Origin of the sequence: Christiangramia crocea (assembly GCF_022410465.1) — a bacterium.
In the GTDB taxonomy this organism is placed as follows: domain Bacteria; phylum Bacteroidota; class Bacteroidia; order Flavobacteriales; family Flavobacteriaceae; genus Christiangramia; species Christiangramia crocea.
On record NZ_JAJSON010000009.1, the window covers coordinates 1 to 57,671 of the forward strand.

Below are 57,671 nucleotides of genomic sequence, written 5' to 3' on the forward strand. Positions count from 1 at the left end.
TATATCCATTTTCAACTATTTCAATTCGTTAACAGACACCTTATCCATATCTCCATAATCCAGATTTTCACCAGCCATTCCCCAGATGAACGTATAATTAGAAGTTCCTGATCCCGCATGGATAGACCAGGGGGGTGAAATAATTGCTTCATGATTCTGCATCCAGATGTGTCTTGTTTCCTGGGGTTGTCCCATAAAATGGCAAACGGATTGCTCTTGAGGTACATCAAGGTAGAAATATACCTCCATGCGCCTATCATGTACATGAGCCGGCATAGTATTCCAAACACTACCTTTCTTAAGCTCTGTCATCCCCATTTGCAATTGGCAAGTAGTTACAATTTCTCCTATAATCATTTGATTCACGGTTCGGTCATTAGCTGTTTCTAGCGACCCCAATTCTAATTTATTTGCTTGGTCTAGGCTAACTTTCTTTGTAGGATAGCTAGTATGCGCAGGAGCGGAATTCAGATAAAATTTAGCAGGTGAATCAGTAGCGTTACTTTTAAAGACCACTTTTTTTGTTCCCTGGCCTATATATAAAGCATCTTTATGTTGCAGATCATATGTGGTTCCATCTACAATTACAGTTCCACTATCACCTACATTTATAATTCCAAGCTCTCTTCTTTCTAAAAAATATTCCGCTTTTAACGGATTAATGGTTTCCAACTCAAGAGGTTCTTCTGGAACGGCTGAGCCCACTATAAATCGATCATAGTGAGTGTAAATAAGACTTATCTTTCCTGTCTCCATAAGATTGTCAATTAAAAACTCCTCCCTTAGTTGGGAGGTATCATATTTTTTTACCGTTTCTGGAGAAGAAGCATACCTTGTTTCAAAAAATGTTGACATATTATTTTTTTTAGTTCTACTTTGTTATTTAGAATTTGGATTTTCTGATCCCTAATTCTAGTCCTCTTAATTCAGCCAAACCCCTCAAACGACCTATAGCGGAATAACCCGGATTAGTCTTCTTTTTTAGGTCATCCAGCATTTTATGGCCATGATCAGGCCTGAAAGGCATTCTGGTATCTTTTCTTCCGGAGCGTTGTCTTTTTTCCTGTTCTGCAATTAGAGCCTCCATTACAGCATACATATCTACATCTCCTTCCAGGTGGTTGGCTTCATGAAAATCACCTTCCTCATCTCTTTTAGTACTTCTTAGATGAATAAAATGAATTCGGCTGCCAAGTCTTTCAATCATTCCAGGGAGATCGTTATCCTTTCGTACTCCAAAAGATCCAGTACAAAATGTTAATCCATTATTTGGACTATCTACAGCCTGATATAGTTCTTTAATATCTTTTTCGGTACTTACTACTCGGGGTAATCCTAAAATAGGATAAGGAGGATCATCAGGATGAATGCACATTAATATACCTGCCTTTTCAGCAGTGGGAATGATTTGTTTTAAGAAGCTAAAGAGATTATTTTTAAGTTTATTAGAATCGATATCATCATAAGTGGTGAGGATTTTATTAAAGTCTTCAAGAGAATAACCTTCTTCTGCACCAGGTAAACCGGCAATTATGTTATTAACTAATTGTTCTTTTTCATTTTGGGTCATTTTTTCTGCTAAAGCTTTTGCCCGTGATACTTCTGCTGCAGAATAATTATGTTCAGCTCCAGGCCGGTTAAGCAGAAATAATTCAAACAAGGCAAATGCCGTCACATCAAAACGTAAACCTGTAGATCCATCCTCTAATTCATACTCTAGATCGGTTCGTGTCCAGTCCAAAACCGGCATAAAATTGTAGCATACAGTGTCAATACCACATTTTCCCAGATTTATAAGAGTTTGATTATAATTATTAATGTACTGTTCAAAGTTCCCTGATCGGGTTTTAATATTTTCATGAACAGGAACGCTTTCAACAACAGACCAGTTAAGTCCTGCAACTTCAATTTGTCGCTTGCGTTCTTTGATTTCTGCTTCTGTCCATACATCTCCGTTTGGAATGTGATGAAGGGCGGTAACAACTCCCGTGGCTCCAGCCTGTTTTACGTCAGAAAGTGAAACAGGGTCATTAGGCCCATACCATCTCCAAGTATTTTCTAAATTCATTTTATATATTTTTATTTATACACCACTATAGGCACTAAATCCTCCATCTATAGGCACAACCACTCCGGTTACGAAAGAAGACCTTTTATCACACAACCATAGTGTAGTACTGATTAGGTCTTCCGGTTTTCCAAATCTTCCCATTGGCGTTTGTTCTATTATTAGATTTCCTCTGGGGGTAAGGTCTCCATCTTCCTTTGTAAGTAAAGTACGGTTCTGTTCAGTTAGAAAAAATCCTGGAGCTAATGCATTTACGCGAATCCCTACCTTGGCAAAATGAACAGCCAGCCACTGAGTAAAATTTGAAACAGCAGCTTTTGCTCCACTATAAGCAGGTATTTTTGTTAGGGGTGTAAAAGCATTCATAGAAGAAATATTTAAAATAGAGCAGTCTTGTCTTTCTACCATATCTTTAGAAAAAATCTGAGTAGGAAGAAGAGTTCCTATAAAGTTGAGATCAAAAACGAATTTTATCCCATCTATATCCAGATCAAAAAAAGTTTTAAAATCCGACTCCTCCCTTTTCAGATCTTCTAAATTTAAAGAGCTCTGGGAGGTAGTGCCCTTCGGATGGTTTCCGCCGGCACCATTAATCAGAATATCACATTCCCCAAATTGCTGAGTTATCTTTTCTCTGGCTTTGATAAGTGAAGTCTTATCCAACACATTAGCTTCCACAGCTAAAGCCAATCCTCCAGACGATTCAATTTCAGTAACAACTTTATTAGCGGCTTCTTTGCAAAGGTCTAGCAGGGCAATTTTATGCCCCTCTTTTGCTAATGCTTTTGCCAAAGCGCTGCATAATACTCCCCCTGCTCCTGTTATCACAATTATTTTGGACATATATCTTTTGTATTAATTATTGTATTGATTCAAATATCCTTTTTTTAAGTAATACATTGATTGACATAAAAAGGAAAATAGTACAAGTTTTGGGGATGTAAAATACAATCGACGGATTTACAGTATTTTACATTTATTGAGATAGTTGACATACCTATTGTTACCTAATATGGACAGGTATTCATGGTTGGCCATAGGTTTTAATTAGAACCGGGATTAGATGTACAATAACACTCCATTTTCGAATAATTCTTCCCTAAAATTCTGTTAAATTGACCTTTATTAGATTATGTTTTATTCATAAAATGAATTATGACATTTTTGAATTTATTTTCTTTTAAAAATCATCTTGAAATAAGCTTATGAGACTACCAATCGATTTTTTTGTCTTTTTATTTATTGGAATGAGTTTAATTTTTTTGAGTCCCCTAAGAGCTCAGACCTTACCAAAAATTATTGAAAAGGAAGAAATCATAAAAGAAAATTATTTACCAGATTTTAGTTACGCTGGATATCATTATGGAGAAGATGATATCCCAGATGTAAATGAAATAATAATTTCAGCTGCTGATTATGGTGTAAAAGCAGATGATGGATTAGATGATTCTAAAGCCCTTTTAAAAGCTATATCTGAGACAAAGGAAATGTCCGGTTCCATAGTGTTACAATTACCCCCTGGAAGATTGATTTTAAGTGAAGTGCTTTTTATTGAAAGAAGCAATTTTGTACTAAGAGGTGCCGGTGTTGGTAAAGGAGGAACTGAAATTTACTGTCCTAGACCAATGATGTATATGGAAGACCCCCAATCCTTAAAGGAGTTACGTGAGTATCTGGTCAAGCATAAAAAGCGACAAATAGAAAAGGAGAACAATATAGATTTACCTTTTTCTCAATATGCATGGTCAGGAGGGATTATATGGACGCAAGTTCCAGGGGAAAGAGTGAAGTCTTATATGATGGAATACGAAAAACCATCAACAACGCTTGCTAAAGTAGAAGGGGGACAAAGAGGGGAACATATTTTAAAGGTATCAGATGTAGGTGCAATAAAAAAGGGAGATGTTCTCCAACTAGAGTTGTTTAATAAAGAAGGAAAGGATGGTGTTATAATTGAAGATTTGTATAAAGGAGCCGATGTTAAGGTTGGATCTCATCATTGGAATTTTCCTGATCTTCCTATAGTACGACAGCAAGTAGAAGTTATATCTGTTTCTCCTGACGAAATTAAAATTAAAACACCTTTGACAATATCTGTCAAAAAAGCTCATCAGGCCAGATTGATCAAGTGGAAACATTTAGAAGAAGTAGGAATAGAAAACTTTAAGATTTCTTTTCCTCAATATCCATGGGTAGCTCACCATGTAGAGCCTGGATTTAATGGAATATATTTAACCAGGTTATTTAATAGCTGGGTTAAAAATGTTGTAATTGTAAACGCAGATAGTGGAATACTTACAGAAGAAATAGCAAATGTCACCATTGAAAATATCCTCACTAAAGGCAGTAATACTGCCCATTATACTGTTGCAATGGGTGGCGTGCATAATGTATTGGTAAAAAATCTAAATGTATATAATGAAGCAGTACATCCGTTGAGTTTCAATACCTTTTCCACCAAAAGTGTTTATAAGGACTGTGAGGTTTTCGTAAAACCTGTATTGGATCAACATTCAGGGGCAAATCATCAAAATTTATTTGATAATATTAGAGTTCATGTAAACCCTGGTAATGATGGTATTTACCCTTTGTTTAGAGGGGGAGGGGCCGGTTATTGGAAACCATCCCACGGAGCTTATTCTACTTTTTGGAATATAGAAGTTCATTTTTTGGGCGGCTTAAATATTAAAAGTCCATTTTTACTTAATGGAATGAATGATGGTCCTCATGCAAGGTTAATCGGTGTACATGGTAATCATGACATAGAATTGAATTATGGACCTGGTGCATTTGTAGAAAAGACAAATTCTAATTTAGAAAATATTCCTTCTTTATATGAATATCAATTAAATGCTCGATTGAAAAAATAATAAATCCTATGAGGATTTTATTTAATTACGTATAATATTTTACATTTTACTTCTTTATGCTGAGAATATTTTTTATAACAATAATATTTCTGATTTTTTATCCAACCATTCCTTATGCTCAGGAGAAGAATTATATATTTAAAAAATTAACTTCAGCAGATGGTCTATCTCAAAGTTCCGTAATTAGTATCCATCAGGATAAGTTAGGGCAGATGTGGCTTGGCACCCGTGATGGTTTAAATAAATTTGATGGAAGCAAATTTACGGTCTATAAAAATGTTCCCGATGATTCTTCGTCTATTAGTAATGATGATATATTATCTATTGAAGAAGATGAAGATGCCTTCATCTGGATTGGCACATATAATGGTTTAAATCAATATAATCCTGAAACTAATAATTTCAAAACTTATTTTCACTCTAATAATAAGAATTCCTTAAGCAATAATACCATATGGAGTATTGAAGTGATAAATAATGGAGAAATATGGCTTGGAACTACAAATGGACTTTCTATTTATCATAAGAATACTAAAGAATTTCAGAATTTGTTCCACTTTTCAAAGGATCCTACCAGCCTTCCCGATAACCATGTGCTTAGCATATTGCAAACCAAGAGAGGTGATATTTATGTTGGTACGGCAAATGGACTTGCCAGAGCAATAAAAAGAGATGGGTCTTATTCTTTCAGAAGCTTAAAAAGGAATTTATATGTTCAGGATCTTATTGAAGATAGAGAGGGAAATGTTTGGGTGGCAACAAAAAATAAAGGTTTGTTTAAACTTTCCAAAGGAGCAGACAACCTTAATACCTTCAAAACTTCACAGGGAAATATAATTGATAATGATATAAGGTCTCTAACAATTGATAATGCTGGAAGAATGTGGTTGGGAACTTATGAAGGCCTCAGAATTATCAATAGTGGAGGTAAAGTGGATAAAGTACTAAATAATCCATATAAAAATACAAGTCTAAGCAGGAATACAATCAAGTCTCTATATACAGATAGAAAGGGCTCAGTATGGATAGGGACATATTACGGGGGCATAAACATTTGGGATAATGCCAATTCTAATTTTATTACTTATACTCAAGATGGGAGTAAAAATCAGCTTAGCTACGATGTAATAAGTTCAATTGAAAAAGATATATCTGGAAATCTTTATTTTGGAACTGAGGGAGGAGGTATCACCGTATTAAATAATAATAATGCAGAATATATTACTTCTTTTAAATTTAATAAATTACCCAGTGATAATATCAAAAGTCTGCTGGTTACAGGTCAAAAAATGTGGATTGGTACCTTTAACCAGGGTTTAGCAATATTTGACTTAAAAACTAAAAAATTCTTAAACGGTATAATTTCAGAATCATTAAATGAATATTTAGCTGAAACGGGGGTATATACTATTAAAAGAGAGAATAAGGCTATTTTTTGGATCGGAACTTTTGGTAAGGGGGTTATTAAGTTCGATTCTATAGATAAAAGCTTTAGAACTTTTACAAGTGATTCAGATAACACCTATACTCTTACTAGTAACCAAGTAAGAAATATTTTAATAGACTCCAATAATTCGATCTGGATTGCAACAGAAAAAGGTCTCAATAAAATTGTATTTAATGATAATGAGGATAAATATATTATAGAGCATTTTTTTTATGATAGTAAAGCTAATTCAGGAGAAGATATTCTTACTATTTTCGAAGATACCAAAGGTAGAATATGGATTGGCACAAAATCTAAAGGGCTCTTTTTACATAATAAAAATTCGTTTCACTCTACTGGGATAAGAATCGATTCCGGGCCATTGGCTTCTCCTATACATTCCATACTTGAAGACGAAAGTAACACTCTTTGGATTAGTACAAATCACGGAATCGTAAATTATGATCCGGAAACCAAATCTGCAAATCTTTACAATCAGAATGAAGGACTTATAAGTAATGAGTTCAATAATAATGCGAGCTTAAAATTAAATTCCAGGCGATTTTATTTTGGAGGTCCTTCAGGGGTTTCTTCTTTTAATCCCCAGAATATAGTTACTAATAATTATTCGCCTCAGGTGCTTTTGACAGATTTCAGGATTAAAAGTGAATCTGTAGATGCTGATCAAAGAATATTGGATAGGAGTATTACCTATACCAAAGCAATAGAGCTGGCTTATGATGAAGCTAATTTTACTATAACATTCGCGATTCCTAATTATATAAATTCTACTAGCAATCAGTATGCATACAGGCTTGCGGGATTAGAAGAAGAATGGAATAAAACCTTTAATAATGAGGCTAGCTATACTATACAGAATGCGGGGACTTATACCTTTGAAGTAAAGGGTGCAAATAATGATAATGTCTGGAATTCTCAGCCGACTAAATTACAAATTGATGTTCGACCAGCACCTTGGAAGAGTTGGTGGGCATTTGTAATTTACGCAGCTCTTATTGCTTTAGCCTTATATGGATTAATTTGGATTATGAAATCCAAAACAAGATTGAAACATGAGCTAGAACTTGAACAGTTGGAACGGGAACGTAATAAAATGGCTAATAAAGCCAAATTACAATTTTTCACCAATATTTCTCATGAGTTCCGAACTCCACTCACTTTGATTTTAGGTCCATTACAACAACTCCTTTTAAATTATAAAGGCAGTAATAAAATGTATAAAAAGCTATTGGTCATAGAAAGTAATGCGCATCATCTACTACAGCTTATAAATCGATTAATGGATTTTAGAAAATTAGAAAATGACCAGTTTAAGATAGAGGCAGCAGAAGGTAATATTGTTAAGTTCATAAAAGAAATTTATCTCTCGTTCAAGGAATTTGCCAACATTGGCAATTATAATTATACTTTTCATACTTCAGATGATGAGATACTTGTTTTTTATGACAGGAGAAAACTGGAAAGAGTATTTTATAATCTTATTTCCAATGCTTTCAGGTACACTCCAAAAGGAGGGGATATTACCATAAGGATTATAAAAAATCTTGAGAATATTGAGATTGCGATTGAAGACTCCGGAATTGGAATTACAAAAGAGAATCAGGCAAAAGTCTTTGATCGATTTTATGAAATTGGAAAGAACACACAGACTAAAGAACCGTATAATCAAGGCACTGGTATTGGATTGTCTATCGTAAAAAACATTGTAAAGCTGCATAAGGGTTGTATTAAGCTATATAGTGAAGGTGAAAATAAAGGATCCATTTTTAAGGTTGAATTACCTCTCGGAGAAGATCATTTATCAGATAGTGAAATAATAAGAGACTTCAGGTTTAGTGATGATGTTTCATTATATAAGAATCAATTAAAGAATAGGGAGCTAACCTTTGATAAGGGAATGAATGAACTGTTGCAGGATAAAAACAGACCTAGTGTTCTGATAGTGGAGGATAATGAACCTCTGCGTTCGTTTATAGTTAATTTACTTAAGGAGGATTATAATATTCTAGAAGCTGAAAATGGAAAAATTGCAATGGAAAAGGCATTAAAGCATATTCCGGATCTAATAATAAGTGATGTTATTATGCCTGAAATGGTCGGAACTGAACTTTGTGCTAAGATTAAGAAGAATCTCAAAACCAGTCATATTCCTGTAGTCCTGCTTACATCTAGAAGTTCCCTTATCTATAAATTTGAAGGGCTGGAAAGTGGTGCAGATGATTATATAAGCAAACCATTTAATGTCAGGGAGTTCACACTAAGGGTGAAGAATTTATTAGAGTCAACCCACAGGCTAAAGAACAAATTTAGCAATGAAAATAAACTTAGTCCTTCAGATCTTACGGTTTCTTCTATGGATGAGAAATTACTGGAAAGAGCATTGCAAATTGTGGAAAACAATATTGATAATGAACAGTTTAATATACCTACTTTTAGTTCAGAACTTGGGGTGAGCCGTACTATGTTATTTACGAAAATTAAAGCATGGACAAATTACACACCTAATGAATTCATTACTGAAATAAGAATGAAAAGAGCAGCCCAGTTATTGGAACAGGGTAAAATAAATGTTTCACAAGTAAGCTATAAGGTCGGATTTAAAAACCCTAAATATTTCACGAAATGTTTTCAGAAAAAATTTGGATTAACTCCCTCTCAATATTCCAATAAATTCTACGATGATGTCCCATCTTTTTAAATCCATCAACACTTTAAATTACTGGTAATAAGGGTAGTGTATTTTTTTATACCCTTTTTTGAATAATTACTTCTCACATCTTTGTTAGGTTTGGGTTTATGAAATTTAATAGGAAAAGAATAAAAACCCTTGAAGTATTACTGGTGGCTATTGTCATCACACTGGGACTTTTAATTATTTATTTCATTTAGCAAGAACTAACTAAAATCTCATTTATGTTTACACAAAGAACATTAAAATTCTTAAGCTATATTTTTATATGCTTAATTTTTATTACTGGGTATTCGGCCCAGGCTCAGCAACGCACGGTTACTGGAAAAGTAACTTCTAAAAGTGATGGTGTACCAATTCCTGGGGTGAATATATCAGTTGCAGGAACTTCAACAGGGATAGTTACAGACTTTGACGGCATGTATAGCATAGAAGTATCGGGTAGCGATGCTGTTTTGGTATTCAGTTACCTGGGATTTCTTTCACAAAGAGAAACCGTAGGAGATCGCAATGAAATCAATGTTGCTCTTGAAGAAGATATAAGCGCTCTGAATGAAGTTGTAGTCGTAGGTTATGGAACGCAAAAGAAGAGCGATATTACTGGAGCAGTGTCTTCAGTTGCATCAGAAGAATTAACGGCTTTTCCAGTTTTAAGTGGGGAGCAGGCCTTGCAAGGTAGAGCGGCAGGTGTGGCCGTTCAATCAAATAATGGAGGAGAACCCGGGGCTCCAATAAAAATAAGAATTCGTGGAGGTACTTCGATTAATGCTAGCAGTGATGCTCTGGTAGTGGTAGATGGTTTCGTAGGTGCTTCTATGCCTCCTCCAGAAGATATTGCCTCTATGGAGGTTTTAAAAGATGCATCGGCAACAGCGATCTATGGTTCCAGAGCTTCAAATGGAGTTATTCTGGTAACTACAAAAAGGGGGCAGATAGGCAAGGTCTCTATTGAACTGAATTCCTCTTATTCTATTCAGGAGGTAAATAATACACTGGACCTTTTGGATGCAGATGAGTTTGCTGATTATAGATCATCTTATAGCGATGATTTTACGCCTGGGAATGCAAATACAGATTGGCAAGATGTTATATATAGGCAAGGAAGTATTGCAAGTCATCAGGTTTCCTTTTCTGGAGGAGGAGAGTCAGCCAGGTATTATGTATCCGGTACTTTCTTCGACCAAAAAGGAGCTATTATTAATTCAGATTTAGAGCGATTCTCTTTCCTGGCCAATATTGATCTGGATGTAACCGATAATTTTAAGGTAGGTTTAAACACATTTGGTAGAAGAAATTCAACTAATGGTGTCTCAACACAGGCAGCTAGTGGTGGTGCTGGAAGTGCTGGAGTGGTTTCTTCAGCTTATAGATTCGCTCCTGATTTAGGTATCTATGACGCAAATGATGAATTTACTATTAATTCACTTGGGGATGATATTGACAACCCTTTTGCTACTGCTACGGAGAAGGTGAATGAAAGAGTAGCTGATCTATATCGGGCTAATTTCTTTGCCGAATATTTTCTGTTAGAAAACTTATCCTTTAAAACTACCTTAGGGTTTAGCACTTACAATGCATTGAGAGGTACTTTTATACCTACTACCTTAATAAGTGGAGCTGGGGTTGGAGGCGAAGCTACGGTAGAAAATAGTAGAGATACCGATATAATTACAGAAAACTACTTGACATATAATGAAGAAATAGGTAAAGCTGAATTTAAATTTTTAGCCGGATATTCTTATCAAAAAAGTAAGGGCGAGGATTCTTTTGCCGGTGCGAGGGAGTTTGTAACCAATTCCGTTTCTTATAGAAATTTGGGAGGTGGTTCTACCTATTTAAAGCCTGAATCATCCTTGACCGAAAGAGAACTAATTTCCCTTTTTGGTAGAATTAACTTTGATTGGGACGATAGATATTTGCTAACCTTTACTGCTCGGAGAGACGGTTCTTCTTCCTTCAGCAAGAATAATAAGTATGCATTCTTTCCTTCGGGAGCTATAGGGTGGAATATGGGGAATGAAGCTTTTTTAGAAGATAGTGAACTCATATCGGCCTGGAAATGGCGTGCCAGTTACGGTGTAACTGGAAACCCCTCAATACCTGCATATGGTACCTTAGCAAGATTTTCAGAAATATATTCTGTAATTAATGATGAAATAACCAATGCTGTTGCGGTAACTGTTTTAGCCAATGATAATTTAAAATGGGAATCTTCTTACCAAACGGACTTTGGAGTGGATATAGCACTTTTTAAAAATAGGCTGAATCTTACAGCAGATTATTATAAAATTCAAACAAAGGATCTTCTTTTTGCCAGACCCTTGCCAGAGTATGTAGGGCTGGCCAATCCTTATCAAATTCAGAATATTGGTGAACTTGAGAATAAAGGTTTTGAGTTTACTTTGTTCAGCAGAAACTTTGTAGGTGATAATTTTAAATGGAATACTCGCTTCAATTTTGCTACAAATAAAAATAAGGTTGTAAAGCTTCCCAATGGAGATGATATAATTATAGATTCCACCCCGGGACATTTTTTACAGGATGAATCCCAAATTCTTCGGGAAGGTGAGCCAGTTGGATCATTTTATGGGTACGTTTACGAAGGGGTTATCCAGGAAGGGGATGATATCCCTGAAGGTTTTGAGAACGAGCCTGGAGGAGAGCTTTTTGCCGATTTAAACGGTGATGGGCAGATCAATTCTGATGACAAAACAATAATCGGAGATCCCAATCCGGATTATACAGCAGGACTCAATAATGAATTTCTCTATAAGAATTTTGACATGAATTTGTTCTTCCAGGCTTCTGTAGGGGGTGATATTCTGAATTATACACTTCTCGAACTTGCGTCTGGGGACTCAAATGCCACAACTGATGTTTTAAATGCATATACACCCAGCAATACCAATACTAATATCCCAGCTGCGGCCGTCAGAGAAAAGAGGGTTACTTCGAGGTATGTGTATGATGGAAGTTATATAAGACTGAAGAATCTTTCGGTAGGGTATTCATTGCCTAATGATATTATAGAGAGATTCGGCTTCCAAAAAGTACGGTTTTCCCTCAGCGGGCAGAATTTGCTGACTTTTACGGATTACCCGGGAGTAGATCCTGAAGTGAATTACCGTAATAATAATAACGAAAGAAGTAATACCAATTTAGGGCTGGATTATGGAAGTTATCCAAATGTAAAATCCTACACCCTTGGTGTTAATCTGAAATTTTAATTAAAAAGTTACTGATATGAAAAATATAAAACTATTACTTATTGCTGCATTACTGGTGGTAAGTTGTTCAGATTTAGAAGAGGAACCTGTTGGAATACTAGCTCCTGAATCTTTTTTTAAGACCATAGATGATTTACAGGCAGCAGCGAATGGGAGTTTTGCTTATATGGCTTCCGAGAAATACTGGGGTAGAAAGCTCACATTGAGTTTGTTGCTTCGTGGCGATATGGCAGACATAGGGGATTTAGGTACTTCTGGTCGGCGACGAGATGTAAACAACTTTGAAATGACAGATGATAATGGAATGATAACGGCTTTTTGGCCTCAGTCATATGCTATCATAGGAGCTGCTAATCAAGCTATTGCCGGAGCAGAGCGTTTAGATGGAAATCAAGAGAAGATAAACGAAGTGGCCGCACAGGCTTATTTCAGTAGAGCTTTTACATATTACCATCTGGTACGTATTTTCGGAGATATCCCTTATATTGATATGGCCGTTGCCGACGTCTCAACAGTAGATAATATATCTAAAACACCCGAAGCAGAAGTTTATGAGAATATAATAGCCGATCTGGAATTTGCCAAGGAAATGTTGCCTGATACTCAACCTACTCGCTCCCTGCCTTCTAAAGCTACTGCTGCTGCTTATCTTGCATCAGTTTACCTGACGTTAGAAGAATATCAAAAGGCTTATGATGAATCCAAATATGTAATTGATAATAAGGGAACTTTCAATCTTGAACTTGAGTCAGACTTTCAGAATTTGTTTATTCCAGACAACGCCGGAGCCTTAAAAGAGCCCTTATTTACTATAGATTTTATTGGGCAGTCGAGAGATGGAGATCTTGGTCAGGATTATCTTGCTCCATTAACAGGAATTAGAGAAGATGAGACAGGTCGCTCAGAAGGTGGAGGCTGGACGGTAGCCGTACCTACCTTAAATGTATATGATGATTGGAATGGAAGGGATTATAGGAAAAGAGTAAGTTTAGATACTACAGCTATTTTCAATGGAGAAGTTCATCCATTTACTGAGTTTGCAGATTTTTCAGACCGGGGTGTAAACAGGCCACATATAGCGAAATATTATAGGTATCCTGGTGTAAGTGGTAGTAATGGTAGGGAGTCCAGTCATAATTTTATTACTATGCGATACGCGGAGGTTTTGCTTATTGCAGCGGAATCGCTAAATGAAATTAATGGTGGCTCTTCTGAAGCTATTGGATATATTAATCAGCTTAGAGAAAGGGCCAGAAATAGGGACGGGGAGATCGCTAATTTTCCAGAAGATGTATCAGCAGGAGTTTCCCAGAGCGAATTAAGAGATATCATAATCAGGGAAAGGAGACTGGAACTGGCTTTTGAATTTAAAAGATGGTATGATATTAAAAGATTGAAAATAGGAGAACAGGCCTTTGGGCCCAATGGTTTGGAACCTCACCCTAATTTTGATCCTAACCGTGATTATTTATTTCCCTTACCTGGAGATGAATTATCCAGAAACCCAAATTTGCAGCCCAATAATCCGGGTTACTAATGAAATTTTTGAACAAACCTACCAGATATAAATCGTTGTGGAATTAGGTTTTACCATGAATACTATTTAATGATCTAACGCATATTCAAATGAATCATATATGAGGATTGGAATTAGCCTTCTTATTATTATCTCTGGGTTTACAAGTCTTTTTTTAGGTTGTAAACCCAGGGATAAATCTCAAGAAACAAGAGAGAATAACGAGATTTCTTCACTGCTAGAGAAACGGTACCAGAATCTGAAGGATTATTCTGTAGATTCCCTTGCATTTCCCCGGAGTTTTGACTTAGTCTCCGGAGAGATAAAAAAGGTGCCTTCCAAAGATTGGACCAGTGGATTTTTCCCGGGTAATCTTTGGCAGTTGTATCTACTAACAGGAGATAAAGATTTTAAGGAAAAAGCACGTCAATGGAATGCCTTTATAGAGAAGGAAAAATTCAATGATGGAACTCATGATATGGGCTTTAAAGTTTATGGAAGCTTAGGGAAGGCCCTTCAGGTTGAAGAAAATAACCATTATAAAGATGTGATTCTAGAGAGTGCAAAAACTTTGAGTACTCGTTTTAACAAAACAGTGGGGTGCATACGTTCTTGGGATTTCAATAGAGATGTATGGGAATTTCCTGTGATTATTGATAATATGATGAATCTGGAACTTTTATTTGAAGCTACTCAGATGTCCGGTGATAGTACTTATTTCAATATAGCCGTCTCTCATGCTAATACAAGCCTTGAAAACCACTTTCGAGATGATCATAGCTCTTATCATGTGGTGGTATATGATACTGTTACAGGGGCAGTAAAAAATAAGCTTACCCATCAGGGGTTCAATGATGAATCTTCATGGGCACGGGGCCAGGCTTGGGCTGTATATGGTTACACAATGTCTTATAGATATACTAAAAGAAAGGAATATTTGAATCAGGCAGAATCAAGCGCGAATTACTTTCTGGATAACAACCACTTACCTCAGGATGGTATTCCTTATTGGGATTTTGATGACCCCCAGATTCCGAAATCACCAAGGGATGTCTCTGCTGCAACCATTATGTCTTCAGCATTGATTGAACTATTTGAAATAACAGGAAAGGAAAAATATTTGAAATATTCAGATAAAGTTATTAAATCCTTGATGAGTGAAGAATACATAATTTCAGAAGATATAGAAGCACCTTTTATTCTTGATCATAGTACCGGAAATTGGCCCAAAAATGATGAAATAGATGGACCTATTGTATATGCAGATTACTATTTTTTAGAAACCTTATTAAGGAGAAGAGCCCTAAAATCAAAACCTAATAAATGAAGCTAGATAAGTATTTAATTACATCCATTTCCTTATTCCTACTTTTAGGAGTAAAAGGATATGGATTTGGAAGTGACGATGAATTAAGAAACAAAACAAATATTAATAAAAATTGGTATTACTTAGAAAGAAATCTTGAAAATCCGGAGGAGGCCAATAATGCAGAGACTTGGGTGCTTTTAGATTTACCCCATACCTGGAATGCTGAGGATGTAGTAGATGCTTATCCAGGGTATCGCCGTAGTGGGAGCTGGTATAAAAAAGAATTAAATTTTGATCAAATCTCAGAAAATAAACTGTACAAATTATACTTTGAGGGGTCTAATATTACTACCGAAGTGTATGTTAATGGACAAAAAGCCGGGGAACATATTGGGGGTTATCTTGGTTTTGAAATAGATATTACAGAGTTTATTACTGAAGGTAGCAATGAAGTTTTAGTAAAGGTGGATAATAGCTACAATCCTGAGGTGATTCCATCTCAGAAAAATGATTTCTTTATTTATGGGGGAATTACAAGAGATGTTTGGTTATTAGAAATACCTCAGAAACATATTAGTGAGTTTAAAATCATGACTCCAGAGGTTTCTGTGGAGAGAGCTTCTTTAGAAGCAGTCCTGAAATTTGAAAATCTTAGAAGAAAATCAGAATATCTAGTGAGGGGAATCCTGGTTGATCCTAATGGAAGAGTTGTGTCTGAAAAGGAAGTTGAAATAAGTGAAAAGAAAAAGATCCTCTCTTTCGATGATATAATGAGTCCAAAACTTTGGGATACAGATAATCCAAATCTCTATTCCCTATCTGTTTTACTAATAGAAAATGGAGAGATACTGGATAAAATGCAAAATCCTGTTGGATTTCGGTGGTTTGAATTTAAAGAAAATGGCCCTTTCTATTTAAATGGTGAGCGATTATTACTAAGGGGGACTCATAGGCATGAAGAACACGCTGGTGTTGGAGCGGCAATGTCAAATAAGCAGCACCGCCATGACATGGAAAGTATTAAAGAAATGGGAGCAAATTTTGTAAGATTAGGACATTATTCACAGGATCCCGAGATATATAAAGCTTGTGATGAACTGGGAATATTAGTTTGGGATGAGCTACCTTGGAGTCGGGGCGGCCTGGGAAATGAAAATTGGAAAACCAATACCAGGAACTTGCTTAAAGGTATGATTGAACAAAATTTTAATCATCCAAGTATTATAATATGGTCTTTAGGCAATGAAATCTACTGGTTGCCTGATTTTGAGGACGGAGATAATACAGAAAAATTAAATGAATTTTTAAGTGAGTTGGATGAGATTGCTCATGAAATGGACCCCTCAAGGAAGACAGCCATCAGGAAATACTACGAAGGTTCCCATATTGTGGATGTGTTTTCTCCCTCAATTTGGTCAGGATGGTATTCGGGGAGCTATAAGAGTTATCAAAAGGCAATAAATAAATATAAACAGGAATATGATCATTTCTTACATGCTGAATATGGGGGTTCCAGTCATGTTGGGCGACATACCGAAAATCCGGTTACGGGTGAGGGTATAATTAAATCTGATGGCTGGGAGGAGGAAATTGTGCAAACAGAGGTGCAAAATATAGCACAAATTGGAGACTGGAGTGAAAATTATATTGTTGACCTTTTTGACTGGCATCTACGTATTTCTGAAACCGATTCCACTTTTGTAGGTAATGCGCAATGGGCGTTCAAAGATTTCGGAACGCCTTTGAGGCCTGAAAATGCAATCCCTTATATGAATCAGAAAGGGCTTGTAGATAGAAATGGAAATCCTAAAGATGCTTATTTCGTTTTTAAAAGTTATTGGAGCGAAGATCCTTTCGTTTATATAGAATCCCATACATGGGAAGAACGTCAGGGTCCAGAAGGTTTGGCACGTACGGTTAGTATCTATAGTAACCTTGAGGAAGTTGAGTTGTTTCATAATGGAAAGAGCTTGGGAGTAAAGAAGAAAGACATTAATAAATTTCCGGCATCAGGATTGACATGGGATGTTCAATTTAGGAAGGATGAAAATTACCTCATTGCACGTGGAATAGATGAGAACGAAAAAATAGCCGATACAATCAAGGTTAATTATCGTTTCGAAAAAAATACTACGGCAAAAGCTATTGTTTTAGAATATGAAAAGATGAACGATAATTACCTTGTTACTGCAACAGCCATTGATGATAATGGATTACGTGCTCTGGATTACGAGGAACGTGTTTATTTTCAGGCCCTACAGGGCGGAAAAACCAAGAATAATCAGGGTACGCCAACAGGGAGTGAGATCATAGAAATGGCTAATGGTAAAGCTAGTATCGAAGTAATACCTGATAAAAATGCAGAGTATATTGAAATGACTGTTTTGAACCAAAGTTTTAAGGGAACTTATCTTGAGATTCCCTTGCATTGAATCATTAGATAATATTTATGATCTGAATGGTTCATATATATATTCCTGGTGAGGCTACAATAGAACTTAAAAGAGCTCTGGATGAATTTCAGGGCTTTTTTTTATACTATTTTCCCTTTCTAAAATTTCAATCATTATTGTTATAAAGCCGGGTAAAATTCGTAACTTTCTTACACTAAGAGCTTAGGTTAACTACTTCAATCTAAGCCGGTTTATTCCCCCATCTCAGACCGGTACTTTCCCTTTTTTTTAAATAAATATCATCATGGAAACACTAGTTAACCAAAAGGCCAGGATATTCAGGTTCGGTAATAAAACTGCCGACGGAGGGAAAAACATGAAAAACCTTTTAGGAGGAAAAGGTGCCAACCTTGCGGAGATGAGCCGGATAGGCATCCCTGTTCCACCGGGTTTTACCATTACTACAGAGGTTTGTACAGAATATCATCAGATAGGCAAAGAGGCTTTAATAGACCTGTTAAGGCCTGATGTGGAGGAAGGAGTTCGCTATATTGAGGATATTATGGGCCGTAAATATGGAGATAATGAAAATCCCTTGCTTTTGTCGGTGAGGTCTGGAGCCAGAAAATCCATGCCCGGAATGATGGATACCGTTCTTAACCTTGGGTTGAATGATGAAGTAGTGACCGGTTTGGTAAAGAAGACTAATAATGAACGCTTCGTTTGGGACTCCTACAGGCGTTTTGTACAGATGTATGGAAGTGTTGTGCTTGGAATGAAGCCGCACACAAAAGAAGATGTAGATTCTTTTGAAGAGGTCATGGATGATCTCAAGGAGAAAAGGAATATAAAGCTGGATATCGAATTCAGCGTACAGGATCTTAAGGATCTGGTTAGAGAATTTAAGGAAATAGTTAAAAAACGTACGGGGCAAAGTATTCCATCCGATCCATGGGAGCAGCTTTGGGATGCAACCATGGCCGTATTTGATAGCTGGAATGGTAACAGGGCTGTTTATTACAGAAAGATACATGGATATCCTTCAGATTGGGGCACTGCTGTAAATGTGCAGGCAATGGTATTTGGAAATATGGGCGATAACTCGGCAACCGGAGTTTGCTTTACCAGGGATGCCGGAAGTGGAGAAAACGTGTTTAATGGTGAATATTTAATGAATGCCCAGGGTGAAGATGTGGTGGCCGGTGTAAGAACACCCCAGCAGATCACAAAACTGGGTTCCCAGCGCTGGGCAGAACTGGCTAAGGTGGATGAAAAGCAAAGGCTGGAAAAATATCCCTCACTGGAAGAACTGCTTCCTTCATTATATGCGGAACTGGATGAATATCAGAAAAAAATTGAAAATCATTACCGGGATATGCAGGATATGGAATTTACCATTCAGGAGGGGCGGCTATGGATACTCCAGACCAGGGATGGAAAGCGTACCGGGACGGCAATGATCAAAATTGCAGTTGATTTGCTTAAGGAAGGATTGATAGATCAGAAAGAAGCCATTATGCGTATTGAACCCATGAAGCTTGATGAATTGCTGCATCCTGTTTTTGATCCTGCTGCATTGGAAAAAGCTCATATAATCGCGCAGGGCCTTCCTGCTTCTCCGGGTGCTGCCACAGGACAGATTGTTTTCTTTGCAGATGAAGCCGATAAGTTTAAAAACTCAATTCTGGTGCGTATAGAAACTTCTCCTGAAGATTTGGAAGGTATGAACATAGCCCGTGGAATATTAACGGCTCGTGGCGGAATGACCTCACATGCAGCCGTGGTTGCCCGTGGCATGGGAAAATGTTGTGTTTCAGGTGCTGGAGCTTTGAACATCAACTATAAACGCCGGAATATGACAGTGGGCGATAAGGAATATCATGAGGGTGACTGGATCTCGCTGAATGGAAGTACCGGTAATATAATTGAGGGAAAAGTGGCAACGGTCGAGCCGGAGCTAAGTGGTGAACTGGCAGAAATTCTGGAATTATCTGATAATTTCTCAACGATGGAAGTAAGGACCAATGCTGATACACCTAAGGATGCTGTTGCAGCACGGAATTTTGGCGCTTTGGGTATAGGTTTGACCAGAACCGAACATATGTTCTTTGGGCAGGATAGGATCAGGGCTATGCGAGAAATGATCCTGGCAGAAAGCAGAAATGGAAGAAAAAGAGCCTTACAGGAGTTGCTTCCCATGCAACGGGAAGATTTTGAGGGTATTTTTGAGGCCATGCAGGGGTTGCCCGTCACCATCCGGCTTTTAGATCCGCCTTTACATGAATTTGTGCCTCATGAACTGGCACAGCAAAAAGAACTGGCCAAAGACATGCATATTTCAGTAAAAGCTGTAAAGAATAAAGTGGATGAACTTAAGGAATTCAACCCTATGCTTGGTCACCGTGGCTGTCGTTTAGGCAATACCTATCCGGAGATTACTGAAATGCAGACCCGGGCCATCATTGAAGCTGCATTGAACCTGAAAGCACGGGGGATTGAAGTTAAGCCTGAGATAATGGTGCCTCTGGTAGGGACATTAAAGGAATTCATTCTTCAGGAACAGATAATAAGGAGAGTTGCAGATAAGGTCTTTTCAGAAAGAAATGAAAGTATTGAATATCTGGTGGGTACCATGATAGAAATTCCTCGGGCAGCACTTACTGCCGATGCTATTGCGATACATGCAGAATTCTTTTCGTTCGGTACTAATGATCTTACTCAGATGGCATTTGGATATTCACGTGATGATATTGGGAAATTCCTGCCTGTGTATTATGAGAAGGGAATATTAACAACAGATCCTTTTGAAACCCTGGATCAGGAGGGTGTGGGGCAGTTAGTAAAAACCGGGATAGAGAAAGGCAGAAGCACCAATCCAAAATTAAAGATAGGTATATGTGGTGAACATGGAGGAGAACCTTCTTCCATTGAATTCTTCTACCGAGTGGGGATGGATTATGTGAGCTGTTCCCCTTTCAGGGTGCCTATAGCACGGGTCGCTTCCGCACAGGCGGCTATTATTAATACAAAAGAGATTGTCTGAAAGCCCCGGTTATTTTAAGAATCCACTAGTTAGATTTCATATGTCGGGTCCTGAAATGAATTAAGGATCAGGTCCCGATTACGGGTATTATTCAAACAATCTCTTTTTAGAAAGCACTTAGTCTACTTTAAGTATTTTGAATTCATCGGTAGAATCTCCCCTTAGCAGGATGTCCAGATTAGCTGAAAGAACATATGGGGTATTTCTTTTAACGGTTACCGTGGTAAGAAAATCCCCGGGAACAGGAAATTCACTTTTCAGATAGGCAGTTTTCCAGCTGTCTCTTGTTCCGAAGGTTTGTACCCGCGAGTTTTCCCCACCAAAATCGTTGCTTACAACGATGAGTTCATTCGGGTTGTCCAGATACAGTCCATCCGGACTGAAAAGTGCTACCGGAATATCAACTACTGAATAATTCCCTGGATCCTCAATTGGAAATTTCAGGATTGTATTGTTCTGAATATGGCTTACCAGTAGAAAACCTCTGGGGTCATAATCAATTCCGTTAAGTCCGAAATTGCCGGGTGAAGGCGCCAGATCCTGATCTTCAAAGAATACAGAGGCATTTCCGGAAGGATCAACTTTATAAAGGATTCCAGAGTAACTATCGGTTACATATGCATTTCCATGATTATCGGTTGTTACATCATTGGAAAAATGGCCGCCTTCAGTTAGTCCGCCAAGATCGGCATAGAATATATTTTCTCCGGAAAGGTCATATGTGGCCAGTTGCGCAAAACTTCCATCAATACTGGTATTGGTTACCAGCAGTCTTTTGGTGGTATGATCTATATGAATACCCAGGCTAGAAACAAGGTTTTCATCGCTAATGAACACCGAATATTCCCCGTCAATTACCTGGCCTATATCACCTCTTGTGATTGAAGAAAGCAGGAAGCGGTTATTCCTAATATCGTATTCGATACCTTCGGGATAGAGGTCGGTTTCATTGATAATAATTTCCCAGTCATTATGGGCTTTTGCTATGCTAAGGTTTAAATTTTCAACTGTATCTGCTGGACTTTCAGAGGAACAGGAATAGTTGGATAGGATCAGGCAAATGACAAAACCGGTAAGAATTAAATTTTTCATGAGATAAAGATTTAAGTTATTACAAAGGGGGGAGTATTAGCCTTACTTAAACCCATAGCTCCTGATAACAGGAAGGTAAATTGCAGAATCGGAGTTAAAACATTGAAAATCAGGTTTTAAAATTAAACAAATTATTCTAAAGCAGGAAGTTTATTGTTCAAAATGACCTCCTGCTTTTAAATTTGATTCAGGGAGAATTCAGGATTCTTTCATGGCTGTAAGCCGGAAATTCTCAACAGATTTTCCTTTTAAGTGTTTTTTCCACTGATCCAGGAGGGGCTTTTCCAGTTCAAGTTCCCTGTATTCGTCAGGATTCATGATGGGGATCCCCTTAACTATAGGGTAGATCCTTTGGCATTCTTTACAGCTTAAAAATCCTTCGATAATATTATCATCAATATCCTTTGTGATAACGGTCAATTCTATATCGGCCTTGTCAAATGGGCAGCAAATTTTTTCTATGGTCTTTAGTTTCATTTTCTACAGGTTTAAATTTTTCAAATAATTCTGAATGGCTTCCTGTGGTCTGTCGGAATTCATGATGCCAGATACCACGGCCACTCCTTCATAATCCAGTTCGTTGAGTTTATTTATATTCTCAGGATTTATTCCACCAGCAAGGAATACCGGTAAAGAGCTTTTTTCTTTTGTTTTTCTAATAGTCTCGAAATCCACCAGTTCACAACTGTTGCTGGTGGAAGAGGGGAATATTGAGCAAAAGGAGATATAATCAAAACGGTTCTTTTCTGCCCAGCTAAGCCAGCTCAGATCATTATTGCAGGTTAACCCGGTTAAAAACTGTTTTCCGATCTTACGTCTTATCTTTTTTATGTCTTGAGGAATTTCATCGAAGTGAACTCCATCAAGTGGAGCTTCTCCAAGCAGTTCCCATTGGTTGTTTATGAATACAGGAACGTCCCTGGAATGGCATAACTCACATATTTTATCTATGAGTGGAATTATCTTTTGTCCTGCTTGAAAATTATCCCAGACCTGTACAGCCACAATTTTCTCCTGAAGTGCCTGTTCTATTCGTTTTAAAAGAACAGTTTCTTCCATGGACGGGTCTACCACAAGGTAGATGCCTTTTTGTATGTTGTTCTTTATTTCCATCCTGCATTCAAAGCTTTAAAAAAGGCTGCCCAGTATGGGTCAGTTTCATAATATCTCATTTTACCTACCTCTTCCTTTTTTGCCAGGTTAATACTGCCATCTGTGAACTCACCTACCCTGGTACACTGTATATTCGCCCGCTTCAAACTTTCAATAATCTCATCTTCACTACCATTTTTACAGGCAATGATCATTGAGCCGGCCCCTATACAATACCTGGGGTCCAGAGAGAAAATTTTACACACTTCATTTTGAAGACGGCCTACCGGAAGCTGTTCATCATACACCATCACACCATTGTTTGAGGCTACGGCCATTTCATAAATCGCTCCTAAGACCCCCCCTTCAGTTACGTCGTGCATTGCGGTGACGTTTTCAGCATGGGCTTCCATGACCGTCAGGGCATCTTTTAATGAACTTGTATCATAGAAGGTTTCACAGGTTCTTTGATAGGTTTCCGCTCCGGCTCTGTTCTTTACCGTTTCAGGGAAACTCATTGCCAGGATCGCAGAAGATGAGATTGCACAGGATTTGGTTACCAGGATAGAATCTCCGGGTTGTGCATATTTGGAAATTTTGATCTTTTCTTTAGGAGCAATTGTAGTGAAAGTTCCTCCCCCGGCTATAGTGGAATTCTGCCCTTCGATAAATCCGGTATGCCCGCCGGTTATGGCGAGACCTATTTTTTCGCAGAAATGATGGATATGATCCCAGTAGATCTGAAAATCTTTTCTGGAGAATTTCGCCGGCAGATTGAGTACAAACTGACCGAACATAGGCGCGAAACCGGTGGTAGCCATATCATTGGCCATAAGTTGCACAGAAAGCCAGGCAGACTCTTTCAGGCCTAAGGTTGGGATCAGTGATAGCGGGTCGCTGGTCATTGCCATGGCCATATTTCCCGGCAGATCAACCAGAGATACATCTACTCCAAATCCCGGCCCCACCAGAACATCATCCCTTTTATAGCCGCATTTATCCTTTATGAAATCATCTACCAGTGACCGGTCTATTTTGCCTGAAATTTCACCCATCAGTCTATGTCATTAAACTGTATGTACAATCCAAAGAAATCTCCTATTGGTACATTCCATTGTTGAACAGGGAACCATTTTGGCAGGCCGGTACATTTCCATCTTATTGTGTATTCTCTTCCCTTAAGGGCTTCATGGATTATAGCAGTAAGTTTTTCCGGTGTATAGAAAGTGGCCGTAAGGTAAAATGGGTTCTTTCCAAATATCTCCTGTATCCTTCTTCTCACCACTTTAGGAGAATTCCGGTTCATCATTCCCATTGCGATCCCATATTTGCCAACTCTTGCAGCTTCCCTTATCACCTTCACCGGATCTTTATAATATTCAAAAGTGGTAATAAAAGCAAGTGAATCAAAAGTATGATCCTTGAATGGCATGTGGTGTGAATCTGCCATCACCAGGTCTCCGTCAAAAAGATGAATGGCCTGCGAAAGCATCAGTGGTGAAATATCACCGCCGGTAGCTTCGATTCCTATTTCTTTCCACCAGCGGGTAAATCTTGTTGTGCCGCAGCCAAATTCGAGTAGGGTTTTTACTCTGGTATCGGCAGAAACGAGTTCTTCCATTACTTTTTTCTGCCAGACCTCGGCCCGTTTATAACGTCCTTCATACCACTGTTCATAAGTGTCTGTATGTTCGCGATTAAAAAACCATTCCGGACGGTTCTGCCAGTTCTGCTGACTTTGAGGAATAAGGCCTTTTTGAGATTCTTCTATTTTCATATTGATTGCTTTAAAAACAAAACTTCATTTCATTGGATCATCCAACCGAAATGAAGCATAAAAAATAGATCTCTAGGCGGCATCCCTACGTTGGCATTATCCAAATCAGGTCGCGGGTGTATTCTCAGCCACGCTTTGACGTGGCACCCCGTGCATTATGTTTTACAAACCTAGCTAATTTTTTACAGCAAATCAATTTATTTCCAGGTTCTGTTTAATCAATACTAAAATTAAAATATCAGGTAAATCCGTTGAAAATTACACAACTGAACATGCTCTTCTAAGAAATAAATCATAAGCTTAATTAAATGAATTCACAGGCCGATGTAAGCAGATTGCGGTCATAATCCAAAATTGTTAATAGCTTGGTTAAAAACTATTTACAACTTACTCAGTTTTGAGTCTTATCTCTTATTAATTTGCATATACCCAAATTTTGACCCTACGTATGATTATGGATTTGTAATTAACAGTAAAATTTACTGTCAAAAAGACGTCCGTCATGAAAGTATTGTCGCCCCAGATCAGGATTTTTGAAAGGATCAACCTTTTTAGCTCTCTATTTAAGGTTCTTCTAATTTTGGTAATTGCTTTGCTGGTGTTTTTTTTAACTTCACGAACAGGAATGCAATCGTCCTTCGGAAGTAGCCAGGAAGCTTCATCTACAACATGGCAAAGCGATCCACCTGCACCCTACTAGTACATTTAAATATTTCTCGCTTAACCTGGCATTCTTCTTTTTTAAAGAATGAATTGAACTGAAATCAGGCACAGGATACAGTCACATTATGAGTATGGCCTCCATCAGATGATGAGGTTGCTATGATCTGATTATTGTTCTTCAATGTATTAAACTGGTCCTGTGTGATTGTCACTTCGTGTATATGCTGATCGGTACTGGCCTGACTTAGCGTATAGGTTTTTTCTTCTCCGGCATCCACATCTTCTTTTGAAACCGTAAGGTTATGGCCATGATTGGCAGAAATTGAAGTGTTCGTTCCATTCTCAAGGCAATTTGCACTGGGGTCCGGATCAGGATCGGGGTTCGGATTAGGATTACCACCACCATCATCAGAACCTGAACAGGCAGTTAATGAAAGTAATGGAATTCCTATAATAAGTCCTGCTGAGGTCTTTTTGATAAACGATTTTCTGTCCATGACTAAAGGTTTTAATTAATATTGATTTTTGCCGGGGGGAATTTTATACTGACTCGCTGGTCATGCTCTTCCATTCGGTCTACTCATGAATCCTAATAACCACTTTTTTAGGTTGATAAGATTTGAAAAGGCTGCAGATTTACTTTTTTGAGGCAGTCTGCTAAATACATTTTCCACAATTCGGTTACAATAGATCAAATTGAATTCAAAGATCTCTTCTGGAGAATACATTTTCTTTATTTCGGTTTGCAACATGGATTTAGCCCTTTTTAGTCGCACCTTGACATTTGATTCTGAAATGTCAAGCGCATGGGCGGTTTCCTTTGTACTCATTCCATTCAGTTCACGAAGTGTAAAGACCATCCGATAGTTTTCGGGTATCTGGACTATTGCATTTTCAAGAATATGTCTCAGTTCATTATTCATGACGGTTTTAGAAGTATTTGAAGGCTTTTGATTAAACATGGGGGCCTCACCGCTATTCTCTATAGAATCTGAAGGGAATTCATTCTTATAACTGAATTTTCGTTTTTTATGATAACAGGTATTGAGCATTATTCTAACCAGCCAGGTTTTAAGCGAAGAACGGTGCTCAAAATTATTCAGATTTGTATAAGCATTTATAAAAGTTTCCTGCATCAGGTCTTCGGTATCTGGCTGGTTAAATCCATAGCTTCTTCCAATTTTGAATAAATAAGGATTATATCTTCTAATTATTACTTCATACATGGCAGTATCTCCCGAAAGCACCCGCGAAGTGATCTCGGCATCTGATAATTTTTCGAATTTTTGTATGTCTATCATCTAACCTGAATTTAAATATGAACAATAACACAAGCCGGTATGAAAACAGGAACATTCCAGTCTTGTGCCAATGCAATCTCAAATGAGGATCACTAAAGATTTTCCTGTTTTTTTGTCCAAACCAGTTTAAAGATTTTTCCTGTTTCTCCCTGCGGTCCGAGCTGAGATGAGACAGTTAAATATATCTCACCTTCCATGTCCTGCCCAAAACCTTTTAGATAATAACCAATATTATCAGGGCTGCTTTCCAGTTCTATTTCATAAAAAGGCCATAATCCAGGGCCGGCAGGATTAGCTACAAATATTTCTCCCGTTGGCGCGAAATCACTGGAGAAAGAACCAAATATATATTTACCCTGTAATCCTGGAATATCATTTCCCCGATATACGTTACCTCCAATTATTGTAACAGTTCTACCACCATCAGGGTTTGCCGAATTTGCCATCTCTATAACCGGATCCTGAAGTTTGTTTCCGTACACATCAACATCTGGACAGGAAGGCAATACTTCATGGGCATCTGCCGCATTAAAACAATGTGTACCTTCCTTGACGTTCCAGCCATAATTTCCTCCTTTTTCAACAACGCTAATTTCTTCCCATAAATGTTGTCCTGCATCACCCACAAAAAGTTTTCTTGAACCACTCATATCAAATGAAAAACGGAATGGATTACGGAATCCGTAGGCATATATTTCATCCAGACCTGGTTTGTCCACGAAGGGATTATCGGCAGGAATTCCATATGGATTTCCACTGTTGATATCTATTCTCAGAATGTTTCCCAGTAGATTTGATTCTATATCCTGTCCGTTTCCTCCTTCGTTTACCTCGTACCAGTCTTCAACATGGCCGGGGGCTACATCATGTGCGGCACCTCCATCTCCAATGGAAATGTATAAATATCCATCTGGGCCAAATGCAATTGTTCCTCCTTCATGGTTTCCCTGAGGCTGATCAACTTCGAGAATGATCTTTTCAGAGGCGGCGTTGGCTTTGGTAGGATCTGAAGAAACACTAAACTCTGATATCCGGCTTAGATTATTCCAGCTAGCGCCGGGTTCAGGTCCTCCAGGGTTTGGTGGTGCAGTATAGTATACAAAAAAGCGTCCGTTCGTGGCATAATCGGGATGAAAAGCAAGTCCTAGTAATCCACGTTCATCATATCCGGGATTAAGGCTTACCATTCTATCGGTCACATCGAGAAAGGGCTCTTCCAGTTTTGTGCCGTTTCCATCGATCAGCCAGATTTTCCCAATTTGGTCGATAACGAACAGGTTTCCAGTTTCATCATTGGCTTCCACCAAACCAAGAGGAGAAACCAGACCTTCTGCCACCAGCTCCATATCGATTGATTTGATATTAACTGCTGCTTTTGTTTGTGCGTCAGCAGATTTCATATTCTCCAGGTTACTTTCTATGTCTGTTTCACAACTATACAGCATCAGACTTCCCAGGATGGAAATACCAAACAGGATAAGCCCTGTATTAATGGTCTTCCTTAAAGCAGTACGGGTCCCTAAATAAATTTTTCTACAATAGTTTTTTGTCTCCATAATTCAATAATGTTTTATTAACAGGGGGTGACCACCAAATAACGTTAAGTAGAAAGAACATTATTAGATTTGTTAATGGAGCAGGACTTTACTCATGGGATTGCCCATTATGGGAATCCCCCTTTTATATAATGGAGTACTTATAACCACTATAAGTTACAAAAACTCTGGAATTATTTATTAAAAATCTCATAATCAGTTTTTTAACAGATAACCTCCATAATGCTAATAAGCTGTGAAATAACACCTGATTAACATTTATAGCCCGGTCTTTTAGGTAAATTCAATATAAATTTGACCAAAAAGCAGATTATTATGAAACTAAAGAACGGATTGATATCCTTATTGATGATGTTATTCTTTTTCTCGGGTAGTCTCATCGCTCAGACCGATGATGACGACTGGGATGAAAAGGAAGAAAATGAGATCATAGATTCCGATAAAAGGGATAAACTTATCAGCGACGCTGAATATGCAGAAAAAGCCTTCAAAAGGAACAACAAAGAATTAGCCAGCCTGTTTGATTCAGCTTATGGTTATGCTATTTTCCCGAATGTTGGGAAAGGAGCTTATATCCTGGGTGGCGCAGCCGGAAATGGAGTAGTCTATGAACAGGGTAAACTTATTGGATTTGCTGAACTAAGACAGGTAGATATTGGTCTGCAAATTGGCGGACAGGCGTTTCGTCAGGTTTTGTTGTTTAAGACCAAAGAAGCCCTTGAGGAATTCAAAACCGGCGATTATGAACTAAGCGGCAGTGTTTCAGCAGTTGTGGTAGAAGAAGGAGAGGCAAAGAGCATACGCTTTAAAGATGGTGTCGCTGTGGCTACTATGCCTAAAGCCGGTGCAATGGTAGAGGTTTCGGTTGGCGGACAGAAGTTTGAGTATGCCGATGACTGGAAGAACTGATAGGTTGTAGATATATAGAATATATTTAGGAAGCTGTCTAAGACTATAAATTTCGTCAAGCTGAACTTGTTTCAGGTTCTTGGTAACTTTTTTTCAATAGGTAAAGATCCTGAAACAAGTTCAGGATGACGGTTTAGAAAAGTTTTTAGACAGCTTCTTTTTTATCTTATAACCATGAAGAGACCTGAAGTTATAATATTTGATGTCAATGAGACCCTGCTGGATCTGGAACCCCTGAAGAACAGTGTCAATTCAGCTTTAAAAAATGATCAGGCCTCTGATACCTGGTTTGCTCAATTACTTCACTATTCACTGGTGGAAACCGTTAAAGGAACTTATAATGATTTTAGTGAAATCGCTGCTGCGGTATTCAAAATGAATGCTGAAAAACATGATCTGTCCTTTACAGAATCTGAAATCAAGGAAATCCTTAATCCTGTAAGTGAACTTAAACCATATGATGATGTGATACCGGCTTTAAAAAGGCTCCGGTCAGCAGGTATGAAACTGGTTGCTTTCAGCAATGGAAAACCCGGGGTGCTTAAAGATCAGTTGGAATTCGCTGAAATTGACCATTTCTTTTCCAGGATCCTTAGTGTGGAAGCCTGTAAAAAATATAAGCCACATCCCGAAGCATACAAATATGCTTTGAAGGAAATCAATTGCTCTGCTTCTGATGCAATGATGGTAGCAGCCCATGGATGGGATATTGCCGGAGCCCGGGAAGTAGGTATGAGCACTGCTTTTGTAGAGAGGCCCGGAAAAAGCTTGTATCCTTTAGCCTCTGCACCCCATCTAAAACTAAAAAAATTAACCGGACTGGCTGAGGTTTTCAACGAGACCGGTTCTCAGCATTAAGCTTATCAAAATTCAAAGTTGAAAGTGAAGTTTAGCCTTCCACCTTCATCTCCTACATAATATCCAAGGTTTCCTGTGAATGCACGAAAAGTATTTATGAAAATAGACCCCCCATAATTTGTATGCCATTGGTCAGAATTATCATTTTCTTCCCATACCCTACCGTAATCAAAACCTGCACTCAGGCCAATAGCCATTGGAATAAAATTGGTTTTGAACCTGACAATACCTGACCTAAGATCGATATTCTGGAAAAAGGCATATTTACCATTGAAGCGTTCATTCCGGTAGGCTCTGAGGCTGTTTTTGTCGCCACCTCCCAAAGTAGCTCCATGGTAAAACTCATAATTATCACCAATGATGGCAGTACCGCCAACTTTAGTCGCTATGGCGGCCAGACCACTTGGATGAAGTGGATAGTCTATACTTAAAATAGGATTTACATATCCAAATTTGTTGATTCCTCCATCTATATTAGATCTGTAACCGGCCGTAAGGTCAAGCTCCATTCCCTGGCTCGGGAAGGCAGGATTGTTCTTGTTGTAGTAATTATAATTCACTTCTCCTCCTGCATATACCTGACTTTCGAACACATCATTCTCGGGCGAGAAAACTTCGCTTATATACCCGCCTTCATCATAAGCGATTTTGAAGGATTCTACCATGGGTTTAAAAGTGAAGCTTACCATATCATTTTTACGATAGATGAGGGAAGGGGCAAAACGCCATTGCTCTATCCTAACACGGTTATAATCTTTTGAGTTTTCATCGGGATCATATTCCGTGTCGTTTCCTATCCCGAAGAAATTGATCACGTATTTTGGATTAGAATAATATGCATCAATTCCCAGGTTCCATTTGTAAAAAATATGTGCGAATTCCCCTGTATATCCAACATCGAAACCTTTGGTGGCGAAATAATATCGGGAGGTAATATTATGCCTGGCGGTAAACGGATTTCTAACCAGTCCTTTTATAGTATAGGTATTACTAACACCTAAACTAAAACCCTGGTCTGAATTATAATTACCGCTTGGCATAAATGTGTATTGCCTTATTTTTTTCTTTACGGGATCGTAGTTGTTGATGTCGTATGAATCTACCAGCATTTTGCGGGCACCGGGAGTTTTAATAGTGTTTTTCTTGCTTTTATAATCGTAAAGCTTGGCTCTCCTTTTATTCTGAAAATCATAAATATCGTTTTCCTCACCTCCCAGGATCTTTAATGGAACAAGGGAATTGCCATCTCCTTCAATCCTGAATTTATCATCCCCGTCAAGTCCATAAACCCATACCTCACGTGTTATATCAGAGTTATATGTTTTTTCGGCAAGTATTTCGTTGTCTTCTCCTTTCAGCTGGATGCTTGTAATTCCATTAGGTTTCCGGGTTATGAGGAAGTCATCATCTTCATCGGTACCTATGAACACATCAAATTCTTCCAGATGTTCATAATATTCCCGGGCGATCTGTTCCATATTACCTCTTCTGGCCTTCAGTTTAGACTTGATTTCAGCTACGTAAGCATCCTTTTCGATACCTTCGGGTAATACTGCAAAGGCTTCTTCAATCACTTCATCGGTAATATTTTCCTGAATGTACTCTACCTGTTCTTTCCAGTCTTCCCAGTCTGCATTTCTAATGAAAGCCTTATCCATGGGATAACCGGCAATATTGAACCATTTAGGCTGCTCTATCATCTCATCAAAGGTCTGCATAGCCCTGAATTGCGGAAATCCTAATTTCAGGAATGCCAGGGCAAGCCCGTCATATTTTGAGAAAACCTGGTCACGGTCTTTTGCAATAGGTACATATTTTTTCTTTCCGTTTTCCTGCTCAAATTCCGCCCATTCATACTGTCCGCTATGCCTATCCCAGTCTCCCATCAGCATATCCAGTAATCTTGCCCTTATGAACATGTCTTCATCTACGTATACATCCTTAGTTTCCCTGATCTCCAGAAAGAGATCGGCTGTATTGAGGATATCGTCCGCATTTCCGAAAATGTCCAGGTCTTTATTCTCTCCCCCCACATGGGCTTCAAACATATAAAGTTCATTCCCGTGTTCCAGGTTATGAATTCCAAGGGCTTCCTGTTTTGGAACATAATACAGTTCTGAATTTGGATGATAAATATTTACAGCGTCCATAAGTCTGCCGGCAGGAAAAGTTCCATAAGGGAAGGCAGTGGTATAGAAGTCTTTCACATAACGCTCTGCTACGGTATTATCCAGTAGATCTTCTATATAATGTGTAGTAATCACAGTGCTTTGCAGGAATCTTATCGCACTTTTCTTTAGAGCCCTTAAAGTATATTCATGGTCGTCTTCATCCTTAAAATCAAGTGTTCTTGACTGGTGGCCACCTCCTGCACCTAAAACCTCTAGTCCTCCTTTTACAGTATCAAGGTAGAGTACGGGAAATTCGAATTTTTCGCTGTAAAGCGGCCTGTAATGTTCACCCCAGATTGCCTTGTATAGCCAGTCTTTGTCGGTTTCCTTTTCCGTATAAACCGACGAGATCGCCGTTGGACCCATTTTTTGTTCCGGCCAGCTTACATCTTCAAGTTTTGGCCGCTCTCTTGTTATCTGTGTGGAGAAGATCTGCCGGGTACCTGTAGGAGTAACTTTAAATAGTTCTACATTAGAACTGCCGTCATTGAAAATATTCATTTTTCCATAGCCGAGATCGTAAGCAGCGAAGTGTCCATCTTCTTTCTCGGGTCTTGCCTTTTCAATATCTTCTGTAACCCCGCTTATGATCTGTTCTATGCCATCATCCTGGACGAACTGTAGATTCCTGTCGTTACCGGATAGGAATATCACGTCAGTATACTGGCTTGCCAGCGTTTCCAGGGTTCCCATAAGTTCCTGTAGTTGTGGATTCCTGACAGACTGGGTCCTGGCCCCGATAATTTTTTCGAAGAAACCAAGTTTTGTCTGCGTCAATACCGGATGGTGCACGGCTACCAGGATTGTTTTGTTCTGGTTGTCCTCAAGTTCATCGTCAAATTCCTCTCTGAACTGTGCCCTGGTCTTAAAATCACATTTATTGTTGATGTACGGATGGTCGTCCCAATCTTCTATGTACCATTGAGAATCTACCATTATTAGATAAACATCGTCAGATAGATCCTCCCCTTCGATGGGGCAGCCGTCATTAGGCCAAAACTTTCCACGGCTGTTATCCTGTAAAAATGATTCAAGATCATCAATATTGTCAGGGGCATCTTTTTGCCATTCATTCACACCCGGGGTAAAAATCACCCTACCCTTAAAATCTTCAATATGGGATAAGAGATTCTCTTTAAGGTATGCTTGTGTCTGCTCCCTGCCATCATCTTTGTTTGGGTAGCCCTCTTCAGGAACAAGATTGCCAATGATCACCAGACTGGATGAATCCTCTTTTTTAGAAGCCTCAACTATCTGCCTTAAAAGCTGTTGATTATTTTCGTTGCTTCTAATCCCCGTATTTGCCGTGAAATATACCGAGTATACAACGTCCTTGGTTGTTTCTAAAGAGTTCTGGCCATTAGCAGTAAACACTGAAAGAATCAAACAACTAGGTAAAAAAAGAAACTTCGTAAATGAAAAGGTATAGTGTAGTAGTTTGTTTATTCTGTTCATATAAGATCAGATTGTTTGATTTAGTTCAATTTCATTGAAAAATAAGATAATAACCTTCAAAAAAATTCAATATTCTTAGGATGACATAGGTCTTTATAATATTTTAACACCCAAGCCTAAAAATTTTACTAATAAGATCAGGTCTGAATTGTTACTAAACTCTGGCTTTATTTGTCATTCATGCATAACTTTCGCCTTTCTAATTTGAGATGCATTTTGAGTAAGAACCTCTTTATACTGTTTTTCTTTTTTAGCCTCTTTACCACCGCGCAGGAATTACCTCCCGTGGTGAACTATGGTCCCAATCAATATGCAGCAGGGAACCAGAACTGGATGGTCTCTCAGGCGGGGAGCGAGAACTTTTATTTTGCCAATAGTACAGGCCTTTTGGAGTATAATGGTGAGAACTGGAATATTTACCCGGTTCCCAATAAAACTATAGTTCGGTCGGTAAAAGTTGTTGGAGACAGGATATATACCGGGGCTTATATGGAGGCCGGCTACTGGGAACGTGATAAATTCGGGAACCTTCAATACACAAGTCTTTCAACTGATTTCTCTGATCTTATTAGCGATGGAGAACAATTCTGGGATATTGAATTTTTAGACGGGATGGTAGCTTTCCGCAGTTTTGGGGGGATATATTTTTATGACCCAGAAAAGGGCAGCGTCTCAAAGATGGATAATCCATTGGGGCGACCTATATCAGCGATGTTCCTTCTAAATAAAGAGCTATACTTTCAACTGGTGGGTAAGGGACTTTATAGAATAAAGAATGGGGTTCCTCAACTTGTCATACCTTTTGAAGATTTTCAGGAGGTGGCAATAATGCACCTGTATACCAAAGAAGATAATCTGTGTTTTGTTTCAGGTAACTCAGAGTTCTTTAAATGGGATGGAAAAAAACTTATAAAATTTAATCAGAGCCTTAGTCTGGAAATAGGCTATCCTAATATTCTATCTGCGTTGAACCTCTCAGATGGATCGGTGATCCTTGGTACCGTGGGAAGTGGAATTCTTCAAATTAACCCGGAGGGAAAGCTTGTGAACACTTTCAATCAGGAAAATGTCCTTTTTAATAATACGGTACTCGACCTTTATTCTGACGATTCAGGCCATATCTGGGCGGGTCTGGATTATGGAATAAGTATGATAGACCTTCATTCTCAGTTTGGCTCTTTTCAGGATAATAAAGGGGAAATAGGATCGGTCTACTCTTCTTATGAGGAAGATGGCAAGCTTTACCTGGGAACAAACCAGGGATTATACTTAAGAAATAAGGGTGAAGGCAGCTTTTCACTTATAGAAGGGACAAAGGGACAAGTATGGTTTATAGCGAAAGTTGGTGGACATATCTTTTGTGGTCATGACACCGGGACGTTTCTTATTGAAGGGGATAAAGCTCGTAAGATTTCTAACAGGCTGGGTACATGGATGGTAAAGGAATATGAAGAAGGAGTGTTTATTCAGGGGCATTATAATGGAATTAGTTTTTTACGGGAGAAAGAAAGCGGAATCAAAGAACTTCCCATGCTTCAGGAATTTCCTCATTCATCAAAATTCATAGAGATTGATGAAAACCGGAATGTATGGGTGAGTAATGAACATAAAGGGGTTTTCAGGATGAAACTTGATGATTCCCTTTCCCTCCCCCCAGTGCAAATAAAAAACTATAAATTTCCGAATGAATCTGGAATTACTTCAAGTATTTTCAGGTTTCATGATACACTCTATTATAGTTCCAAACAGAACATCTATCAGTATGATGAAAAAACTGACAATTTCGACAGGGATAATCGCCTAAATGAAATTATAACCTCGATAGACCGGATTTCAGGAAAAATGATCAGCGAATCCCAGGGTAGTAAGATATGGGGATTTGCCAGTGAAGGAATATTTTATCTGGAACCCGCACAACTTAACGAGGATTACACCTGGGATTTTATCTATATAGATCAGTATTTCAGGAATATTGCAATAGGTTATGAGAATATTGCTGGAATAGGCGACGACGAATATGTGTTGGGCGTCTCCAACGGCTATGTAAAATTTCATCTTCCACTGGAAGAATGGGAAATTAATAAAATAAGATTGCATCAGGTTAGCGTAAACAGGCTGGATAATCCGGCAGAGAATGTTGAAATTGCTAAGGCAGGATCTTTTGATTATAAGTATAATAACATCTCATTTCAATATAGTGTTCCGGTATACGAGAAATATTTAAAAGCTGTTTACAGTTATCGACTGCTTGGTTTCAGCCCAAATTGGAGCGAATGGGAAGCTAACCCGGTTGCCAGTTTTAAGAATCTTGATTTTGGAGATTATACTTTTGAAGTCAGGGCTAAGATTGGGGATACAGTGAGCGAAACGCTTACATATGACTTTAGGATAGAGCGTCCATATTACTTAAGCAATCTGGCCATTGCACTGTATGTTTTACTGCTCATGCTTATCATCTTTTCAGTTCACTTCCTGTATAAACGACATCACAAGAAAGTTGCAGCCGAAAATGAGCGCGCTCTTAAATTAAAGAATCTTGAAGCTGAAAGGGAGATCATTAAACTGAAGAATGAGAAACTCGAACAGGATATGGCCAATAAAAACCGGGAGCTGGCTGTTTCCACAATGAGCCTGATCAAAAAGAATGAGTTCCTGACCAGTATTAAAAAGAAACTTAAGGACTCTGAGGAATCCCCGAAAGTGAAGTCGGTAATTAAAACCATAGATAAGGATATTAGCGAAGAAGATAACTGGAAATTCTTCAAAAAGGCCTTTAGTAATGCCGATAAGGATTTCTTTAAAAAGATTAAGGCTCAACATCCTGATCTAACTGCAAACGATCTAAAACTGTGCGCTTACCTGCGACTCAATCTTTCCTCTAAAGAGATCGCTCCACTTCTAAATATTTCGGTAAAAAGCGTCGAAATAAAACGATATCGTTTGCGGAAAAAAATGAATTTAGACAGGGATACCAACCTTACCGATTATATCCTCGCTCTGTAGAACTTTACATCCCCTCAGAAAAACTCTACATGACCTCTACATTATATGTATTCTTCTTATAATCAACGGACTTTCTAAAAATTATCAATTTCTCTATAAAGGCCTGATTGCATTGGTGTATTGATAATTTCAAATATAAAATACTGGCAAATTCCCAGATGTAGATTTTTTGTAAAGGTGCTTTTCCGGTTTTCTTAATCTTCTGTTAATAAATTGGAAAAACAATTTTAACAACTAAAAACATGAGGAAATTTACCTGTCTTTTGATTGTATTTCTAAGCGGGTTATTCGCCGGTTACGCGCAAACATTTTCGGTTAGCGGTAAGGTGGCCGATGAGAACAACATGCCATTGCCGGGCGTTAATGTAATCGTTGAAGGGGAAGCACGGGGTACTACCACCGATTTTGATGGCCTTTTTACAATAGATGATTTAACGGCCGGAGACGCACTTCTGTTCAGTTATGTAGGTTTCATACCTCAGCGAATAACCGTGAATAATTCACAATCGCTTAACGTTCAATTGCAGACCGATTCAGAAGCACTGGATGAAGTGGTCGTGATTGGGTACGGAACCCAGTCTAAAAAGGAAATCACCGGTGCAGTAAGTGTAGTAGATTCAGAGACTATCGAAGAACAGAACCCGGCCAGGGTCGAACAGGCATTGCAGGGGCGTGTCGCAGGGGTGAATGTAACCTCTACTTCTGGATCACCGGGTAGCGGATCTACCATAAATATTAGAGGGATTAGTACCAATGGGAATAATGCGCCGCTTATTCTGGTAGATGGTAACGTGATCGAAGATCTAAGTGTTATCAACCCTAATGATATTGAGAGCATCAACGTTCTAAAGGATGCTACAGCGGGTATCTATGGTGTAAGAGCGGCAAACGGTGTAATTCTTATTACTACCAAGTCTGGAAAGCTATCATCAGATCTTAAGGTTAATTTTGATGCTTATACCGGCCTGCAGGAAACTTCGAGAAAGCTTCCTGTACTTAATGCCACTGAATATGCTGTGATTGTAAATGAAGCCTATGCTGCTGCGGGTGAAATCCCGCCATTTGCTAATTTCAGGGATTTCGGCGTGGGAACTGACTGGCAGGAGGAAGTCTTTAAGACAGCTCCTATTTCCGATATAAACCTTAACCTTTCAGGCGGGGGTGAGAAAACCACCTATGCAGGGGGTGTTGCTTATTTCAACCAGGATGGTATCGTTGGAGGTGGGAAAGCCAATTATAACAGACTCACTGCCCGGGCAAATTTCACTTATGAGATCATTGAGGATCTAAAGGTTAACCTGTCAGGGATCTATACTAATTCAAACCGTAACACTCTTTCAGAAAATGCATTGGGATCGGTATTGTTCAATGCAGTGAACATGGATCCTACTTTAAGTGTTTTTGATGGGAATGGTGATTACACCCTGGCTGAAGGTTTGGGGAACGAAGTAATTAATCCACTTGCCCAGGTTGCGAATACATATAATGATACCGAAGTGAATAAGATCAGTGGTGTTGGAGGTCTGGAATATACTTTCTTTGATAAACTAACGGCGAAGACACAGTTCCAGTTCAATTATTCGGAAGTGGATGGGAAATATTTTTCTCCGGAAGCTTTTTACGGGTCGGGGAAGGTATTCAATGTAGACAGGAATAGTATAACCGAGAACTTTGATATCTACCGTGATTATACCTGGGATAACTTCCTTACATATAATGATGAGTTCGGAGATCATAATCTTACAGCCCTTCTTGGTATGTCGGTTTTTAAAACAACCGGTGACTTATCATCGTTTACGGGTTTCGAAATTCCAGGGAATTCATATGAAAATGCGAGTATAGTCAATGCTATAGATGTGGTAGATAACTACCAGAATGGCGGTAATTTCTTTGACGCCAGACTGCTTTCCTATTTTAGCAGGATTCAGTACGATTATAAGGGAAAATATCTTTTGTCTGCTCTTATTAGACGTGATGGATCTACCAAATTTGGTCCTGAAAATAAATTCGGTTGGTTTCCTTCAGCCTCGGCGGGTTGGGTAGTTTCTGATGAGAATTTCTTTACGAACAACAGCTTTGTTAGCTTCCTGAAATTAAGAGGTAGTTACGGTATTATTGGTAATGACCGAATTCCGGATTTCAGATATGTTTCGCTGCTTAATGGAGAGGGAACTTATGTCTTTGACGATGAGCTTGTGTACGGAAAAGCGAGCGGAGCGCTGGCTAACCCGGAGATCAAATGGGAGAAGCAAAAAACCCTGGATATCGGGCTGGATATGAGATTACTCGATTCAAGGGTAGATATCACTGCAGATTACTTTAAACGAAGAACAGAAGATCTGCTGGTTGTTTCACAGGTATCTGGGATTCTTGGTTCGGGGGCGCCGGGAGCAGCACCACCGGTGATCAATGCCGGAATTGTGGAAAACAAAGGATTTGAATTCTCCATTGGCTACAACCAGATGGTGAATGATGACTTTAAGCTCAACATCAACTATAACTTCACCACCCTGGAGAATGAGGTTCTTTTTGTAAATAGCGAAAATGGGTTTATTCCTGGAGGAGCATTTGGGATTGGTCTTGAGCCACCATCAAGAATGGAAGCAGGGCAACCTATAGGTTATTTTTACGGACTGGAGACAGACGGAGTCTTCCAAACTCAGGAAGAAATAGATAATCATGCTGAGCAGGCTAATGCCGCTCCTGGAGATCTGAGATTTGTGGATCAGAATGGAGATGGGGTAATAGATCCGAATGACCGTGTGAATATTGGAGATCCTATCCCCGACCTTACCATGGGACTTAATTTAGGTTTTACCTGGAAGAATTTTGATTTTGCCGCTTACGCTTTTGCTTCAGTAGGCAATGATATCATTAGAAATTATGAGCGTAATCAGCCCAATACGAACAAACCTCTTACTTACCTTAACCGATGGACAGGGCCGGGATCTACTAATGAGTTTCCAAGAGTAACCATCGGAGCAAATTCAAATAATCTGTTATCAGATTATTACGTGGAAGACGGTTCCTATCTGAGACTTCAGAACATCCAGTTTGGTTATAATCTTAGCCCTGAAGTGCTTTCCAATACAGGGGTTGAAAAATTAAGGATGTATGCCTCAGTGAATAACGCATTCACTTGGACCGAATATAACGGGTTTGATCCTTCCGGGTCTACTGGAGCTCCTATTGGAGGAGGAATAGACCAGGGATTCTATCCGGTGCCCAGAATTTATATGTTAGGAATTAATTTGAAATTTTAAAAAGATGAGAACGAAACTATATACACTCAAATACATGCTCACATTTGCCTTTCTGGTATTAGCGGGCTGTAGTGATGATTTTGTTTATGTAGACGGGCAGGATGAAAATTCCGAAGATTATTTCAATACACCGGAAGATTATGAGCTCGCCCTAGTAGGAGCATATGACCTTTTACAGGCTACCTATTTAAATGTGATGCTGGGCGAGATCGCTTCCGATAATACACTTGCGGGAGGAGAAAGCGCCACAGATGTACCAGGTATTCAGGAAATCGATGATATGGTACACACCCCTGTTAATCAGCAATTACGTGATATCTGGAGCTGGATGTATGCCGGTGTTAATCGTGCCAATTATATCCTTGAATTTCAGGATAAGATAGATTTTGAAGGGAAGGAAGAGATCATTGCTCAGGCAAGATTCCTTCGTGCTTACTACTATTTTGAGCTTGTTAAATGGTTCGGTGATGTGCCATTGGCAGTAGACAGGCGAATTCAGTTTGGTGATCAGTTCGATATCCCAAGAACACCCAAAGCAGAAGTTTATTCACTTATTGAAGAAGACCTTAAGTTTGCGGCGGCCAATCTGCCCGCTACCCAGGAAGAGGAGGGGCGTATCACTTCTGGTGCCGCGCAGGCATTATTAGGAAAAGCCTATTTGTACCAGAAAGAATTTGCTGAAGCCGCCACCGCTTTTGAACCTGTAATAAACGGTCCTTATTCCTTGGTTGAGGATTATGAGAGCATATTCGAGCCCGAAGGTGAGAATAATGAGGAGTCTGTTTTTGAAGTTCAGTACACCGATAAGGAAGGAGCCGGATTTGGATGTCTTCAGTGTAGTGAAGGTAACGTGGCCGTTGGATTTAACGGGATAAGAAATTACACGGGGCCAAAATTCGAATCAGGATTTAGCTTCAATGTTCCTGTTCAGGAAGTAGTTGACCTTTTTAGCGGGGATGATATTCGTAAGGATGTAGCCATTCTTGATATTGAAGCGTGGGCGGAAGAAACAGGAGCCACCTATTCTGAAGGATATGAGCATACCGGTTATTATAACAGAAAATATATCTCAAGACAGGGAGATCTTAATACCGGCGATGCGAACCTTACAAACCCAAATAACTACAGAGCCATAAGGCTGGCCGATGTACTGTTAATGGCTGCTGAGGCTAATCTCAAAAAACCGTCTCCGGATGAAGAAAAGGCCAGAAGATATCTGAATTTGGTAAGGGAACGTGCAGAGCTTGATCCTGTAACCCTCTCAGAGGATGATCTTCTGGAGCAGATATATGAGGACAGAAGGCTGGAACTGGTAGGAGAAGGACATCGTTTCTTTGACCTTGTAAGAACAGAAAGAGCTGCCGATGAGATCGATGGCTTTGTTTCCGGAAAACATGAATTATTCCCAATCCCTGCTATAGAAATACAATTGGCAGGAAACAACTGGGAGCAGAATCCAGGATATTAAAAAAATAATTAAAACGAATAAAGATGAAAATATTCAAATTTTTAGCGATGCTTACCGTCTCCGTCCTTTTATTCACGGGCTGTGCAGATGATGATATTACTAACTACGCCTTCGCAGAAGTCTCTGCTCCTTCAAATGTGAGTGCAGACTTTGACATTACCCAGGATGATACGGGAACGGTTACCATTACTCCGGCGGGCGAGGGAGCACAAATGTTTGAAGTTTATTTCGGGGAGACCGAAAATGAAACTCCTGTTGAAGTTGCTGCAGGAGAAAATGTAACACATGTTTATGGGGAAGGGGAATACGACGTTAAGATCGTTGCAATTGGATCTAGTGGTTTGACAAGTGAATATAATCAAAACCTTGTTGTTTCTTTTAAAGCTCCTGAAAATCTGCAGGTAATTGTAGATCAGCCTGCTACGAATCCTAAGAAGATTACTGTAAGTCCATCTGCAGATTATGCTACATTATTCGAAGTATATTTTGGGGATATGGAAGATGAGGAGCCAACTCAGGTGATGCCAGGCGGAAGTGTGGATTACACTTACGATCCAGGGGTGTACGAGATAACTGTAATTGCTAAAGGGGCAGGGAGGGCCACTACGGAAGAAGATGCGATCGTTATTATCCCTGAGGCTACAGATCCTTTGAAGCTGCCTATTACTTTTGATATGGGAACGGTAAGTTATGCCGCAGAAACTTTTGGTGGGGCCAGCTATGAAGTGGTTACAAATCCGGATGTATATAGATCACATACTACCGAATCTAATGTTGGAGCCATTACCAACTCAGGAGCCGAATGGGAAGGTGGTTCTTTCTCTTTAGGTGAACCAGTTGATTTTAGTGGAGATGATAAACAGATTACCATGAAAATGTGGTCTGATGTTGAAGTTTCAGTTCTTATGAAGTTTGAAGGAGGAATTGATGATGCAAGAGCTAACGAAGTGAAAGTTACCCACAGCGGGACAGGTTGGGAAAGTCTAACCTTTGATTTTGCTACCAATGCTACAAAAAGTTTTATTGATGGAAATCAGGGTGTAGGAGAGCCTTTTGTTCCAACCGGGCAGTATGAAATATTAACCTTATTCATCGATGGAGGTGGATTTACTACAGGTACATTCTATCTAGATGATATTGCCCAACCTAGTGCTTTACCTAATTGTGTTCCTGAAACAGAAGAAAATATAGATGCCGCCAATGGTCCTATCAACTGGACTTTTATGACAAATGATCCAGACCATGAATTTGATCAGTTTGGAAATATTGAAACATATATAGTAGGTAATCCTAAAACCGATGGAATTAATGCAAGTTGTAGAGTGCAGAAAGTAGTGAAAACCGATCCATGTGAAACCTGGTCTGGAGTAGGACAGGAATTACCTACCGCTATCGATTTCTCTACTACAGATAAAAAAGTATTTACCATGAAGGTGCTTGCAGAAACCCAGGCTTCTGAAGTTACCCTTAGACTTGAACGTCTGCCGCATCCAAATACAGACCCGGCATACGATAGGGTGGCTACAATCACTGAAGTAGGTGAATGGCAGTTATTGACTTTCGATTTTTCAGATGTTTCGGAAGGTACCTTTAAGAGTATGATCATTTATTTTGAAAGAAATGCAAACTGTGATGGGGACATCTATTACTTTGATGAAATCAAACAGGTTGCCCCTGTGCCTGCTGCCTGTATGGCTGAAACAGAAGAGAATATAGATGCCGCCAACGGTCCTATTAACTGGACTTTTATGACAGATGATCCAGACCATGAATTTGATCAGTTCGGAAATATTGAAACAGATATTGTAGACAATCCTTCAATCGAGCTCGTTAATACCAGTTGTAAGGTGCAGAAACTTATAAAAACCGATCCCTGTGAGACCTGGTCAGGTCTGGGACAGGAATTACCAACAGCTATTGATTTTTCTGCTACAGATAAGAAGAAATTCAAGATGAAAGTATTTGCAGAAACCCAGGTGTCTGAGGTAACTCTTAGATTGGAACGTCTTCCTCATCCAAATGTTGATCCGGCTTACGATAGAGTGGCTACGATCACACAGGTAGGAGAATGGCAGGAATTGACCTTTGATTTCTCAGATGTTTCGGAAGGAACCTTTAAGAGTATGATCATATATTTTGAAAGAGGTGCTAACTGTGATGGGGATGTCTATTATTTTGATGATATCGTGCAATTTTAAAGTGATTTCTTTTACTCAACATTTCTGTAAAAAGAATTTGAAAATAAAATTATGATGAAAAGTTTTAAAATAATTATTGGCTTAATGTTTTCGGTAATGCTGTTTACCAGCTGCCAGGAAGACGATCTGGGCCTGGATACTATCGTAGTGCCCAGTAATATAACGGTGTCTACCATTGTTAGTGAGGACGGTTCCGGGATAGTTGAGTTTGATGCTAGGGCAGATAATGCGATAACCTATAAATATGTCTTTGGCAATGGAGAGACTAAAGTTGCACCGGGCGGTGCATATAGCCATGCTTTTTCTGAGAGTGGTGATTATACTGTTAGCGTAGTTGCTTATGGAACTGGAGGAACTTCCAGTTCCACCACTGTTGATGTAAGTATTTTTGTGGCCTATGAACCACCACAGGATCTTATTGATAAACTGGTTGGAGATGGATCCAAGGAATGGAGAATTTATGCTGAAGTTCCAAAGCATTTTGGGCTTGGTCCTATAGATGATACTGAGATTGCACAGTATTATGGGGCTCCTTCAAATGATAAATCTGGAACCGGTATGTATGATGATCGATATATATTTAGGGAAGATGGAACTTTTGTCCATATCACTGATAATACGAACGATGAACCTGAAACAAATCCTGAAGGAACTGTATTTGGAAGAATTAATTTTATTGATGAACTGGGTGGTTGTGCCGATTGTGAAGTTCAGGGTGCTGACGTACTGAATATTCCTTATAATGATTATACTGAAAACTGGGCTGTGATCGCACCCGGAGGAGCAGAAACAATAGCGCTTACCGGTCGTGGCTTTATTGGTTATTATACGGGAGGGGATCATAGATATGAAATTTATGATGGCTCCATACCTAATCAGTTAATTCTTAGGACTACTGATGGTAATAATGAGTTTGACTGGTGGTTTATTCTTACTTCTGAAGATGAAAATGCAGAAGGAAGCGAAGGAGAAGAAAGCTTCCAATCACAATTTTCTACCGAGGTATGGGCAGACGAATTTAACGGAGACGCTCTTGATACCGATAAATGGAATTACGAAATAGGTAATGGAACTAACGGCTGGGGGAATGGTGAAGCTCAGTATTACACAGATTCTGAAGATAATGTAAAGGTTCAGGATGGAAACCTTATCATCACAGCTAAAAGAGAAGCTGAGAGTGGTTTCAACTTTACTTCGGCAAGGATCACTACAAAAGATAAATATGAATTTACCTACGGTCGCGTAGAGGTTCGGGCCAAGCTTCCTGCCGGAAGCGGTACCTGGCCTGCGATCTGGATGCTGGGAGCTGAATGGCCCGAAGAAGCCTGGCCGGGAGTTGGCGAAATGGATATTATGGAATTTGTCGGGAATAACCCGAATAGAATTTCATCAGCCTTACATTTCCCTGGAAATTCAGGGGGCAGTGCCATTCTAGGTGAAAATACAGAGGTTACAGATGTTACCTCAGAATTTCATGTTTACGAAGTGGAATGGACCGAAGATAAGATTACATTCCTTATGGATGGTGAAAGCCATTTGGAATTTGATAATTCAGATGCCACTCCATTCAATGACGATTTCTATCTTCTTTTAAATGTGGCTATGGGAGGATCTCTTGGAGGTTCTATAGCCGATGATTTTCAGGAATCATCAATGGAAATTGACTACGTAAAAGTATTTCAATAGCTATTTTTTAGCTAAATTGTTAGATTTCCGGGGGCCTTCGGCTCCCGGTATTAATCTCCTAAACCATGAAAATTATATTCAAGACCATAGCATTCCTGTTTGTTGGAACCGGAAGTCTTTTTGCTCAATCTGATGCGATTCCCAGTTCAGTGAAGAATGTGGAAACCAAAGTGGACTCTGTAATACAGCTTATGACCCTCGAAGAGAAAGTCGGGCAGATGGTACAGTATAATGGAAGCTGGGATTTGACAGGTCCGGCTTCGGGTACTGATAATAAGCAGAAAGAGGAAAGGCTGAAAAAGGGACTGGTTGGTTCTATGCTTAACGTTATTTCCGTGAAAGCCACTCGTGAAGCTCAGCGTTTGAATATGGAGAATTCTCGCCTGAAGATACCTCTTATCTTTGGTTACGATGTGATCCATGGATATAAAACCATCTTCCCGGTTCCACTTGGAGAAACGGCAAGTTGGGATCTTGAAGCCATGGAAAGATCGGCGCGAATTGCTGCACTGGAATCGGTTGCAGATGGTATTAACTGGACCTTTTCTCCTATGATCGATATTTCACGCGATGCCCGTTGGGGCCGAATCATGGAGGGATCGGGTGAAGACCCGTTTTTAACCTCAAAGGTGGCAGTAGCAAAAGTCAAAGGTTACCAGGGATCTGATCTTTCAGACCCTAAAACGATAGCCGCCACAGCTAAACACTTTGCTGGTTACGGACTTGCGGAAGGAGGTAAGGATTACAACGCGGTAAATATTGGTGAAAACGAACTTCATAATGTTGTTTTGCCTCCATTTCATGCTGCGGCCAAAGCCGGGGTAGCCACTTTTATGAACTCCTTTAATACTATTGATGGCGTTCCGGCTACCGCAAGTGAAAGACTTCAACGCGAGATCCTGAAAGGTGACTGGAACTGGAATGGATTTGTAGTTTCAGACTGGGGGTCAATAGCTGAACTGATTCCTCACGGTTTTGCCAGGGATAAGGTACATGCGGCCGAAATTGCTGTAAAAGCTGGTAGTGATATGGATATGGAAGGTGGTGCTTATGAAGCAGGACTTCAGAAACTGGTGGATGAAGGGAAGATAGATGAAACGCTGATAGACGATGCTGTAAGAAGGATTCTTAGGGTAAAATTCAAAATGGGGCTTTTTGAGGATCCTTACCGTTATATGGATGCTAACCTGAACAGTTCATTATCTTATGATGAACACAGGAAAACTGCCCGCGACATCGCGAAGAAGTCCATCGTTCTTTTAAAAAATGAAAATGGTCTGCTCCCATTAGGTAAATCGGTAAACAAAATAGCGGTTATAGGTCCGCTAGCGGATGACACTGATACCCCAATCGGGAACTGGCGTGCCCAGGGAGAAGCCAATTCGGCGGTCTCAGTCCTGGAAGGATTGAAGAATACCGTACCTGAAAGCACCCAGATCACTTATAGCAAAGGCATTAGCCTGGGAGAAGGAGAACGAAGTTTCCTTATGCCCCTGAAAATTAATGAAACTGACAGGTCTGGAATTCAGGATGCTGTAGAAAAGGCTAAGCAAGCCAATCTGGTGGTTATGGTTCTTGGAGAAGACGCATTTCAGTCTGGTGAAGGGCGTAGTCAGGCAAATGTTGGCCTTGCAGGACTGCAGATGGAATTGCTGAAAGAAGTTCAAAAAGTAAACAAGAACATTGTCCTGGTACTTATCAACGGCCGGCCACTCGAGATAACCTGGGCTTCCGAAAATATTCCTTCTATCGTGGAAGCATGGCAGCTTGGTACCGAAAGCGGTAATGCCATTGCCGATGTGCTTCTGGGGAAATATAATCCTTCAGGTAAACTGCCGGTTTCTTTTCCACGCGCAGTAGGGCAGGAACCATTATATTATAATCATTTGAATACCGGAAGGCCATATAGTGAGGAACATGTGACCTATGCACATTATACCGATATTGAAAATGGTCCCTTATATCCATTTGGTTATGGTTTAAGCTATACCGATTTTGAATATGGAAAACCTGAGCTTTCTTCCTCCAGTCTTAATACAGGAGAAACGGTGACGCTTAGTGTTAAGCTTACAAATACCGGTAAAGTTGCCGGGAAAGAAGTAGTACAGCTTTATTTAAGGGATCTGGTTGCCAGCCTTGCCAGGCCTGTAAAAGAACTGAAAGGCTTTAAACTTGTTGAATTACAACCGGGAGAGACTAAAACAGTAGAATTCAAAATTGATGAGGAAATGCTTAAATTTTACTCCGCATCAGGAAAATGGGAAGCCGAAAATGGTGAATTTGAACTTATGCTCGGCGGAAATTCTGAAGATATTCAGTCAGTAAAATTAAATTACAGAAAATCATGAAAAACTTTTCAAAACTAATAGTATCCGGAGGATTTCTTCTTGGAGTGGCAATTTCAGGAACAGCCCAGGGAAAGGTGATCTTTGAGGAAGATTTCAGTGGAGATAGCCTGGACATGAGTTCCTGGAGTTATGAAGAAGGAGATGGTTGTCCTAATCTCTGCGGATGGGGTAATAACGAGGAGCAGGTATACGACCGCAATTATGTTGAGGTAGAAGATGGGAAGCTTGTGATCACTGCGGTAAAAAAAGACGGAGAGTATTATTCGGGAAAGATAAACTCCAGGGATAAGGTGGAATTTAAATATGGAGAGGTCGAGGTACGTGCCAAACTTGGAACCGGCAAGGGTATATGGCCTGCTTTCTGGATGCTTGGGACAGATATCAACGAAGTGGGATGGCCTGCCAGTGGGGAGATCGATATCCTGGAATATGTAGGCCGTGAACCTGATATGGTCTTTACTTCACTACATACTCCTGCCAGTCATGGTGAAACCATTAATACTAAAAAAACCAGATTTGAAGATATTGAAGAAGGCTACCATACATATAAAGCAGTATGGACAAAAGACTATATTGAATTCTTTGTAGACGGGAATCAGGTATATAAGTTTACTCCGGAAAAGTATGATGACGAGCATTATCCCTTCAGAAAGGATTTTTACTTTCTGATCAATATGGCCGTAGGAGGCAATTTTGGTGGTCCCGAGGTAGACGATTCTATTTTTCCTGTGAAATATTATATAGATCACATTAAGGTAACCCAAACCAACTAACTAAATAAGCGGAGCCGGCTGTTTGAAAATTGGGCTTGAATTAGCGTTCTACTAATCTATTACTAAGGTTCCGCTTTAATTTAGATTTCGCTTTTCAATAAAGAATCTTTTTAAAATATCCCCGCACTCAGTTTCCATTATCCCTGATTTCACTTCGGTCTTTGGATGCAGTTGCACTCCAAACTTGCGATAGCCTCTGTTTGGGTCCGAAGCTCCAATTACCAGCTTCGGTATCTGACTCCAGTAAAGGGCGCCGGCGCACATCTGGCAGGGCTCAAGAGTAACATACATAGTACAGTTTAGAAGGTATTTCCCGCCAAGAAAATTCGCTGCGGCGGTGATGGCCTGCATTTCGGCGTGAGCCGTTATGTCATTCAGGGTCTCGGTGAGGTTATGCCCCCTGGCAATGATCCTGTCGTTTATAACCACGACCACCCCAACCGGAATTTCTCCTTTTTCATAGGCCATTTCGGCTTCTTCCAAAGCCTTTTTCATAAAATATTCATCGTTAAAAGGAGAAATCATATCCCAAATTTTAAGGAAAGATATAAATTTTGAACATTCCAGTGAACTCTCATATCCCTAATTAAGTTTTCATAATGTAACTTTGTCGGGTATGGCCGAAAAGATCCTTAGAAATATAAACAGCCCGGCAGACCTGCGAAAACTGAACAAAACTGAATTGAAGCAACTCGCTCAGGAACTGCGCCGATTTATTATTGATATAGTAGCCACCAAGGAAGGTCATTTGGGTGCCAGTCTTGGAGTGGTTGAGCTTACCATAGCCCTGCATTATATATTTAACACCCCCGATGATCTGCTTGTATGGGATGTTGGTCATCAGGCCTATGGGCATAAGATCCTGACCGGCCGTAAGGATATTTTTGATACTAATCGCCAGCTTGGTGGCATCAGTGGTTTTCCTAAACGAAGCGAAAGCGAATATGATGCCTTTGGAACAGGGCATTCATCCACTTCTGTCTCGGCAGCCCTGGGAATGGCAATGGCTTCAAATCTTAAGGGAGAGACAGATAAGCAACATATTGCAGTGATTGGCGATGCTTCCATAGCTAGCGGGATGGCTTTTGAGGGCCTTAATCATGCAGGGATGACCAAAGCCAATCTGCTGGTGATCCTGAACGATAACGCCATTGGAATAGATCCCAGCGTTGGCGCTTTAAAGGAATATCTTACCAAAGCCAGGGTGGGTTATAAGCCGGCTAGTTATAATATCATCGAGGCGCTTAATTTCAAATATTTTGGTCCCGTTGATGGCCACGACCTGGATGGTCTGCTGAAGGTTCTTGAGAAAATGAAGCAGATCAATGGCCCCAAATTTCTACATGTAATTACCCGAAAGGGAAAGGGCCTGAAAAAAGCTGAAGAAGACCAGGTAAAATACCATGCTCCCGGGAAATTTGAACCGGCTACCGGAGAATTGTTAAAATATGATACCGACGGACTTCCGTTGAAATACCAGGATGTATTTGGTTTTACTCTGGTTGAGCTCGCCAGTAGTAATGAAAAGATCATTGGAATAACTCCTGCGATGCCTACGGGGAGCTCCCTGAAATATATGATGGAAGCTTTTCCTGAAAGGGCCTTCGACGTTGGCATTGCCGAGCAGCATGCCGTCACACTCTCTGCCGGGATGGCCACTCAGGGCTTTGTGGTCTATTGTGCTATTTATTCTACTTTTCTTCAGAGAGCTTACGATCAGTTAATCCATGATGTGGCCCTACAGAATTTACCGGTGATTTTCTGTCTGGATCGTGCGGGTCTTGTAGGTGAAGATGGAGCTACTCATCATGGGGTGTTCGATATTGCCTATTCCCGGGCGATTCCAAACCTTATGATCGCGGCGCCAAGGAATGAAGTTGAACTGCGAAATTTGCTTTATACGGTGCAGCTGGGACTAGAAAACCCAATTATAATTCGATATCCAAGAGGCAGGGGTGTTCTGAAGGAATGGAAACTACCATTTGAAAAAATAAAAATTGGAAAAGGAGAATGTTTAAAGCAGGGTTCTGAGATAGCAGTGCTTAGTATTGGTAATATGGCGGGAAACGTTTCAGAAGCCATCGCTCAAATGTCTGAAAAAGAAAAGCTCGCTCACTACGATATGCGTTTTGTGAAACCACTGGATGAAGTATTACTGAAAAATATATTTAAAAAGTATAAGAAAATAGTCACGGTGGAAGACGGAGTGAAAAAATCCGGTTTTGGAAGTGCAGTTTTGGAATACGCCGCAGAGGCCGGTTTTAAAGGTGAAATTTACATTTTAGGAATACCGGATAAATTTATCGACCAAGGAAGTGTGGTTCAATTACAAGAAATTGCAGGAATTCACGTTGAAGGAATAAGGCAAAAGCTGGAATCTATGATATGATTTTTTTATTTTTGCAAATCTGAAAACCTGAGTTATTAATGAAATTCCAAATCCTACTAGTATTTTTCTGTATTACATCCTTCAATTCCTTAGCTTCTGATTTTAAATATCATGCTGTAAATGACACTACGGCAACTGCCGCGAAAGACACTACGGCTTCAGATACCATGATGATGTACTGGACAGAGAAAAATACTTTCGGGTTGAACCTGAGCGAAGTTGCTTTTGTTAACTGGAACTCCGGTGGTAATAATTCTGTTTCAGCTTTATTCTATTCAAACTTTGAAAGGAATTTTGAAAAAGATCTTACCATGTGGCGTAATTCTGCTTCTCTGAGATACGGAATAAATGCCCAGGAAGGCCGGGAGGTTCGGAAGACCGAAGATGAACTAAGGGTAAAATCTTCCTTTGGCTTTAGAAATGACAGTACCTCCAACTGGTTTTACTCAGGTAAATTCAGTTTTAATACTCAGTTTTCCAATGGTTATAAATATCCGGATACCGAGGTGCCGATTTCAAAATTCATGGCTCCGGGTTATACTTTTCTGGGTGTGGGAACTGAATTTTCTCACCCCGAAGAGGATCTCCAGGTGTACCTTTCACCTATTACCTTTAAATCTACCTTTGTACTGGATCAGCGTCTTGCCGATGAAGGTATGTTTGGTGTGGAGCCTGCGGTAACCGATGAACTGGGAAATATTCTTAAGAAAGGTGAGAACCTTCGAACGGAATTCGGTTTTCTGGTCACCAGCGGGTTTAGTAAAGAGGTTTTTGATAATATAGACCTTGATAACCAGCTGAGTCTTTATTCAGATTATCTCAATAATTTCGGGAATGTGGATGTAGACTGGCAGCTGAATGTGAACATGAAGGTGAACGACTTTGTAAAGGCCAATGTGGGCTCACATATACGCTACGACGACGATGTAAAGTTCAAGGAGGATACCAACGGGGATGGTAAACTTGAGACTTCAGGTCCGCGGATTCAGCTTAAACAAATGCTGGGCGTTGGCGTTGTTTACGAATTCTAGACTATAAACTCTGTCCTTTATATTTTTTTACGGAAGCCACCGTCATCCCGTCGGTTAGTGAAGCCGTATATGAGCAGATGCCTATCAGATTTTCATAAACCGAATCGTTTTTCTGTAGATGCTCTAGCTGTGGTACCGATTTCAGGACCAGTTTGGTAAAGTTTGAATCTTCAGCATTATCTCCCGGAAGCAGGGCTTTCGTGTAAATATCCAGCAAATAGGAAAGCATTCTATAGCCCGCTATTTCCTTGCTTATCACTTCTTCGCTCTGATAGATCTTTTCGATACTTATCTTGATGATATCTTTTATCTGTGCTTCGTAACTGCTTTTATCAAAAAGTGATTCGTGAAATTCTCCTTTTAAGATCGCATCTTCATTTTTCAGGAATATCTCGGCCGCTTCTCCTATGAGGGTATTAATGGCCAGAGACCTCAGGTATGCGAGTCTGTCTGCAGTATTGGTAAGGCCGTTATATTTTGTGGTATTGATATTATCCTTAACAAGTTTGATGAGGTATTCCAGTGCATAATCCTCATCGATCAGCCCCAGGTTGATCCCGTCTTCAAAATCTATGATGGTATAACAAATATCATCGGCTGCTTCTACCAAAAAGGCCAGGGGATGTCGGCAATAACCTATGTCTTTTCCTTCTCTCGTGTTTTGAAGGCCTAATTCCTCGGCTACCTCTTCGAAAAACTGTCTTTCACTTTGGAAGAAACCGAACTTTTTATCCTCTATTTTTCTTGTGGGTTTATGCGGAAGGGATTCCTTTGGATATTTGGTAAAAGCTCCAAGAGTTGCATAAGACAGCCTTAATCCTCCTTCAATTCCTGGCCGGTGTTCGGTAAGTATTTTAAAACCGTTGGCATTACCTTCAAATTTCACGAGATCCTGGAATTCCTTTTCGGTAAGTTGATCTTTAAAACGCTGGCCGTTCCCATGGCTGAAATATTCACCAATTGCCTTTTCTCCCGAATGTCCGAATGGCGGGTTCCCGATATCGTGGGCCAGGGCCGCTGCTGCTACAATGGCTCCAAAATCGTTCATCTGGTATCCGAAAGTATCTCTGAGATGAGGATGTTTTTCCAGCAGTTTCTGGCCGGTTAGACGTCCCAGGGATCTTCCAACTACCGATACTTCCAGGCTATGAGTTAAGCGTGTATGTACAAAATCGGTCTTTGAAAGCGGTATCACCTGGGTTTTATCCTGAAGACTTCTGAAGGCAGAAGAAAAGATGATCCTGTCATAGTCTACCTCAAAACCCAAACGGGTCTCATTCTGTTCCTTTCTTAATCTTTTATGTGTGTCTCCAAATCTTTTAAGTGACAAGAGTTGTTCCCAGTTCATTTCGGTTGGTGGTTATCAGTGAATAATTCCTGGCTAAAAATAAATAAAAAAGAGGCGTTTGAAAATTTTCCGAAGGTCATCCTGAATTTATCTTATTAAAATAAAAAAGGGAAGTAACAGCTACTTCCCCTTCTTAATCCAAATTTGAATTAGCCAAAATTTTAAGATCCGCACATCAGGCAATCGTCGCCTTCTCCTTCCCTGGACTGAGCTATGATTGCTCTAAGTTCCTCGGGTGTCAGGGCTCCTTCCTCATCGTTTTGCTGAGAAATTACCGGTTGTGACTGAGCCTGCATTTTATCTGCGGCTCTCACCGGAGCCTGAGATTCGGTCTTTACAGGTTCTTTTTTTGTTTCTTTCTGAAGCGTAAACTTGATAGCGTCTACAGCTGCTTTGGTGCGAAGATAATACATCCCGGTCTTAAGTCCGCTTTTCCATGCATAGAAATGCATTGAAGTAAGTTTGCTGTAATTAGCATTTTCCATGAAAAGGTTGAGGGACTGTGACTGGTCTATAAAATAACCCCGCTGTCTCGACATATCGATAATGTCTTTCATACTCATTTCCCATACTGTCTTGTATAGTTCTTTAAGATCCTGTGGAATAACATCTATAGCCTGCACCGATCCGTTATTACGCATAATGGCATTCTTAACGTCGTCTGTCCACAGATCTCTTGATACAAGATCTTCCAGTAAATGCTTGTTTACCACGATGAATTCTCCTGAAAGAACCCTTCTGGTATATATATTAGAAGTGTAGGGTTCAAAAGCTTCATTATTTCCTAATATCTGGGAGGTTGACGCGGTAGGCATAGGCGCTAGCAGCAGGGAGTTTCTAACTCCATTCTTGATTACCTGTTTACGTAGTTTTGCCCAGTCCCACCTTCCGCTAAGTTCTTCATCTTTAACTCCCCAGAGATTGTACTGGAATTCTCCCTGGCTGATGGGAGAACCTTTAAAAGTTGAATATGGTCCTTCCTCTTTTGCCAGCTCCATGGAAGCCGTGACCGCGGCAAAATAAAGCGTTTCAAATATTTCCTGGTTCAGCTTTTTGGCTTCATCTGAAGTGAATGGCAACCTTAATTTGATAAAGGTATCTGCCAGACCCTGAACGCCGAGTCCCACCGGACGGTGGCGCATATTGGAATTTTCAGCCTCTTTTACCGGATAATAATTCCTGTCGATCACCTTATTAAGGTTCTTGGTTACCCGCTTGGTGATCTTGAACAGTTCCTTATGGTCGAACTCCTCTCCTTTAATGAACATTGGCAGGGCGATGGAGGCAAGGTTACATACAGCTACTTCATCTTCGCTGGTATATTCAAGGATCTCGGTACAAAGGTTCGAAGATCTAATGGTTCCAAGATTCTTCTGATTTGATTTGCGATTTGCCGCATCCTTATAAAGCATGTACGGAGTTCCGGTCTCGATCTGGGATTCCATGATCTTTTCCCATAGTTCGCGGGCTTTGATGGTTCTCCGGCCTTTGCCTTCAGCTTCATATTTTTGATAAAGCTTCTCAAATTCTTCTCCATAAGAGTCAAAAAGTCCGGGACATTCATTCGGACACATTAATGTCCATTTTCCATCTTCCTGGACCCTCTTCATGAACAGGTCCGGCATCCACATGGCATAGAAAAGATCACGTGCGCGCATTTCCTCTTTTCCGTGGTTCTTTTTAAGGTCGAGAAAATCGAAAATATCGGCATGCCATGGTTCCACATAGATAGCGAAAGAACCTTTTCTTTTTCCTCCGCCCTGGTCCACATAACGTGCAGTGTCGTTGAAAACTCTAAGCATGGGAACGATCCCGTTGGAAGTGCCATTGGTTCCTGAAATATAGGAACCCGTAGCACGAACATTATGGATTGAAAGTCCAATTCCACCAGCAGATTGTGAGATCTTGGCCGTTTGCTTTAGGGTGTCGTAGATCCCGTCTATACTATCATCTTTCATAGTAAGAAGAAAGCAGGAAGACATTTGTGGTTTCGGAGTTCCGGAATTAAAAAGTGTTGGGGTAGCGTGTGTGAAATATTTTTTAGACATCAGTTCATAGGTCTCTATGGCTGCATCCAGATCATCAATATGTATTCCTATGGAAACGCGCATGAGCATATGTTGTGGGCGTTCAGCGATCTTTCCGTTAAGTTTTAGAAGATAGGATCTCTCTAAGGTCTTAAATCCAAAGTAATCATATCCAAAGTCACGATTATATATAATGGTGGAGTCCAGTTTTTCCTTATTATCCATGATCACCTCATAGACTTCATCTGAGATGAGAGGAGCTTTTTCGTCATTCCGCGGATTCACATACTCGTAAAGATCTGTCATTACCTCAGAGAAGGTCTTCTTCGTATTCTTATGCAGGTTGGAGACAGAGATACGTGCGGCAAGTTTTGCATAATCTGGATGTGAAGTGGTCATTGTAGCTGCGATCTCGGCCGCCAGGTTATCCAGTTCGCTGGTGGTAACGTTGTCATACAGGCCTTCAATCACCCGCATCGCCACTTTTACCGGATCTACTAGTTCGTTAAGACCGTAACAGAGTTTTTTGATTCTGGCGGTGATTTTGTCGAACATGACGGGCTCCTTCCTCCCATCTCTTTTAACTACATACATAAGCTACAGTTTTAGTTCAGGAACACAGGAATCTTGAAAAAAGGTGCTGAGGGTCCCTGCCGGGAAAATACCCGGAATTGGAAAATTCATTAATTCGGATGAAAAATATTAAAGTCAACATGCGCCGCGTTGGGGGACACGGCGCAGTTGGGCTCTAGAAATCAGCGTCGAAGCTGATCTCGTCTGATTCTTTATCTTTATTCATTACACCTGCCTTCTGGTATTCGCTTACGCGTTTTTCGAAGAAATTGGTTTTACCCTGCAGGTTGATCATATCCATGAAATCGAATGGGTTGGATACGTTGTATTCTTTTTCGCATTCCAGTTCCACTAACAGCCTGTCTGTAACAAACTCCAGGTACTGGGTCATAAGCTTGGAGTTCATACCAATTAGACTAACGGGGAGTGACTCAGTGATGAACTCTCTTTCAATATTCAATGCATCAACTATGATAGCCTTTATTCTTTCTTTTGGCACCTTGTTAATAAGGTGGTGATTATGCAGATGAACGGCGAAATCACAATGCATACCTTCGTCTCTTGAGATCAACTCGTTGGAAAAGGTAAGGCCGGGCATCAATCCGCGTTTCTTCAGCCAGAAGATGGAGCAGAAAGCCCCGGAGAAGAAGATACCTTCCACTGCTGCAAAAGCTATAAGTCTTTCGGCAAAGGAGTCAGATTCGATCCATTTAAGAGCCCAGTCAGCTTTTTTCTTAATGGCGGGGAATACTTCGATGGCCTTGAACAAATTATCTTTCTCTTTGTCGTCTTTCACATAGGTGTCGATAAGAAGTGAGTAGGTTTCAGAATGTATGTTTTCCATCATGATCTGGAAGCCATAGAAAAACTTGGCTTCAGAATACTGAACTTCATTTACGAAGTTCTCTGCCAGGTTCTCATTCACGATCCCATCTGAAGCCGCAAAAAAGGCAAGTATGTGTTTTATGAAATAGCGCTCGTCAGAATTCAGCTTGTGGTTCCAGTCGTTAAGATCCTGGTGAAGATCGATCTCTTCTGCAGTCCAGAAACAAGCCTCCATTTTTTTGTACCAGTCCCAGATATCATGATGTTTTATCGGGAAGATCACAAAGCGATCTTTATTATCCTGTAAAATGGGTTCCGTTTGCGCCATGCTTGTTTTATTTTTTGGTCTTAGTTGGTTTTATTGAAAAGAGTTTAACAAATATTTAAAAATGAGACATATAATGAAAGATATTGGCTCAAACGTTTTCAACAAAGTTGTCAACACGAGAAACTCTATATTTTTCATAGTTTCTTGTTAAAAGAACTTATAAATAACTAAATAACAGTGGTTTATAAATTGTTAATAATTTTATGACCAAAAAAAGGGATCCTTATTTTCCGGGTCGTCAACAATGCTCAAAATGGGGTTGAAACCCTCATAAAATAAGGGTTTTTTAAAAACGAAAAACCGGCAAATTATTGCCGGTTTTCCAGAAAACAGAATTACCTAATTCTTTGGTTGGTCCACCTATAAAATTTCTGGGTGTAGATAATCCGATCATATTTTATTAATAGCCAGGTACATATGCCTGGGAAATATTCTTCTTTATAAAGGGGGGGGGATAAAAAAGATCGCTGATCTTTTTCGACAGAATTCCTCGACGAGGAATGTAAATATACCAAATTATTGTTGTTTAGCGCAGTTTAATGCGCTGAAAATTAATCAATTGTTGGCTTTTGTTTTTGAAATATTCGAAGCGACTTCCTCAAGTTCCCTGTACCAGTCTTCTCCGTATTTTCTGATGAGGGCATCCTTTACAAATTTGTAGACAGGTACCTGTAGTTCAGCCCCGAGGCTACAGGCATCATCACAGATCTCCCAGCGATGGTAATTCACAGCTGAAAATGAAGAGTATTCCTGGATCCGTACTGGGTAGAGGTGGCAGGAAACGGGTTTTTTCCAGTCGATCTCCCCGGCATTATAGGCTTCCTCGATCCCGCAAAGGGCGGTGCCTTTATCGTCAAAGGTTACATAGGCACAGTCGGCATCGTCTATCAGGGGGGTTTCTATTTCTCCATTCTCACGGGTGATGTAAATCCCCTGTTTTTCAATGGCTTCAATGCCTTCCTTACGTAGATAGGG

At 39.7% G+C, this 57,671-nt stretch carries 35 protein-coding genes and 1 riboswitch (1 of these 36 running past the window's edge); of the genes, 18 read left to right on the plus strand and 17 right to left on the minus strand.

The features are described 5' to 3' along the window. Positions 1 to 15: 15 nt before the first annotated feature. Genes kduI through LU635_RS02725 form a run of 3 tightly spaced genes read right to left on the minus strand, consistent with a single transcriptional unit; the run spans position 16 to position 2,911 of the window. The gene (gene kduI, locus LU635_RS02715) at positions 16 to 855 is read right to left on the minus strand and encodes a 5-dehydro-4-deoxy-D-glucuronate isomerase (protein ID WP_240095944.1); all 840 of its coding nucleotides are present in this window, start codon (positions 853 to 855) and stop codon (positions 16 to 18) included. A gap of 28 nt (positions 856 to 883) precedes the next feature. Continuing rightward, entirely contained in the window at positions 884 to 2,068 is a 1,185-nt protein-coding gene (gene uxuA, locus LU635_RS02720; protein WP_240095946.1) for a mannonate dehydratase, read from the minus strand. A 15-nt stretch (positions 2,069 to 2,083) separates the two neighbouring features. Continuing rightward, positions 2,084 to 2,911 carry an SDR family oxidoreductase gene (locus tag LU635_RS02725; RefSeq protein ID WP_240095948.1) on the minus strand — a complete coding sequence of 276 codons (828 nt, stop codon included), beginning with the start codon at positions 2,909 to 2,911 and terminating at the stop codon, positions 2,084 to 2,086. Between the two features lie 362 nt (positions 2,912 to 3,273). Between LU635_RS02725 and LU635_RS02730 the strand changes: the two genes are divergently transcribed. The 7 genes from LU635_RS02730 to ppdK all read left to right on the plus strand — a co-directional run bounded on the left by LU635_RS02730 (position 3,274) and on the right by ppdK (position 20,562). Next, complete coding sequence (locus tag LU635_RS02730) at positions 3,274 to 4,938, plus strand: glycoside hydrolase family 55 protein (protein WP_240095950.1); 1,665 nt, start codon at positions 3,274 to 3,276, stop codon at positions 4,936 to 4,938. 56 nt (positions 4,939 to 4,994) lie between these two features. Next, entirely contained in the window at positions 4,995 to 9,083 is a 4,089-nt protein-coding gene (locus tag LU635_RS02735) for a hybrid sensor histidine kinase/response regulator transcription factor (protein ID WP_240095952.1), read from the plus strand. 215 nt (positions 9,084 to 9,298) lie between these two features. Continuing rightward, positions 9,299 to 12,301: a SusC/RagA family TonB-linked outer membrane protein gene (locus tag LU635_RS02740; protein ID WP_240095954.1), complete on the plus strand. Its 3,003-nt coding sequence runs from the start codon at positions 9,299 to 9,301 to the stop codon at positions 12,299 to 12,301. 16 nt (positions 12,302 to 12,317) lie between these two features. Next, on the plus strand, positions 12,318 to 13,838 hold the full coding sequence (locus tag LU635_RS02745) for a RagB/SusD family nutrient uptake outer membrane protein (RefSeq protein ID WP_240095956.1): 1,521 nt from the start codon (positions 12,318 to 12,320) through the stop codon (positions 13,836 to 13,838). 100 nt (positions 13,839 to 13,938) lie between these two features. Then, positions 13,939 to 15,144 carry a glycoside hydrolase family 88 protein gene (locus LU635_RS02750; protein ID WP_240095958.1) on the plus strand — a complete coding sequence of 402 codons (1,206 nt, stop codon included), beginning with the start codon at positions 13,939 to 13,941 and terminating at the stop codon, positions 15,142 to 15,144. Next, positions 15,141 to 17,558 carry a glycoside hydrolase family 2 protein gene (locus LU635_RS02755; protein ID WP_240095960.1) on the plus strand — a complete coding sequence of 806 codons (2,418 nt, stop codon included), beginning with the start codon at positions 15,141 to 15,143 and terminating at the stop codon, positions 17,556 to 17,558. The genes LU635_RS02750 and LU635_RS02755 overlap by 4 nt, the downstream gene beginning before the upstream one ends. Positions 17,559 to 17,823: 265 nt before the next feature. After that, positions 17,824 to 20,562: a pyruvate, phosphate dikinase gene (ppdK, locus tag LU635_RS02760; RefSeq protein ID WP_240095962.1), complete on the plus strand. Its 2,739-nt coding sequence runs from the start codon at positions 17,824 to 17,826 to the stop codon at positions 20,560 to 20,562. 117 nt (positions 20,563 to 20,679) lie between these two features. Here the strand turns inward: ppdK and LU635_RS02765 are convergent, their stop codons facing one another. The 8 genes from LU635_RS02765 to LU635_RS02800 all read right to left on the minus strand — a co-directional run bounded on the left by LU635_RS02765 (position 20,680) and on the right by LU635_RS02800 (position 28,043). After that, complete coding sequence (locus LU635_RS02765) at positions 20,680 to 21,654, minus strand: hypothetical protein (protein ID WP_240095964.1); 975 nt, start codon at positions 21,652 to 21,654, stop codon at positions 20,680 to 20,682. 198 nt (positions 21,655 to 21,852) lie between these two features. After that, positions 21,853 to 22,131 carry a Trm112 family protein gene (locus tag LU635_RS02770; protein WP_240095966.1) on the minus strand — a complete coding sequence of 93 codons (279 nt, stop codon included), beginning with the start codon at positions 22,129 to 22,131 and terminating at the stop codon, positions 21,853 to 21,855. A 3-nt stretch (positions 22,132 to 22,134) separates the two neighbouring features. Further along, positions 22,135 to 22,767: a thiamine phosphate synthase gene (locus tag LU635_RS02775; RefSeq protein WP_240095968.1), complete on the minus strand. Its 633-nt coding sequence runs from the start codon at positions 22,765 to 22,767 to the stop codon at positions 22,135 to 22,137. Next, entirely contained in the window at positions 22,758 to 23,801 is a 1,044-nt protein-coding gene (locus LU635_RS02780; protein WP_240095969.1) for an AIR synthase-related protein, read from the minus strand. The genes LU635_RS02775 and LU635_RS02780 overlap by 10 nt, the downstream gene beginning before the upstream one ends. After that, entirely contained in the window at positions 23,801 to 24,523 is a 723-nt protein-coding gene (locus tag LU635_RS02785; protein ID WP_240095971.1) for a class I SAM-dependent methyltransferase, read from the minus strand. Before LU635_RS02785 ends, LU635_RS02780 begins: the two co-directional genes overlap by 1 nt. 65 nt (positions 24,524 to 24,588) lie before the next feature. Beyond that, a riboswitch (TPP riboswitch) is annotated at positions 24,589 to 24,684 on the minus strand. A gap of 603 nt (positions 24,685 to 25,287) precedes the next feature. After that, positions 25,288 to 25,683: a hypothetical protein gene (locus LU635_RS02790; protein ID WP_240095973.1), complete on the minus strand. Its 396-nt coding sequence runs from the start codon at positions 25,681 to 25,683 to the stop codon at positions 25,288 to 25,290. 60 nt (positions 25,684 to 25,743) lie between these two features. After that, positions 25,744 to 26,487 carry a sigma-70 family RNA polymerase sigma factor gene (locus LU635_RS02795; protein WP_240095975.1) on the minus strand — a complete coding sequence of 248 codons (744 nt, stop codon included), beginning with the start codon at positions 26,485 to 26,487 and terminating at the stop codon, positions 25,744 to 25,746. A 92-nt stretch (positions 26,488 to 26,579) separates the two neighbouring features. Then, positions 26,580 to 28,043 (minus strand): PQQ-dependent sugar dehydrogenase, encoded by a 1,464-nt coding sequence (locus tag LU635_RS02800; RefSeq protein WP_240095977.1) that lies wholly within the window; start codon positions 28,041 to 28,043, stop codon positions 26,580 to 26,582. A 315-nt stretch (positions 28,044 to 28,358) separates the two neighbouring features. On the opposite strand from LU635_RS02800, the gene LU635_RS02805 reads away from it, so the two are divergent. Both LU635_RS02805 and LU635_RS02810 read left to right on the plus strand, forming a co-directional pair. After that, on the plus strand, positions 28,359 to 28,952 hold the full coding sequence (locus LU635_RS02805) for a lipid-binding SYLF domain-containing protein (protein ID WP_240095979.1): 594 nt from the start codon (positions 28,359 to 28,361) through the stop codon (positions 28,950 to 28,952). Between the two features lie 174 nt (positions 28,953 to 29,126). Next, the gene (locus tag LU635_RS02810; protein WP_240095981.1) at positions 29,127 to 29,810 is read left to right on the plus strand and encodes a haloacid dehalogenase type II; all 684 of its coding nucleotides are present in this window, start codon (positions 29,127 to 29,129) and stop codon (positions 29,808 to 29,810) included. A 5-nt stretch (positions 29,811 to 29,815) separates the two neighbouring features. Here LU635_RS02810 and LU635_RS02815 read toward each other — a convergent pair whose 3' ends face one another. Then, positions 29,816 to 33,436, minus strand: a complete 3,621-nt coding sequence (locus LU635_RS02815) for a metallophosphatase (RefSeq protein ID WP_240095982.1) — start codon at positions 33,434 to 33,436, stop codon at positions 29,816 to 29,818. Between the two features lie 216 nt (positions 33,437 to 33,652). Here LU635_RS02815 and LU635_RS02820 point away from each other — a divergent pair, with 216 nt between their 5' ends. From LU635_RS02820 to LU635_RS02850, 7 genes are all read left to right on the plus strand, one after another. Then, positions 33,653 to 36,439 carry a helix-turn-helix and ligand-binding sensor domain-containing protein gene (locus LU635_RS02820; RefSeq protein ID WP_240095983.1) on the plus strand — a complete coding sequence of 929 codons (2,787 nt, stop codon included), beginning with the start codon at positions 33,653 to 33,655 and terminating at the stop codon, positions 36,437 to 36,439. A 242-nt stretch (positions 36,440 to 36,681) separates the two neighbouring features. Continuing rightward, positions 36,682 to 39,702 (plus strand): SusC/RagA family TonB-linked outer membrane protein, encoded by a 3,021-nt coding sequence (locus LU635_RS02825; protein ID WP_240095984.1) that lies wholly within the window; start codon positions 36,682 to 36,684, stop codon positions 39,700 to 39,702. A gap of 4 nt (positions 39,703 to 39,706) precedes the next feature. Then, complete coding sequence (locus LU635_RS02830; RefSeq protein WP_240095985.1) at positions 39,707 to 41,170, plus strand: RagB/SusD family nutrient uptake outer membrane protein; 1,464 nt, start codon at positions 39,707 to 39,709, stop codon at positions 41,168 to 41,170. A 23-nt stretch (positions 41,171 to 41,193) separates the two neighbouring features. Then, on the plus strand, positions 41,194 to 43,368 hold the full coding sequence (locus LU635_RS02835; protein ID WP_240095986.1) for a hypothetical protein: 2,175 nt from the start codon (positions 41,194 to 41,196) through the stop codon (positions 43,366 to 43,368). 51 nt (positions 43,369 to 43,419) lie between these two features. Then, on the plus strand, positions 43,420 to 45,054 hold the full coding sequence (locus tag LU635_RS02840; RefSeq protein ID WP_240095987.1) for a family 16 glycosylhydrolase: 1,635 nt from the start codon (positions 43,420 to 43,422) through the stop codon (positions 45,052 to 45,054). Positions 45,055 to 45,119: 65 nt separating this feature from the next. Continuing rightward, positions 45,120 to 47,402, plus strand: coding sequence for a beta-glucosidase BglX (bglX, locus tag LU635_RS02845; RefSeq protein ID WP_240095988.1), 2,283 nt, complete (start codon positions 45,120 to 45,122; stop codon positions 47,400 to 47,402). Continuing rightward, a complete protein-coding gene (locus LU635_RS02850) occupies positions 47,399 to 48,175 on the plus strand; it encodes a glycoside hydrolase family 16 protein (RefSeq protein WP_240095989.1) in 777 nt (258 codons plus the stop codon). Before bglX ends, LU635_RS02850 begins: the two co-directional genes overlap by 4 nt. 75 nt (positions 48,176 to 48,250) lie before the next feature. Here LU635_RS02850 and LU635_RS02855 read toward each other — a convergent pair whose 3' ends face one another. Then, entirely contained in the window at positions 48,251 to 48,700 is a 450-nt protein-coding gene (locus tag LU635_RS02855) for a nucleoside deaminase (protein ID WP_240095990.1), read from the minus strand. Between the two features lie 91 nt (positions 48,701 to 48,791). On the opposite strand from LU635_RS02855, the gene LU635_RS02860 reads away from it, so the two are divergent. Then, entirely contained in the window at positions 48,792 to 50,564 is a 1,773-nt protein-coding gene (locus tag LU635_RS02860; protein ID WP_240095991.1) for a 1-deoxy-D-xylulose-5-phosphate synthase, read from the plus strand. A gap of 38 nt (positions 50,565 to 50,602) precedes the next feature. Continuing rightward, positions 50,603 to 51,595: a DUF3078 domain-containing protein gene (locus LU635_RS02865; protein WP_240095992.1), complete on the plus strand. Its 993-nt coding sequence runs from the start codon at positions 50,603 to 50,605 to the stop codon at positions 51,593 to 51,595. Position 51,596: 1 nt separating this feature from the next. Here the strand turns inward: LU635_RS02865 and LU635_RS02870 are convergent, their stop codons facing one another. The 4 genes from LU635_RS02870 to LU635_RS02885 all read right to left on the minus strand — a co-directional run. Next, positions 51,597 to 52,943 carry a deoxyguanosinetriphosphate triphosphohydrolase gene (locus LU635_RS02870; RefSeq protein ID WP_240095993.1) on the minus strand — a complete coding sequence of 449 codons (1,347 nt, stop codon included), beginning with the start codon at positions 52,941 to 52,943 and terminating at the stop codon, positions 51,597 to 51,599. 161 nt (positions 52,944 to 53,104) lie between these two features. Further along, the gene (locus tag LU635_RS02875) at positions 53,105 to 55,564 is read right to left on the minus strand and encodes a ribonucleoside-diphosphate reductase subunit alpha (protein ID WP_240095994.1); all 2,460 of its coding nucleotides are present in this window, start codon (positions 55,562 to 55,564) and stop codon (positions 53,105 to 53,107) included. A gap of 154 nt (positions 55,565 to 55,718) precedes the next feature. Then, complete coding sequence (locus LU635_RS02880) at positions 55,719 to 56,696, minus strand: ribonucleotide-diphosphate reductase subunit beta (RefSeq protein ID WP_240095995.1); 978 nt, start codon at positions 56,694 to 56,696, stop codon at positions 55,719 to 55,721. Positions 56,697 to 57,251: 555 nt separating this feature from the next. Further along, positions 57,252 to 57,671, minus strand: the 3' portion of a protein-coding gene (locus LU635_RS02885) for a DUF3109 family protein (RefSeq protein WP_240095996.1). 165 nt of this gene lie beyond the right edge of the window; only the last 420 of its 585 coding nucleotides appear in the window; its start codon lies off the right edge, out of view — the gene reads right to left on this strand; the stop codon is at positions 57,252 to 57,254.

Excerpts from the sequence above, each read along its gene's own strand:
- kduI (WP_240095944.1), bottom strand. The coding sequence starts at position 855 with ATGTCAACATTTTTTGAAACAAGGTATGCTTCTTCTCCAGAAACGGTA.
- uxuA (WP_240095946.1), bottom strand. The coding sequence starts at position 2,068 with ATGAATTTAGAAAATACTTGGAGATGGTATGGGCCTAATGACCCTGTT.
- LU635_RS02725 (WP_240095948.1), bottom strand. The coding sequence starts at position 2,911 with ATGTCCAAAATAATTGTGATAACAGGAGCAGGGGGAGTATTATGCAGC.
- LU635_RS02730 (WP_240095950.1), top strand. The coding sequence starts at position 3,274 with ATGAGACTACCAATCGATTTTTTTGTCTTTTTATTTATTGGAATGAGT.
- LU635_RS02735 (WP_240095952.1), top strand. The coding sequence starts at position 4,995 with ATGCTGAGAATATTTTTTATAACAATAATATTTCTGATTTTTTATCCA.
- LU635_RS02740 (WP_240095954.1), top strand. The coding sequence starts at position 9,299 with ATGTTTACACAAAGAACATTAAAATTCTTAAGCTATATTTTTATATGC.
- LU635_RS02745 (WP_240095956.1), top strand. The coding sequence starts at position 12,318 with ATGAAAAATATAAAACTATTACTTATTGCTGCATTACTGGTGGTAAGT.
- LU635_RS02750 (WP_240095958.1), top strand. The coding sequence starts at position 13,939 with ATGAGGATTGGAATTAGCCTTCTTATTATTATCTCTGGGTTTACAAGT.
- LU635_RS02755 (WP_240095960.1), top strand. The coding sequence starts at position 15,141 with ATGAAGCTAGATAAGTATTTAATTACATCCATTTCCTTATTCCTACTT.
- ppdK (WP_240095962.1), top strand. The coding sequence starts at position 17,824 with ATGGAAACACTAGTTAACCAAAAGGCCAGGATATTCAGGTTCGGTAAT.
- LU635_RS02765 (WP_240095964.1), bottom strand. The coding sequence starts at position 21,654 with ATGAAAAATTTAATTCTTACCGGTTTTGTCATTTGCCTGATCCTATCC.
- LU635_RS02770 (WP_240095966.1), bottom strand. The coding sequence starts at position 22,131 with ATGAAACTAAAGACCATAGAAAAAATTTGCTGCCCATTTGACAAGGCC.
- LU635_RS02775 (WP_240095968.1), bottom strand. The coding sequence starts at position 22,767 with ATGGAAATAAAGAACAACATACAAAAAGGCATCTACCTTGTGGTAGAC.
- LU635_RS02780 (WP_240095969.1), bottom strand. The coding sequence starts at position 23,801 with ATGGGTGAAATTTCAGGCAAAATAGACCGGTCACTGGTAGATGATTTC.
- LU635_RS02785 (WP_240095971.1), bottom strand. The coding sequence starts at position 24,523 with ATGAAAATAGAAGAATCTCAAAAAGGCCTTATTCCTCAAAGTCAGCAG.
- LU635_RS02790 (WP_240095973.1), bottom strand. The coding sequence starts at position 25,683 with ATGGACAGAAAATCGTTTATCAAAAAGACCTCAGCAGGACTTATTATA.
- LU635_RS02795 (WP_240095975.1), bottom strand. The coding sequence starts at position 26,487 with ATGATAGACATACAAAAATTCGAAAAATTATCAGATGCCGAGATCACT.
- LU635_RS02800 (WP_240095977.1), bottom strand. The coding sequence starts at position 28,043 with ATGGAGACAAAAAACTATTGTAGAAAAATTTATTTAGGGACCCGTACT.
- LU635_RS02805 (WP_240095979.1), top strand. The coding sequence starts at position 28,359 with ATGAAACTAAAGAACGGATTGATATCCTTATTGATGATGTTATTCTTT.
- LU635_RS02810 (WP_240095981.1), top strand. The coding sequence starts at position 29,127 with ATGAAGAGACCTGAAGTTATAATATTTGATGTCAATGAGACCCTGCTG.
- LU635_RS02815 (WP_240095982.1), bottom strand. The coding sequence starts at position 33,436 with ATGAACAGAATAAACAAACTACTACACTATACCTTTTCATTTACGAAG.
- LU635_RS02825 (WP_240095984.1), top strand. The coding sequence starts at position 36,682 with ATGAGGAAATTTACCTGTCTTTTGATTGTATTTCTAAGCGGGTTATTC.
- LU635_RS02830 (WP_240095985.1), top strand. The coding sequence starts at position 39,707 with ATGAGAACGAAACTATATACACTCAAATACATGCTCACATTTGCCTTT.
- LU635_RS02835 (WP_240095986.1), top strand. The coding sequence starts at position 41,194 with ATGAAAATATTCAAATTTTTAGCGATGCTTACCGTCTCCGTCCTTTTA.
- LU635_RS02840 (WP_240095987.1), top strand. The coding sequence starts at position 43,420 with ATGATGAAAAGTTTTAAAATAATTATTGGCTTAATGTTTTCGGTAATG.
- bglX (WP_240095988.1), top strand. The coding sequence starts at position 45,120 with ATGAAAATTATATTCAAGACCATAGCATTCCTGTTTGTTGGAACCGGA.
- LU635_RS02850 (WP_240095989.1), top strand. The coding sequence starts at position 47,399 with ATGAAAAACTTTTCAAAACTAATAGTATCCGGAGGATTTCTTCTTGGA.
- LU635_RS02855 (WP_240095990.1), bottom strand. The coding sequence starts at position 48,700 with ATGATTTCTCCTTTTAACGATGAATATTTTATGAAAAAGGCTTTGGAA.
- LU635_RS02860 (WP_240095991.1), top strand. The coding sequence starts at position 48,792 with ATGGCCGAAAAGATCCTTAGAAATATAAACAGCCCGGCAGACCTGCGA.
- LU635_RS02865 (WP_240095992.1), top strand. The coding sequence starts at position 50,603 with ATGAAATTCCAAATCCTACTAGTATTTTTCTGTATTACATCCTTCAAT.
- LU635_RS02870 (WP_240095993.1), bottom strand. The coding sequence starts at position 52,943 with ATGAACTGGGAACAACTCTTGTCACTTAAAAGATTTGGAGACACACAT.
- LU635_RS02875 (WP_240095994.1), bottom strand. The coding sequence starts at position 55,564 with ATGTATGTAGTTAAAAGAGATGGGAGGAAGGAGCCCGTCATGTTCGAC.
- LU635_RS02880 (WP_240095995.1), bottom strand. The coding sequence starts at position 56,696 with ATGGCGCAAACGGAACCCATTTTACAGGATAATAAAGATCGCTTTGTG.